At 68.7% G+C, this 55,406-nt stretch carries 60 protein-coding genes (1 of these 60 running past the window's edge); 36 read left to right on the top strand and 24 right to left on the bottom strand.

Annotated elements, in window-relative coordinates:
• Window positions 1-35: the 5' end (the start) of an ABC transporter ATP-binding protein gene (locus tag Mth01_RS22250; protein ID WP_204017857.1), read on the bottom strand. The gene continues 1,054 nt to the left of window position 1, outside the view; 35 of the gene's 1,089 nt are visible here — the first part of the coding sequence; the start codon lies at window positions 33-35; the stop codon falls past the left edge of the window.
• 380 nt (window positions 36-415) lie between these two features.
• Between Mth01_RS22250 and Mth01_RS22245 the strand changes: the two genes are divergently transcribed.
• Window positions 416-1,951, top strand: coding sequence for an RNA polymerase sigma factor (locus tag Mth01_RS22245; RefSeq protein WP_204017856.1), 1,536 nt, complete (start codon window positions 416-418; stop codon window positions 1,949-1,951).
• A gap of 16 nt (window positions 1,952-1,967) precedes the next feature.
• Here Mth01_RS22245 and Mth01_RS22240 read toward each other — a convergent pair whose 3' ends face one another.
• Window positions 1,968-2,144: a hypothetical protein gene (locus tag Mth01_RS22240; protein ID WP_204017855.1), complete on the bottom strand. Its 177-nt coding sequence runs from the start codon at window positions 2,142-2,144 to the stop codon at window positions 1,968-1,970.
• Between the two features lie 191 nt (window positions 2,145-2,335).
• Between Mth01_RS22240 and Mth01_RS22235 the strand changes: the two genes are divergently transcribed.
• Window positions 2,336-2,986, top strand: coding sequence for a TetR family transcriptional regulator (locus tag Mth01_RS22235; protein ID WP_204017854.1), 651 nt, complete (start codon window positions 2,336-2,338; stop codon window positions 2,984-2,986).
• 121 nt (window positions 2,987-3,107) lie between these two features.
• On the opposite strand, the gene Mth01_RS22230 is transcribed toward Mth01_RS22235, so the two are convergent.
• The 4 genes from Mth01_RS22230 to Mth01_RS22215 all read right to left on the bottom strand — a co-directional run bounded on the left by Mth01_RS22230 (window position 3,108) and on the right by Mth01_RS22215 (window position 6,539).
• Window positions 3,108-4,553: an ATP-binding protein gene (locus Mth01_RS22230; RefSeq protein WP_239089903.1), complete on the bottom strand. Its 1,446-nt coding sequence runs from the start codon at window positions 4,551-4,553 to the stop codon at window positions 3,108-3,110.
• Between the two features lie 64 nt (window positions 4,554-4,617).
• The gene (locus tag Mth01_RS22225; RefSeq protein WP_204017853.1) at window positions 4,618-5,703 is read right to left on the bottom strand and encodes an alcohol dehydrogenase catalytic domain-containing protein; all 1,086 of its coding nucleotides are present in this window, start codon (window positions 5,701-5,703) and stop codon (window positions 4,618-4,620) included.
• Between the two features lie 113 nt (window positions 5,704-5,816).
• A complete protein-coding gene (locus Mth01_RS22220) occupies window positions 5,817-6,011 on the bottom strand; it encodes a ferredoxin (RefSeq protein ID WP_204017852.1) in 195 nt (64 codons plus the stop codon).
• 36 nt (window positions 6,012-6,047) lie between these two features.
• On the bottom strand, window positions 6,048-6,539 hold the full coding sequence (locus Mth01_RS22215; RefSeq protein WP_204017851.1) for a pyridoxamine 5'-phosphate oxidase family protein: 492 nt from the start codon (window positions 6,537-6,539) through the stop codon (window positions 6,048-6,050).
• A gap of 82 nt (window positions 6,540-6,621) precedes the next feature.
• On the opposite strand from Mth01_RS22215, the gene Mth01_RS22210 reads away from it, so the two are divergent.
• Entirely contained in the window at window positions 6,622-7,257 is a 636-nt protein-coding gene (locus Mth01_RS22210) for a class I SAM-dependent methyltransferase (protein ID WP_204017850.1), read from the top strand.
• Between the two features lie 8 nt (window positions 7,258-7,265).
• On the opposite strand, the gene Mth01_RS22205 is transcribed toward Mth01_RS22210, so the two are convergent.
• The 3 genes from Mth01_RS22205 to Mth01_RS22195 are packed head-to-tail and all read right to left on the bottom strand — an operon-like array spanning window position 7,266 to window position 10,383.
• Window positions 7,266-8,339 (bottom strand): prenyltransferase, encoded by a 1,074-nt coding sequence (locus Mth01_RS22205; RefSeq protein WP_204017849.1) that lies wholly within the window; start codon window positions 8,337-8,339, stop codon window positions 7,266-7,268.
• On the bottom strand, window positions 8,336-9,049 hold the full coding sequence (locus Mth01_RS22200; protein WP_204017848.1) for a class I SAM-dependent methyltransferase: 714 nt from the start codon (window positions 9,047-9,049) through the stop codon (window positions 8,336-8,338). Before Mth01_RS22200 ends, Mth01_RS22205 begins: the two co-directional genes overlap by 4 nt.
• Before the next feature lie 53 nt (window positions 9,050-9,102).
• Window positions 9,103-10,383, bottom strand: coding sequence for a glycosyltransferase family 4 protein (locus Mth01_RS22195; RefSeq protein ID WP_204017847.1), 1,281 nt, complete (start codon window positions 10,381-10,383; stop codon window positions 9,103-9,105).
• Window positions 10,384-10,640: 257 nt separating this feature from the next.
• On the opposite strand from Mth01_RS22195, the gene Mth01_RS22190 reads away from it, so the two are divergent.
• Window positions 10,641-11,666 carry a GDP-mannose 4,6-dehydratase gene (locus Mth01_RS22190; RefSeq protein ID WP_204017846.1) on the top strand — a complete coding sequence of 342 codons (1,026 nt, stop codon included), beginning with the start codon at window positions 10,641-10,643 and terminating at the stop codon, window positions 11,664-11,666.
• A 64-nt stretch (window positions 11,667-11,730) separates the two neighbouring features.
• Here the strand turns inward: Mth01_RS22190 and Mth01_RS22185 are convergent, their stop codons facing one another.
• A complete protein-coding gene (locus Mth01_RS22185) occupies window positions 11,731-12,942 on the bottom strand; it encodes a cytochrome P450 (RefSeq protein WP_204017845.1) in 1,212 nt (403 codons plus the stop codon).
• 298 nt (window positions 12,943-13,240) lie between these two features.
• On the opposite strand from Mth01_RS22185, the gene Mth01_RS22180 reads away from it, so the two are divergent.
• Window positions 13,241-13,981 (top strand): HAD family hydrolase, encoded by a 741-nt coding sequence (locus Mth01_RS22180; protein WP_204017844.1) that lies wholly within the window; start codon window positions 13,241-13,243, stop codon window positions 13,979-13,981.
• Window positions 13,982-14,011: 30 nt separating this feature from the next.
• Window positions 14,012-16,372 (top strand): glycoside hydrolase family 65 protein, encoded by a 2,361-nt coding sequence (locus Mth01_RS22175; RefSeq protein ID WP_239089902.1) that lies wholly within the window; start codon window positions 14,012-14,014, stop codon window positions 16,370-16,372.
• A gap of 53 nt (window positions 16,373-16,425) precedes the next feature.
• Here the strand turns inward: Mth01_RS22175 and Mth01_RS22170 are convergent, their stop codons facing one another.
• Genes Mth01_RS22170 through Mth01_RS22160 form a run of 3 tightly spaced genes read right to left on the bottom strand, consistent with a single transcriptional unit; the run spans window position 16,426 to window position 19,442 of the window.
• Window positions 16,426-17,499 (bottom strand): MBL fold metallo-hydrolase, encoded by a 1,074-nt coding sequence (locus Mth01_RS22170; protein WP_204017843.1) that lies wholly within the window; start codon window positions 17,497-17,499, stop codon window positions 16,426-16,428.
• 27 nt (window positions 17,500-17,526) lie between these two features.
• Window positions 17,527-18,831 (bottom strand): MFS transporter, encoded by a 1,305-nt coding sequence (locus Mth01_RS22165; RefSeq protein WP_204017842.1) that lies wholly within the window; start codon window positions 18,829-18,831, stop codon window positions 17,527-17,529.
• Complete coding sequence (locus Mth01_RS22160; protein WP_239089901.1) at window positions 18,831-19,442, bottom strand: winged helix-turn-helix domain-containing protein; 612 nt, start codon at window positions 19,440-19,442, stop codon at window positions 18,831-18,833. Before Mth01_RS22160 ends, Mth01_RS22165 begins: the two co-directional genes overlap by 1 nt.
• A gap of 95 nt (window positions 19,443-19,537) precedes the next feature.
• Here Mth01_RS22160 and Mth01_RS22155 point away from each other — a divergent pair, with 95 nt between their 5' ends.
• From Mth01_RS22155 to Mth01_RS22100, 12 genes are all read left to right on the top strand, one after another.
• Window positions 19,538-19,843 (top strand): cellulose-binding domain-containing protein, encoded by a 306-nt coding sequence (locus Mth01_RS22155; RefSeq protein WP_239089900.1) that lies wholly within the window; start codon window positions 19,538-19,540, stop codon window positions 19,841-19,843.
• A 344-nt stretch (window positions 19,844-20,187) separates the two neighbouring features.
• A complete protein-coding gene (locus tag Mth01_RS22150; RefSeq protein WP_239089899.1) occupies window positions 20,188-21,420 on the top strand; it encodes a helix-turn-helix domain-containing protein in 1,233 nt (410 codons plus the stop codon).
• A 62-nt stretch (window positions 21,421-21,482) separates the two neighbouring features.
• Window positions 21,483-21,722: a hypothetical protein gene (locus Mth01_RS22145; protein ID WP_239089898.1), complete on the top strand. Its 240-nt coding sequence runs from the start codon at window positions 21,483-21,485 to the stop codon at window positions 21,720-21,722.
• A gap of 187 nt (window positions 21,723-21,909) precedes the next feature.
• The gene (locus Mth01_RS22140; protein ID WP_204017839.1) at window positions 21,910-22,704 is read left to right on the top strand and encodes a DNA glycosylase family protein; all 795 of its coding nucleotides are present in this window, start codon (window positions 21,910-21,912) and stop codon (window positions 22,702-22,704) included.
• Window positions 22,661-24,118 (top strand): B12-binding domain-containing radical SAM protein, encoded by a 1,458-nt coding sequence (locus tag Mth01_RS22135; RefSeq protein WP_204017838.1) that lies wholly within the window; start codon window positions 22,661-22,663, stop codon window positions 24,116-24,118. Before Mth01_RS22140 ends, Mth01_RS22135 begins: the two co-directional genes overlap by 44 nt.
• Window positions 24,118-24,732, top strand: a complete 615-nt coding sequence (tmk, locus tag Mth01_RS22130) for a dTMP kinase (protein WP_204017837.1) — start codon at window positions 24,118-24,120, stop codon at window positions 24,730-24,732. Before Mth01_RS22135 ends, tmk (Mth01_RS22130) begins: the two co-directional genes overlap by 1 nt.
• A 13-nt stretch (window positions 24,733-24,745) precedes the next feature.
• Entirely contained in the window at window positions 24,746-25,204 is a 459-nt protein-coding gene (locus tag Mth01_RS22125; protein ID WP_204017836.1) for an NUDIX hydrolase, read from the top strand.
• Window positions 25,205-25,279: 75 nt separating this feature from the next.
• The gene (locus tag Mth01_RS22120; RefSeq protein ID WP_204017835.1) at window positions 25,280-25,921 is read left to right on the top strand and encodes a B3/B4 domain-containing protein; all 642 of its coding nucleotides are present in this window, start codon (window positions 25,280-25,282) and stop codon (window positions 25,919-25,921) included.
• 208 nt (window positions 25,922-26,129) lie between these two features.
• Entirely contained in the window at window positions 26,130-29,861 is a 3,732-nt protein-coding gene (locus Mth01_RS22115; RefSeq protein ID WP_204017834.1) for a multifunctional oxoglutarate decarboxylase/oxoglutarate dehydrogenase thiamine pyrophosphate-binding subunit/dihydrolipoyllysine-residue succinyltransferase subunit, read from the top strand.
• Window positions 29,862-30,004: 143 nt separating this feature from the next.
• Window positions 30,005-30,178 carry a DUF6104 family protein gene (locus Mth01_RS22110; RefSeq protein WP_204017833.1) on the top strand — a complete coding sequence of 58 codons (174 nt, stop codon included), beginning with the start codon at window positions 30,005-30,007 and terminating at the stop codon, window positions 30,176-30,178.
• A gap of 109 nt (window positions 30,179-30,287) precedes the next feature.
• Window positions 30,288-31,109 carry a DUF4097 family beta strand repeat-containing protein gene (locus Mth01_RS22105; protein ID WP_204017832.1) on the top strand — a complete coding sequence of 274 codons (822 nt, stop codon included), beginning with the start codon at window positions 30,288-30,290 and terminating at the stop codon, window positions 31,107-31,109.
• The gene (locus Mth01_RS22100; RefSeq protein WP_204017831.1) at window positions 31,106-31,876 is read left to right on the top strand and encodes a PadR family transcriptional regulator; all 771 of its coding nucleotides are present in this window, start codon (window positions 31,106-31,108) and stop codon (window positions 31,874-31,876) included. The genes Mth01_RS22105 and Mth01_RS22100 overlap by 4 nt, the downstream gene beginning before the upstream one ends.
• A 49-nt stretch (window positions 31,877-31,925) precedes the next feature.
• Here Mth01_RS22100 and Mth01_RS22095 read toward each other — a convergent pair whose 3' ends face one another.
• Window positions 31,926-32,888, bottom strand: a complete 963-nt coding sequence (locus Mth01_RS22095) for a zinc-binding dehydrogenase (protein ID WP_204017830.1) — start codon at window positions 32,886-32,888, stop codon at window positions 31,926-31,928.
• A 133-nt stretch (window positions 32,889-33,021) separates the two neighbouring features.
• Window positions 33,022-33,561, bottom strand: coding sequence for an SSI family serine proteinase inhibitor (locus tag Mth01_RS22090; RefSeq protein ID WP_204017829.1), 540 nt, complete (start codon window positions 33,559-33,561; stop codon window positions 33,022-33,024).
• Window positions 33,562-33,770: 209 nt separating this feature from the next.
• Between Mth01_RS22090 and Mth01_RS22085 the strand changes: the two genes are divergently transcribed.
• On the top strand, window positions 33,771-34,904 hold the full coding sequence (locus tag Mth01_RS22085; protein ID WP_204017828.1) for a trypsin-like serine peptidase: 1,134 nt from the start codon (window positions 33,771-33,773) through the stop codon (window positions 34,902-34,904).
• A 109-nt stretch (window positions 34,905-35,013) separates the two neighbouring features.
• Entirely contained in the window at window positions 35,014-36,195 is a 1,182-nt protein-coding gene (locus Mth01_RS22080; RefSeq protein ID WP_407695968.1) for a trypsin-like serine peptidase, read from the top strand.
• Window positions 36,196-36,203: 8 nt separating this feature from the next.
• Here the strand turns inward: Mth01_RS22080 and Mth01_RS22075 are convergent, their stop codons facing one another.
• Entirely contained in the window at window positions 36,204-37,481 is a 1,278-nt protein-coding gene (locus tag Mth01_RS22075) for a hypothetical protein (RefSeq protein ID WP_204017826.1), read from the bottom strand.
• Between the two features lie 166 nt (window positions 37,482-37,647).
• On the bottom strand, window positions 37,648-38,832 hold the full coding sequence (locus Mth01_RS22070) for an NAD(P)-dependent malic enzyme (protein WP_239089897.1): 1,185 nt from the start codon (window positions 38,830-38,832) through the stop codon (window positions 37,648-37,650).
• A gap of 243 nt (window positions 38,833-39,075) precedes the next feature.
• Here Mth01_RS22070 and Mth01_RS22065 point away from each other — a divergent pair, with 243 nt between their 5' ends.
• Window positions 39,076-39,603, top strand: coding sequence for a CGNR zinc finger domain-containing protein (locus Mth01_RS22065; RefSeq protein ID WP_204017824.1), 528 nt, complete (start codon window positions 39,076-39,078; stop codon window positions 39,601-39,603).
• Here Mth01_RS22065 and Mth01_RS22060 read toward each other — a convergent pair.
• Complete coding sequence (locus Mth01_RS22060; protein WP_239089896.1) at window positions 39,600-39,938, bottom strand: S24 family peptidase; 339 nt, start codon at window positions 39,936-39,938, stop codon at window positions 39,600-39,602. The genes Mth01_RS22065 and Mth01_RS22060 overlap by 4 nt on opposite strands.
• A 63-nt stretch (window positions 39,939-40,001) precedes the next feature.
• Here Mth01_RS22060 and sodN point away from each other — a divergent pair, with 63 nt between their 5' ends.
• From sodN to Mth01_RS22045, 3 genes are all read left to right on the top strand, one after another.
• Window positions 40,002-40,403, top strand: a complete 402-nt coding sequence (gene sodN, locus Mth01_RS22055) for a superoxide dismutase, Ni (protein ID WP_204017823.1) — start codon at window positions 40,002-40,004, stop codon at window positions 40,401-40,403.
• Window positions 40,404-40,717: 314 nt separating this feature from the next.
• Complete coding sequence (locus Mth01_RS22050; RefSeq protein ID WP_204017822.1) at window positions 40,718-41,143, top strand: ATP-binding protein; 426 nt, start codon at window positions 40,718-40,720, stop codon at window positions 41,141-41,143.
• 17 nt (window positions 41,144-41,160) lie between these two features.
• Complete coding sequence (locus Mth01_RS22045) at window positions 41,161-41,940, top strand: RNA polymerase sigma factor SigF (RefSeq protein WP_204017821.1); 780 nt, start codon at window positions 41,161-41,163, stop codon at window positions 41,938-41,940.
• Between the two features lie 2 nt (window positions 41,941-41,942).
• On the opposite strand, the gene Mth01_RS22040 is transcribed toward Mth01_RS22045, so the two are convergent.
• On the bottom strand, window positions 41,943-42,350 hold the full coding sequence (locus Mth01_RS22040) for a hypothetical protein (RefSeq protein WP_239089895.1): 408 nt from the start codon (window positions 42,348-42,350) through the stop codon (window positions 41,943-41,945).
• Between the two features lie 131 nt (window positions 42,351-42,481).
• On the opposite strand from Mth01_RS22040, the gene Mth01_RS22035 reads away from it, so the two are divergent.
• Entirely contained in the window at window positions 42,482-43,474 is a 993-nt protein-coding gene (locus Mth01_RS22035) for a diacylglycerol/lipid kinase family protein (RefSeq protein WP_204017820.1), read from the top strand.
• A 283-nt stretch (window positions 43,475-43,757) separates the two neighbouring features.
• Window positions 43,758-44,012: a WhiB family transcriptional regulator gene (locus Mth01_RS22030; protein ID WP_204017819.1), complete on the top strand. Its 255-nt coding sequence runs from the start codon at window positions 43,758-43,760 to the stop codon at window positions 44,010-44,012.
• A gap of 233 nt (window positions 44,013-44,245) precedes the next feature.
• Here the strand turns inward: Mth01_RS22030 and Mth01_RS22025 are convergent, their stop codons facing one another.
• Window positions 44,246-45,718: a sensor histidine kinase gene (locus Mth01_RS22025; protein ID WP_204017818.1), complete on the bottom strand. Its 1,473-nt coding sequence runs from the start codon at window positions 45,716-45,718 to the stop codon at window positions 44,246-44,248.
• A 68-nt stretch (window positions 45,719-45,786) separates the two neighbouring features.
• On the opposite strand from Mth01_RS22025, the gene Mth01_RS22020 reads away from it, so the two are divergent.
• The 5 genes from Mth01_RS22020 to Mth01_RS29880 all read left to right on the top strand — a co-directional run bounded on the left by Mth01_RS22020 (window position 45,787) and on the right by Mth01_RS29880 (window position 49,580).
• Window positions 45,787-46,986, top strand: coding sequence for an 8-amino-7-oxononanoate synthase (locus tag Mth01_RS22020; RefSeq protein WP_239089894.1), 1,200 nt, complete (start codon window positions 45,787-45,789; stop codon window positions 46,984-46,986).
• Window positions 46,983-47,726 (top strand): GntR family transcriptional regulator, encoded by a 744-nt coding sequence (locus Mth01_RS22015; protein ID WP_204017816.1) that lies wholly within the window; start codon window positions 46,983-46,985, stop codon window positions 47,724-47,726. Before Mth01_RS22020 ends, Mth01_RS22015 begins: the two co-directional genes overlap by 4 nt.
• 128 nt (window positions 47,727-47,854) lie before the next feature.
• Window positions 47,855-48,577, top strand: coding sequence for a dethiobiotin synthase (bioD, locus tag Mth01_RS22010; RefSeq protein ID WP_204017815.1), 723 nt, complete (start codon window positions 47,855-47,857; stop codon window positions 48,575-48,577).
• A gap of 44 nt (window positions 48,578-48,621) precedes the next feature.
• Window positions 48,622-49,353, top strand: coding sequence for a biotin synthase BioB (locus tag Mth01_RS22005; protein WP_239089893.1), 732 nt, complete (start codon window positions 48,622-48,624; stop codon window positions 49,351-49,353).
• Window positions 49,260-49,580, top strand: coding sequence for a biotin synthase BioB (locus Mth01_RS29880; protein ID WP_308440830.1), 321 nt, complete (start codon window positions 49,260-49,262; stop codon window positions 49,578-49,580). The genes Mth01_RS22005 and Mth01_RS29880 overlap by 94 nt, the downstream gene beginning before the upstream one ends.
• Window positions 49,581-49,698: 118 nt before the next feature.
• Here the strand turns inward: Mth01_RS29880 and Mth01_RS22000 are convergent, their stop codons facing one another.
• On the bottom strand, window positions 49,699-49,902 hold the full coding sequence (locus Mth01_RS22000) for a DUF397 domain-containing protein (protein WP_204017814.1): 204 nt from the start codon (window positions 49,900-49,902) through the stop codon (window positions 49,699-49,701).
• On the bottom strand, window positions 49,893-50,720 hold the full coding sequence (locus Mth01_RS21995) for a helix-turn-helix domain-containing protein (RefSeq protein WP_204017813.1): 828 nt from the start codon (window positions 50,718-50,720) through the stop codon (window positions 49,893-49,895). The genes Mth01_RS22000 and Mth01_RS21995 overlap by 10 nt, the downstream gene beginning before the upstream one ends.
• 256 nt (window positions 50,721-50,976) lie before the next feature.
• Between Mth01_RS21995 and Mth01_RS21990 the strand changes: the two genes are divergently transcribed.
• From Mth01_RS21990 to Mth01_RS21970, 5 genes are all read left to right on the top strand, one after another.
• A complete protein-coding gene (locus Mth01_RS21990) occupies window positions 50,977-51,372 on the top strand; it encodes an ATP-binding protein (protein WP_204017812.1) in 396 nt (131 codons plus the stop codon).
• Between the two features lie 23 nt (window positions 51,373-51,395).
• Complete coding sequence (locus tag Mth01_RS21985) at window positions 51,396-51,704, top strand: hypothetical protein (RefSeq protein ID WP_204017811.1); 309 nt, start codon at window positions 51,396-51,398, stop codon at window positions 51,702-51,704.
• A 165-nt stretch (window positions 51,705-51,869) separates the two neighbouring features.
• A complete protein-coding gene (locus tag Mth01_RS21980) occupies window positions 51,870-52,970 on the top strand; it encodes a radical SAM protein (RefSeq protein WP_308440828.1) in 1,101 nt (366 codons plus the stop codon).
• An 8-nt stretch (window positions 52,971-52,978) separates the two neighbouring features.
• Window positions 52,979-53,572, top strand: coding sequence for a dTMP kinase (gene tmk / locus Mth01_RS21975; protein WP_204017809.1), 594 nt, complete (start codon window positions 52,979-52,981; stop codon window positions 53,570-53,572).
• Window positions 53,573-53,584: 12 nt separating this feature from the next.
• Window positions 53,585-54,388 (top strand): endonuclease/exonuclease/phosphatase family protein, encoded by an 804-nt coding sequence (locus Mth01_RS21970; RefSeq protein WP_204017808.1) that lies wholly within the window; start codon window positions 53,585-53,587, stop codon window positions 54,386-54,388.
• Here the strand turns inward: Mth01_RS21970 and cyaB are convergent.
• Complete coding sequence (gene cyaB, locus Mth01_RS21965; RefSeq protein ID WP_204017807.1) at window positions 54,385-54,939, bottom strand: class IV adenylate cyclase; 555 nt, start codon at window positions 54,937-54,939, stop codon at window positions 54,385-54,387. The genes Mth01_RS21970 and cyaB overlap by 4 nt on opposite strands.
• A 119-nt stretch (window positions 54,940-55,058) precedes the next feature.
• On the bottom strand, window positions 55,059-55,406 hold a 348-nt coding region (locus Mth01_RS21960; RefSeq protein WP_204017806.1), incomplete at its 5' end, for a chitosanase.

Genomic DNA, 55,406 nt, shown 5'->3' with positions numbered 1-55,406 from the left:
TGATAACGCTTGGTGACACCGTCGAATATGATCAAGGATTTCGTCCCGTCGTTCTGATCCCGCCGGCGCCGCCGGGTCGTGGTCACCCTCGCGCCGCCGGCCCGCCGGGCCCGCCGCCCCGACTCCTGCCTCTTCAGCCCCGCATCGTCCCTGCTCCCTGCCCCTGACCTCGTGCCGATGCCCGTTGTCTTGATGACCCTTTTGTTGTTGACTCCTGACCGTCAGCCTACGGCCGTAAGGTAGACATGTCCGAGCAGCCATTGAATTCGAACACACGAATGATACGCGGAGATCTTGACCGAATGCCCCCCAATATGCCGACCAATAGGGCATCTGAGGTGCGCCGACCCGTGATGTCTTGGCATGATTGGCCTCGGGCTTCCTGTCTGCCCTCCGAACCACCCAGGAGGCGGTCGTGACTACACCGCTCATCGGTCAGCCGCTCACCGGGAAGCACTCCCGGAGCGATCTGGTCGCCGAGTTCTACGAGCGTCACGCCGCCGGGCTGTTCGCGTACTGTCACGACCAACTCGGTGAGACCACGTCGGCCGGCGACGCCGTCGTGGCGGTGTTCGCCGCGCTGCCGTTCGGGGAACCGCCGCGCGCCGTCCTCTACGCGCTGGCCCGCCGGGAGATCTACCGCCGGGACGTCAGCTACGCCATGCCCGCCGTCGACTCGGCCGTCGATCCCGCCACCGCGCTCATCGAGCGGGTGTTCCGCGACATCCGCCCGCACCAGCGTGAGGTGCTGCTGCTGTCCGCCGTGTGCGGGCTGACGAAGCCCGAACTGTCTCTGGTGCTGGACGTCGCCGCGGACACGGCCGAGGATCTCACGGCCGGAGCGAGGCATCGCTTCGCCCAGACTCTGGCGACCGCGGTGTCGGCCGTCAGGTCGGCGCCGTACCTCGCCCCGGATGTGGCCGAGATCTACGACGCGATCGGCGTCGCCCCGATCGAAGACGTGCTGGCCCGGCTGCCCTGGCGCCGGCCCTCCGCCGACGTACGCGGCCGGGTGCTGTCATCGCTGCCTCACCAGGACCCCGGTGCGGCCGATGCCGCTCCCCCGCTGCCGATCAAGCGGCTCTGGCCGACCGCTCCGTCCTGGCCGCTGCCGCTGAGCGCGCCCGACCAGGTCAGCAACACCTGCGTGGTCCCGGCCGACGCGGTCCCGACCGACGCGGTCCCGACCGGCTCGGCTCAGACCGGCTCGGCTCAGACCGAGGCGCTCGGTTCGGCCAGGCCGAGACGGAGGGCCAAGCATGAGGCCACCACCGAGCCCATGCCCAGGCTGCGCGGCTCGCTGCTGGCCGCGCTCGGCGAGAGCCGTACGCGCAGACGACGCGGCACGGTGGGGAACACGACAGGGAACACGACGGCGTCCCACGCGACGGGAACGACGCCGGGCACAGCGACGGACACGGCGCCGGGCACAGCGCACGTCACGCCCACCCGGTCCGGCCCTCCCGCAACCCCATCCCCCACAGCCCAATCCCCCGTGTCCGGGTTTCCCGTGACGGCGGCATCGGGTCCCGCCACCGAGCCGTTCGACGCGTTCCGGCCCCTTGAGTCGGAGAACGCCCCGAGGGAGAACAGCCCGGACAGGCAGGAGACGCGGCGTGGTCACGGGACCACCGCCAAGGTCGACCCTCCGCCGCCCGTCTTCGCCGCACCCGGCTCGACGACGTCCGGCTCGACGACGTCCGGCTCGACGACGTCCGGCTCGACGACGTCCGGCTCCGCACCGGCCGCCGGTGAGGGCCCGACCACCAAGGAGACCGAGAGCAAGACCGCCGGGGAAAGCAGAGCGCCCAAGGCGGCGCGGGCGCGGAGCAAGCGCGTCAGGAACCGCGACCGCCACTACGACTGGGCGTGGGAGCTGGTCGGCTTCCTGATCTGCCTGGCCATCGCCTTGATCGTGTTTTTCGCGCTGCCCAACATGGTCACGCATTGATCGTCGGCTGAAGTGCTCACCTGGGCGGTTCGGGAGCCAGGCCCGCCCTCGCCATCGCCTTCCAGATCACCTGGTCGTACGGCCGGCCGCTCTTCTCGTGTGCCTCGATCCCGGTCGGCGTGACCTCTCGACTCAGCAGTCCCGACGTCAGCGTGCGCAGTTCCATCCGGTCCGCGTCCAGAGCGAAGTCCACCGGGTCGCCCAGAAGGTCTCGTCCCGCGCCCCTGAACGGAAAGCTAGAACAGCTTCTAATACCCGTCCAGAGGCCGGATTTCCGAGGCGGTCACAGCTGGGCGAATAGCCAGAAAACGTATGGAGGAATGCGAGGTTTTGTGACTGAATGGTAACCCTTCCAGGATGGTGGGAATCAGATAACGTGTTCTCATGCGTACCTCGCGAGCGGCCACCGACGACCCGGCGCCACCCCCGAAGGGGGCCACCGGTGTCCGCGCCCGCAGCCAGCACCAGCGGCGTCGGCGCATCGTCCAGGCAGCGGCCGCACTCGCCTCACGAGGCGGCGTCGAAGCCATGCAGATGCGTACGGTCGCCGAACGCGCCGGAGTCGCCCTCGGCACGCTCTACCGCTATTTCCCCTCGAAAATGGACCTGGTCGTAGCGGTGGTGAGCGAGGAGATCGACCTGCTGGAGACGAGCATCGAGCGACGTCCCCCCGCGTCCGGCACCCCGGCGGGCCGGGCCGTGGACGTCCTGATGCGCGCCACCCGGGGCCTCATGCGGGAGCCGGAGCTCGCCGACGCCCTCATCCGCTCGCTGATCATGGCCGAGGTCGAGACGCCGTTCGGAGAGCGGCTCGCGCGGCTGCTGCTGCGGGTCGCCGCGGGCAGGACCGGTACGGACGGGGTCATCGCCGAGGCCCCCTCCGGGGATGTCACCAGGGAGCGGCTCGCGCTCGCCGAGTCGCTGGCCGCCATCTGGGTGCACGAGCTACTGGAGATGCTGCGCGGCAAGCGCACCTATGACGACATCCAGACACGCATCGAGCTCGCCGCCCAACGCCTCGTAGCCGACTTCTGACCAAACCCCCGATGCCGCGACACCCCGAGACTGCAAGATAAACAAATGCGGTAAGCGCAGCTCATCGTAGGTGTGTGCGAGCAAGTGCGAGATCGCGGGGAGGGTGTGCGGGGAGGTGGAGTCAGCGCCAGGCGTCGATGACGTCTTCTGCTCCCCACAGGAGATCGACACGTTGGGTGTCGGGGTGGACTCCGGACAGCGATACCACGGCCAGACCGCTCACCCCGGTTTCGAATCCGGGGACCAGCGCGGCATCGCGGCGGAGCTTGGCGAGGTCATGCCCGTCGAACGGAGTGCCGAGCCACTTGATCGATCCCGCGAACGCGATCTGGCGGGCCACGGGGGACCGATCGGCGCCGACGAGGTCGACTTCGGGGGCGAACTGGCGGTTCCACCAGCCGCCTATGGCCTCCGCCTCGGGCCATGGCAGCTCCCCCACCGCGGCCGCGACTCCCAGGGCCTCGCGTACGATCGGCTCCACCGCCCGGCCGCGCAGACTGGTCCATCGCCGCTCCACCAGCCGGAAGGCCATGTCGGGCCGGCCGCGCCGTACGTGCTCGGCCGCTGAGCGCAGAACGCCCAGATACATCCGTAGGTTGTGATCCGAGATCCGGTACAGCGCCGGTTTGCCCGACTGGATTGACAAGGGCTCATCGATGGCCAGAACGTGCTTCTCCTCCACCAATCTACGCAGAAGCGGAGAGAGCGAGCCCGACTTCAGTGGGCCCTCACGTCCGCCTGCCGCCGCCGCGATGGCGGCCTGCGTCCGGTCGCCGCTACCGACCGCCTCCAGCACCCGGCGGGCCTGGTCAGGCGTGGGGAACTCGGCGAGCAGCACCGACTCGGGCACACCGAACAGGGGAGAGGCCGGGTCCGCGCATTCCGCCCGGATGAAATCGAGCGCAGGCGTGCCCGACGGCCAGGCGCGAAGGATTCCCGGCAGGCCGCCACTGATGAGATAGGCGTCCACCGCGTCCGCTCCCGTCAGGCCGATGGCCTCGGCGGTCTCGGCCGGGTTGAGCGGCCCGAGGGCCATGGTGTCGGCACGCCCGTAGAACGGACGGTCGTAGGCGGTCAGGCGCCCCATCATGTGCAGGTCACTGCCGAGCAGGAGCAGCAGGATCGGCCGGGCCGACAGCAGCCTGTCCCAAGCCGTCTGCAGCGCTCCGTCGAACAGGTCGTCCTGCTCGGCGAGCCAGGGCATCTCGTCGATGACGACGATCGCGGCACCTGGGGGAAGTGCCGCGAGCAGGACCCGGAACGCCTCGGGCCAGCTTCCGCTGGTCAACTGGACGACATGCTCCGGTGTCGGCGGCAGTGATGAGTCCGCGAGCTCCGCACAGAACTCCGCCACCGACTCCACCGGAGACATGCCCTTGGTAGCGGTGAAGTACAGGTACGGCACGCCGGCCTGGTCGCAGAACTCCTGCACGAGCCGAGACTTGCCCACCTGGCGACGGCCCCTGATGGCCAGGGCGGCTCCGCTGCCTGTGACACGCACCTGGTCGAGGCGCTTGCGGAGCACGGCGAGCTCGGTTCGGCGTCCGATGAACGTCGATCGCACCATCAGGCCCCCTATGTAGATGCCATCTAGCTAGATGCTATCTACATAGGGGGTGCAGCGATGTGTGTCAGTCGAAGACGACGATCTGGCGGAGCACTTCGCCGCTCTTGAGCGCGGCGACGGCGTCGTTCAGGTCGGCCAGCTTGATCCTGGAGCTGATCATGCTGTCCAGGTCGAGCCTGCCCGCCTTGTAAAGGGCGGCGAAGCGCGGGAAGTCCCGGCGCACATCCGCGTCGCCGTACATCGAGCTGAGCAGGTTCTTGCCCTCGAACAGCAGGCTGAAGGCCGTCAGCGGGACCTGGTCGTCCATGGCTCCCGCCCCGACGACGATCACGTCGCCGCCGCGCCGGGTCGCCTGCCACGCCGTCATGATGGCGGCGGACCTGCCGACCACCTCGAAGCCGTAGTCGAAGCCCTGGCCGCCGGTCAGCGTGCCGATCGCGTCCATGAGCCCGTCGGGCGTGCACGCGTGGGTCGCGCCCACCTTCTTGGCGAGCTCGTGCTTGGACTCCAGCGGGTCGATCGCGAGGATCGTGGTCGCGCCGGACAGCCGGGCGCCCTGGATCACCGACAATCCGACGCCGCCGCAGCCTACGACGGCGACGGTCGACCCCGGCCGCACCTTCGCCGTGTTGAGCACGGCCCCGACGCCGGTGGTGATGCCGCAGCCGATCAGCGCGGCGGCCTCGAAGGGCACCGCGGGGTCGACCTTGACGGCGCCCTGCCAGGGGACCACGATCTCCTCGGCCCAGGTGCCGCAACCGGACATGCCGAACGCCGGATTGTCTCCGTCGTAACGGAACCTGGCCTCGGCGAAGCTCTTCATGATGTACGTCATGCAGAGGTTCGGCTGACCGACGATGCAGTTCGGGCAGTCGCCGCAGGCGGGCGTCCAGTTGATGATGACGTGGTCGCCAGGTTGTACGGAGGTCACCTGGTCGCCCACTTCGACGACCTCTCCCGCGCCCTCGTGACCCGGGATCACCGGCAGCGGCATGGGCAGCACGCCCGACAGCACCGACAGGTCGGAATGGCAGACCCCGGTCGCCCTGATACGTACGCGGACGTCGGCCGGTCCCACCGGCGTCAGCGTGAAATCGTCACGGATGTCGAGCTTCTCGTCGCCGACCGCATGTAAGAGCGCGCCGCGCATGGGGACCTCCTGGTTGTCCGGTCTGTAGGGGAATGGTCCTCGTCAGTCGTCCATGAGGGTCAGTCAGTCTGTTGGGCCGGTCAGTCTGTGGGGCCGGTCAGTCTGTGGGGCGGTCAGTCGTCCACGATGGTGATGGCGGCCTTGGGGCAGGACCGCGCCGCGTGCCGTACACGGTCGTGCAACTCGGCCGGCGGCTCGGGCGTCAGCACGTTGAGCATGTCCTGGTCGTCGACTTCGAAGACCTCCGGGGCGAGGCCCATGCAGACGGCGTTCGCCTCGCACACGTCGTAGTCGACCTTGATCCTCATGGCGCGTCCTCCTGTCGTGCGGCTGTCATGACGATCTCATTCTTCGGATCGCCGCTGCCTCACGCTATCGCCGCCGAGCTTGCGGTGATCCCAGGACACGACGCGGAACGGCTCGACCACGAAGGCGACCCGCTTGCGTCCGGTGTGCTCGACGTATTCGCGGATCTCCGCCACCTCGTCGGCTGTCATGCCGGTCATCCGCCGGGTCACCGCCATCCCGACGTCGAGGACGCCCGACGGGTCGTCGATGCGCCGCGCCCTGCCGTACAGGAGCACGCCGCGCAGTTCGGCGTAGTCGTCGCCGGTCTCGATGAGGCAGCTCACCCGGGGATCGCGCTCGATGTTGCGGGTCTTCTGGGACTTGCCGTACGTCCAGAACGCGATCGCGCCGTCGATGAGCCCGTAGAACATGGTGACCAGGTGTGGCATGCCGTCCGGATTGATCGTGGCGAGCTGGAGCTTGCGGCCACCATGGAGGAACTCGGCGATCTCGTTCTCGGTCATGGCTATCCGGTCACGCTGTTTCACGATGCAAAGTAGAACATGTTGCATAAAAACCGGCAAGGGGCGTGGCAGAATCTTGTTCGGGAACCGTACAGGGGGAGAGCGCATGACCGTGACGATGCCCGCCGAGCTTCGCCGCCTGGCCGAGGAGGCCAGGGGGTTCATGCCGCCGGAGGAGGGGCTGGCCCTGTTCGAGATCGCCGCCGCGTACGGCTCCCGCGGCCCGATCTGCGAGATCGGCACATATTGCGGCAAGTCCGCCATCTACCTCGGCGCGGGGGCCCGGATGGCCGGGTCTGTCGTGTTCACCGTGGACCACCACCGCGGCTCGGAGGAGATCCAGCCGGGATGGCCCCATCACGATCCGGAGCTGGTCGACCCGAGGTCGGGCCGGATGGACTCGCTGCCGTTCTTCCGCGACACGATCGCCGCCGCGGGGCTCGAGGACGAGGTGATCGCCGTCGTCGGCGCGTCGGCGACCGTCGCGCGGTTCTGGCACACGCCGCTGGGCGCGCTGTTCATCGACGGCGGCCACTCGGAGGAACCGGTGACGCAGGACTACGAGGGCTGGGCCCCGCATGTGGCGGTGGGGGGCGCGCTGGTGTTCCACGACATCTATCCCGATCCGGCCGACGGCGGGCAGGCGCCCTACCGGGTCTACCTGCGCGCCCTCGCCTCGGGGTCGTTCACCGAGGTCCGCGCCGTCGGCTCCCTCCGCGTCCTGGAGCGCACCTCGGCGTGATCTCGCGCTCAGGCGCGGGCGCGCTCGCAGCCGCAGTCGTCGGTGACCCGGACCAGGTGGTCCCCGGCATCGCGGAACACACCCGAGCCGGGCGTGGCCCCGGAGAGGGCGTCGGCCGCGAGGATCACCGCCGCCGCCGTGTAACCCGAGCGCTCGTGCGGGAAGTGCCTCTCGTTCACGAACTGCCAGCCGGTCCAGTAGGACCCGTCCTCGTGCCGCAGGTGCTGCATGTCGGCGAACACGCCGAGCGCCCGCTCGCGCAGCCCCGCCGCGTCGAGGGCCAGCACCAGTTCGCACGACTCGGCCCCGGTCACCCACGGCTGATCGCTGACGCACCGCGCGCCGAGGCCGGGCACGACGAAGGTGTCCCACTCCCGGTCGATCCGCCGCGCCGCCTCCGGCCCCCGTACGGCACCGCCGAGCACGGGGTAATACCAGTCCATCGAGAAGCGGCTCTTGTCGGCGAACGCCTCCGGGTGGGCGGCGATCACGTGTCCGAGAGCGTCGGCGGCCAACTCCCAGTCGGGCTGGGGGTCGCCCAGCCGCTCGGCGAGCAGCACGCCGCAGCGCAGCCCCTGATAGATCGACGAGCATCCGGTGAGCAGCGCGTACGCCGCCGGGATCTCGTCGGCGTCACGCTGCCACAGGATCTCGCCCCGGCTCGTCTGCAGCCCGATCACGAAGTCGAGGGCTCTGACGACCGCCGGCCACATCGCGCGGGCGAAGACTTCGTCGCCGGTCACCAGCAGGTCGTGCCAGACGCCGACCGCGAGGTACGCCGCGTGGTTCGACTCCCCGGCGGCCTCGGCGGGCTCACCGCCGACCATCTTCACGGGCCAGGAGCCGTCCGGCCGCTGGTGCCGTACCAGCCATGCGTAGCCGCGGCGCGCCTCGTCGCGCAGGCCGGCGACCGTGAGCGCCATCAGGCACTCGACGTGGTTCCACGCGTCGACGTGCCCGTCCGGCCATGGCACGCCGCCGTCGGGCTCCTGGATCGCCGCGATGCTCCGGGCCGTCTGGAGCACCTGGTCGGGGGTGATGATCCCGGAAACCTCGGGAAGCGCGACGGGGGTCTCCCTCATGCGGGCTTCCGGACGTAGACGACGACGCTCTTGCCGATCAGCGCGTTGAGCACGGACTCGGCGAGCCGGGTGGCAAGAGGACGCTTCATGATGTCCCAGACCAGCAGCTCGTGGTACGCCTTCGCCAGGGGGTGCTCGTCGTTGTTGACGCCGACCGCGCACTTGATCCACCAGTACGGCGCATGCAGCCCGTGGGCGTAGTGGTGGGCGCCCACCTCGAGCCCACACGACTTCAGCTTCGCCTGGAGCTCCGCCAAGGTATAAATCCGGATATGACCGCCGGGGGCGGTGTGATACTCCTCCGAGAGGGCCCAGCAGATGCGCTCCGGCAGGAAGCTGGGGACCGTGACGGCGGCCCGGCCACCCGGCTTGAGCACCCGGACGATCTCCCGCATCGCGGACATGTCATCGGGAATGTGCTCCAGCACCTCCGCCGCGATCACCCGGTCGAACGAGGCGTCCGGGAACGGCATGTCGAGTGCGTCGCCGACGACGGCCTCGCCGGACGCGCCGTCCGGGACCTGGCCCTCCTTGTCCATCGCGGCGAACATGGCGGCCACGCCCTCGAGCTCGGCGGCGTCCATGTCGAAGGCGACGACGTCGGCGCCCCGGCGCAGCACCTCGAAGGCGTGCCGGCCCCCTCCGGCGCCCAGATCGAGAACGCGGTTCCCCGGCCCGACGGGCAGCCGGTTGAAGTCGACGGTCAGCACTCGCCCCACCTTTCGTGATAACGGGAGGGTTCGGGTCGGATCGATCGGATCGGTCAGCGGGACGTACGGCCCGCGCGGGCCCTGTGGGTGGCCCCGTGGGTGGCTCGGTGGGCCGCGATGGCCTCGCCGTACGCCTCGACGGTGCGCCGCGCGACGACCGGCCACGCGTACCGCTCCATCACGCGGTCGTAGCCCCTGCGGCCGATCGCCGCCCGCTCCTCGGGGGAGTCGAGCAGCCGCCGCAGCACCGCGGCGAGCTCCTCGGCGTCGCCCGGCGTCACCTGGACGGCCGCGTCGCCGACGACTTCAGGCAGGGCGCCCGTACGGCTGGCCACCAGCGGAGTGCCGCACGCCATGTGCTCGACGGCCGGCAGCGAGAAGCCCTCGTACAGCGAGGGGACGACGGACACCTCCGAGGTGGCGATCAGCTCGGCCAGCTCCTCGTCGGAGATGCCGTGGACGAACCGCACCCGGTCGTGCAGCGACAGCTCGGCGACCAGCTTCTCGGTCGGCCCCCCGGGCGTCGGCCTGCTGACCACGGTCAGGTCGACGTCCCGTTCCGTCGCGAGCTTGGCGACCGCCCGCAGCAGCGTCGCGACCCCCTTCATCGGAGAGTCGGCGCTGGCCACGGCCACGATCGAGCCCGGACGCCTGGGCAGCCGCGGGCGGGGATGGAAGAACCGGGTGTCGACGCCGAGCGGGATCAGCCGCATGTTGGACTGTGGGACCCCGAAGTCGCGGTGGATGTCGGCGAGGGACGACTCGCTCACGGTGAGGATCGGGCTGAGCCGGGGCGCGACGAAGCTCTGCATGCGGACGAAGCCGTACCAGCGGCGCATCGACAGCTTCTTCCACCCCTTGGCGGCCTTCAGCTCGATCCGCCGGTCGACGCTGATCGGGTGGTGGATGGTGCCGACCACCGGAAGATGCCGCTGGATGCCGAGCACGCCGTAGCCCAGCGTCTGGTTGTCCTGGACCACGTCGAAGTCGCCGGCGCGTTTCTTGAGCTCGCGGTGGACGCGAAGGCTGAACGTCAGCGGCTCGGGGAAGCCGGCCGTGCACATGGTGGCGAACTCGAGCACGTCGACCCAGTCGCGATACTCGCGGAGCTTCGGAACGCGGAACGGGTCCTCGTCCCGGTAGAGGTCCAGGCTGGGGACCTTGTTGAGGATGACGCCCTCGTCGAGCTCCGGGTACGGCTGGCCGGAGAAGACCTCGACATGGTGCCCGAGCGCGACGAGTTCGCGGCTGATGTGGCGTAGGTACACCCCCTGGCCGCCACAGGTGGGTTTGCTGCGGTAGGACAGCAGCGCGACTCGCAGCCTCTCCGCCAAGCGGCACCCCTTTCCAGCCGTGCCCCCGGCAGGGGCTGGCAGTGAACCCTACCATTTGACCTTAGTGTGGGAAGGGCCGGTGAAATGGCTCCCTATTTTACCGAGAGACCGCCGGACCTGCGGGGTTAGCCTACCCGAACGTCATTCGGTGCAACACGTTCTAGCATCGAATGACCGACGGGTGGAGCCTCGAGCCGGGCATGGCGGTACATTCGCGTCATCACAGACCAGAGTTGGGCTCAGGCGAGGAGGAACCGTTGACCAGGCGTGCGCTGCTCACCGGCATCACCGGTCAGGACGGCTCCTATCTCGCAGAGCATCTGCTGAGTGAGGGCTACGAGGTGTGGGGCCTCGTGCGCGGCCAGGCCAACCCGAGGGTACCGCGCGTGCGCAGGCTGCTCCAGGACGTACGGCTCGTCCGCGGCGACCTGCTCGACCAGGGCTCGCTGATCTCCGCCGTGGAGAAGGTGCAGCCCGACGAGGTCTACAACCTGGGTGCCATCTCGTTCGTGCCCATGTCGTGGGAGCAGGCCGAGCTCACCGCCGAGGTGACCGGGATGGGCGTGCTGCGCATGCTGGAGGCGATCCGCGTCTGCTCGGGGATCACCGGCTCGCGCGGGTCGGCCGACGGGCAGATCCGGTTCTACCAGGCGTCGTCCTCCGAGATGTTCGGCCAGGTCAGGGAGACACCGCAGACCGAGCGCACGCCGTTCCACCCCCGCTCCCCGTACGGCGTGGCGAAGACGTACGGACACTTCCTCACGCAGAACTACCGCGAGTCGTACGGCATGTTCGCCGTGTCGGGGATCCTGTTCAACCACGAGTCCCCCCGGCGGGGGGCGGAGTTCGTCACCCGTAAGGTCTCGCTGGGCGCCGCCCGGATCAAGCTGGGCATGGCGACGGAACTCCGCCTGGGCAACCTGGAGGCACGCCGGGACTGGGGGTACGCCGGCGACTTCGTACGCGCGATGCACATGATGATGACGGCCGAAACGGCGGAGGACTATGTGATCGGCACCGGCCGTACGCATTCGGTCCGCGAACTGGTGGAGGCCGCCTTCGGCGCCGTCGGGCTCGACTGGGAGCGTTACGTCGTCCACGACCGGTCGCTGCACCGGCCGGCCGAGGTGGACCTGCTGTGCGCCGACCCGAAGAAGGCCAGGACACAGCTCGGCTGGGAGCCGACCGTGTCCTTCGAGGAGCTCGTCGCCATGATGGTCGAGGCCGACCTCCGCCTGCTGTCAGACGGCGGAGACCCCGACCAGTGCTCCCCCTGGCCCTGACACCCGCCCCCTTCCCCCCACCCCCTCACACACCCCGCACCCACGGGCACAAGGGGGGAGGAGATCACGGGCGGAGGGAGACGGGGAGGGTTTTGATGCCGTTGATGAAGTTGGATCTGAGGCGGGTGGCCGCGCCGGTCTGGCGGATGTCGGGGAAGCGCTCGGCCAGCACCTCGAAGAGGACCTTGAGCTCGAGCTTGGCCAGGTGGTTGCCGAGGCAGAAGTGCGCCCCGCCGCCGCCGAAGCCGATGTGCGGGTTGGGGTCGCGGGCGATGTCGAAGACGTCGGGCAGGTCGAACACGTCCTCGTCCCGGTTGGCCGAGCCGTAGAACACCACCACCTTGTCCCCTTCGGAGATCTTCTGACCCCGGATCTCCGTGTCGGCCGTCGCCGTACGCCGGAACAGGTTCACCGGGGAGACCCAGCGGACGATCTCGTCGGCGGTCCGCGCGGCCAGCGACGGGTCGGCGACCAGCCGGGCCCACTGCGCGGGGTGTTCGAACATGGCCAGCATGCCGCCGGACGCCGCGTTCCTGGTGGTCTCGTTGCCGGCGACGATGAGCAGCAGCACGAACAGGTCGAACTCGTCCTGGCCCAGCACCTCGCCGCTGTCGTCCGGACGCAGGAGCTTGGTGACGATGTCGTCCCTCGGGCCGGCCTCCTTACGGGCCGCGGCCAGGGCGTCGGCGTACGCGTAGACCTCCATCGCGGCCGCCTGGCCCTCCTCCGGGCTTGCGGCGTAGTCGGGGTCCTCGCTGCCGATCAGCCGGTTCGACCACTCGAAGATCTTGTCCCGGTCCTCCACCGGGGCGCCGAGCAGCTCACAGATCACGTACAGCGGGAGCGGCGCGGCGACGTCCCTGACGAAGTCCACCTCGGGCAGCTGTTCCGCCTCGTCGATGAGTTGCCGGCAGATGTCCCTGATGTGCTCCTCCAGCCGGCCGATCACCCGCGGGGTGAAGCCGCGGTTGACGAGGGAGCGCCGCCGGGTGTGCTCGGGAGGGTCCTGGTTGAGCAGCATCAGCCGCTGCAGCTCGACCTGCTCGTCCGGCAACTCGTTGAACAGCGCCAGCCTCCGATAGGAGGAGAACAGGTCCGAGCGGCGGGACACGTGGACGACGTCCTCGTGCTTGGTGACCGCCCAGAACCCGGGCCAGCCACGCTCGGCGTCACCCTCGTGCCAGAAGACCGGCGCGTTCGCCCGCAGCCGGCGGAACTGGTCGTGCGGGGCGCCGCGCCGCGCGTAGAAGTCCTGGTCGACGAGATTCACTTCCATTGGCTCCACCCGGTTCGCCCGTCCTGTTGAAACGTGTTCTATTACGGTCCCAAGAGATCGTCAAGGGCGGCCGGAGGGACACGCCGATGTCCACGAGGTAAGAGGCGTCGGTGCGCCGCCCGATGGCGGCGCACCGACCACGTCGATCACGTCCTCACAGGCGCGCCCTCGGCGAACTTCGCTGTTATCAGCAGAAGGTCGCGCTTGAGGTCATCCGTACCGATAGGACCGGGGGCCGGAGGGTACGGATGACCAGGAAGAGGACCGGGGACGGGACATCGACCGATCGGGGAAGGCGATGCTGGGGTTGCCCGACGGAATCCGGGGCTGCCTGTTCGACATGGACGGCGTGCTGACGCGCACCGCAAAGATCCACGCAGCGGCGTGGAAGGCGGCGTTCGACGACTTCCTGCGTGGGCACGCGGCACGGACCGGTGTGCCCTTCGTGCCGTTCGACGAGGTGACCGACTACGAGCACTACGTCGACGGCAAGAAGCGGCTCGACGGGACGCGGACATTCCTGGAGGCGCGGGACATCGACCTGCCGGAGGGGGCGCCGGGCGACCCGCCCGGCACGCTCACCCTGCAGGGCCTGAGCAACCGCAAGAACGATCTCGTCCAGGACTTGCTGGACGAGCGCGGCGTGGAGGTCTTCGAAGGCTCGTCCCGCTATGTTCACGCCGTCCGGGACGCCGGCCTGCATCGGGCCGTCGTGTCGTCGAGCGCCAACACCGAACGGGTGCTCGCCGCCGCCGGACTCGCCGGCCTGTTCGAGGTGCGGATCGACGGCGTCGTCGCTGAGGAGCGCGGCCTGGCAGGCAAGCCCGCCCCCGACATGTACCTCGCGGGCGCCGAGGCGCTCAGGTTGAAGCCGAGCGAGGCGGCCGTGTTCGAGGACGCGCTGGCCGGGGTGGCGGCCGGCCGCGCCGGAGACTTCGCCTTCGTCGTCGGCGTCGACCGTCTCGGGCAGGCGGACGCGCTGCGCGAGCACGGCGCCGACATAGTGATCACAGACCTCGCCCAGCTCCTCCACCCCTGACGGACGGCCTCTGACGAGCAGGGAGGCACAGTGATCAAGCATCCGGCCTTCATCGTCGAACCGTGGTCGGTGCGGGAGTGCCGACTGCACATGGACGTGCTGGCGCAGACCGAGTCGGTGTTCGCGCTGTCCAACGGGCATGTCGGCCTGCGCGGCAACCTCGACGAAGGCGAGCCGCACGGGCTTCCCGGCACCTACCTCAACTCCGTCTACGAACTGCGGCCGCTGTCGCACGCCGAGACCGCGTACGGCTACCCGGAGTCCGGGCAGACCGTGGTCAACGTGACCAACGGCAAGCTGATCCGGCTGCTGGTCGACGACGAGCCCTTCGACGTGCGGTACGGCACGCTGCACGAACATGAGCGGATCCTCGACCTGCGAGCGGGCACCCTCACCCGCAAGGTCCACTGGACCTCGCCCACAAAGGGGGAGATCCGTCTCACCTCGACCCGGCTGGTGTCGTTCACCCACCGCGCGGTGGCCGCCATCCGCTACGAGGTCGAGCCGGTCGACCACCCGGTGAAGGTGGTGGTGCAGTCGGAGCTGGTGGCCAACGAGACCCTGCCCGAGTCGGGCTCCGACCCGCGTGCCGCGGCCGCGCTGGAGGATCCCCTGGTGCTGGAGGAGAACCTGCCGGCGTTGGACGGGGTGGCGGTCATGGTCCACATCACCCGAGCCAGCCGGCTGCGCGTCGCGGCCGGGATGTGGCACGACGTCGACGGCCCCGAGAACACCCAGGTCGACGCCGGTGGCCGCGAGCACGTCAGCAGGGTGACGATCGCGACCTCCCTGGAGCCGGGGCAGCGGCTACGGCTGACCAAGCTCTTCGCGTACGGATGGTCGGCGCAGCGATCCCGGCCCGCCATGCACGACCAGGTCGTGGCCGCGCTGGCCGCCGCCCGGCTGGCCGGATGGGACGGCCTGTGCGCCGAGCAGCGGAGGTTCCTCGACGATTTCTGGGAGGGGGCCGACGTGGAGGTCGAGGGCGACACGGAGGTGCAGCAGGCCGTCCGCTTCGGGCTGTTCCACCTGCTGCAGGCCGGCTGCAGGGCGGAGCAGCGGCCCATCCCCGGCAAGGGGTTGACCGGTTCGGGCTACGACGGGCACGTCTTCTGGGACACCGAGGCCTTCGTGCTGCCCGTGCTCACCTACACCCATCCCCAGCCCGCCGCCGACGTGCTGACCTGGCGGAAGTCGATCCTGCCGCTCGCGGAGAGGCGCGCCGCACAGTTCGGGCTGGAGGGCGCGGCCTTCCCCTGGCGCACGATCAACGGTGAGGCGTGCTCCGCGTACTGGCCGGCCGGAGCCGCGGCGTTCCACATCAACGCCGACATCGCGGACGCGGTCACCCGCTACGTCGACGCGACCGGCGACGTGGCGTTCGAGCGTGACATCGGCCTGCCTCTTCTCGTCGCGACCGCCCGGCTGTGGCGCTCCCTCGGCCACCACGACGTCGACGGGCGGTTCCACATCGACGGGGTCACCGGCCCGGACGAGTACAGCGCGATCGCGGACGACAACGTCTACACGAACCTGATGGCGCAGCGTAACCTGCGCTCCGCCGCCGAAGTGATCATCCGTCATCCCGACCGTGCCGAGCAGTTGGGGGTGACGCTGGAGGATGCCGCGATCTGGCGGAACATCGCCACGGCGATCTTCATCCCCTATGACGAGCACCTCGGGGTGCATTCGCAGAGCGAGGGGTTCACCCGGCACGCGGTCTGGGACTTCGCCGCCACCAAGCCGGACCAGTACCCGTTGCTGCTGCACTTCCCCTACTTCGACCTCTACCGCAAGCAGGTGGTCAAGCAGGCCGACCTCGTGCTCGCCATGCACACGTGCGGCGACGCGTTCACCTCCGAGCAGAAGGCACGCAACTTCGCCTACTACGAAGCGCTGACCGTCCGGGACTCGTCATTGTCGGCGTGCACCCAGGCGGTGCTCGCCGCCGAGGTCGGGCAACTGGAGCTCGCGCACGACTACCTCGGCGAAGCGGCGCTGGTCGACCTTCGGGACCTGCAGCACAACACCCGCGACGGCGTCCACATGGCCTCCCTCGCCGGCTCCTGGATCGCGCTGGTCGACGGGTTCGGCGGGATGCGCGCCGGCGGCGGGCGGATCCAGTTCGCCCCGCGACTGCCCTCGGGCATCACCCGGCTGAGCTTCCGCCTGCGCTACCGGGGGCGCCTCCTGCAGGTCGACATCGCCCAGAGAACGACGACCTATCATCTCCTGGAAGGCCCCCCGCTGCCGCTGGCCCACCATGGTGAGGAGTTCACGCTCGACGAGCATCCGGCCACCCGGCAGAACCCGGCGCCGCCGACCCCCGGGCCGCGGATCCGCCAGCCGCCGGGCCGCGAGCCCACCCCCCGCCGCCCAGAGATCGGCTGACCTCTCTGGGGAAACGGTCAGGTCAACGACCGTCTCTGCGAGCATTCGCAAGATCACGGGGAAGGGGAGGACCACAGGTCGGGGTGGCCGGGCTCGCCAGGCACGTGGGTCAGCAGCCCGCGAGCCTTCAGCCACAGGAGGTGTGCGAGCGTCTCGTTGTTCGCGGTCCGCCGCATGAACAGCGGGATCGTCTCCCAAGGCCTCGACCAGGTCAGTCGGGTGGCGATGTCCCAGCAGGTCAGACCGGGCGACTCCGCCACGGCACGCTCGATCTCGGCCAGCCGCTCCTCATGGTGGGCGATCACGTAGTCGACCCGCGCGCCCAACTCCAGGAAGCGGAACTCATGCGCGGGCAGCACCTCGTCCACGTCGAGCTTGCCGACCTCGCGCAGGGAGTCGAGGTAGTCCGCGAGCGGGTTCGGCCCCGACTGGGGATGCGCGGCGACATGGGGCGTGATCCTCGCGAGCACGTGGTCGCCGGAGAACAGCAGCTTCCGCTCCGGCTCCACGAAGCACAGGTGACCCGGCGTGTGCCCGGGGGTCCACAGTGCCCGCAGGTCCCAGCCGGGCAGGTCGAGCCGTTCGCCGTCCTCGATGAGCCGGTCGGGCGTGGCCATCGTCACGAAATCGCGGATCGCCTTCGACGCCCCGGCCAGTTCCTGCGCGGTGAAGTCGGGCACCCCGCACATGACGAGTTGCCGGCGCTGCAGGTCGATCAGGGGGGCCATCGCGTCTTCGTCGTAGCGGTCGTGCAGGAGACGGGCGTCGGCCTCGTGAAGGCCGATCCACGCGCCCGATGCCTCCCGGATGCGTCCGGCGAGGCCGTAGTGGTCGGGATGCATGTGCGTGACCAGCACAGCCTTGACGTCGCCGATCTCATATCCGGCGGTCTGGAGTCCGGCATCGAGCGCGGCGTAGGCCTCGTCGGTGTTCCATCCGGCATCGATGATCACCACGCCGGCCGGGATCTCGAAGGCGTACACCAGGACATAGCGCAACGGATTGATCGGGATCGGCACGGGGAGCGACCACAGGCCGGGCCGTACTCGCTCGACCTGCGGCATCGCTCCGTCGAGCCAGGCGGCGCGCTGTTCCTCGTTCGCCGCCGTCACACCGTTCTTGACCATCGACTCCCACCCCTCTCGCAGCCCCGATCACGCTTGATTGTGCCCGCCAACCGAATTTCGTTCTACAAGGGGGTCCCCGGATGCCGGACGCGGGGCGGGCAGCCGGACATAGAGGAGGGTCGAGCCGAGCATGATCGCAGCGGCGGCCGCCCAGGCCACGCCCGTTCCGGCGGCGTTGGCCAGCGGCGCCAGGGCTACAGATGAGATCATCCCGCCGAACCTCAGCTGGAGCGAGTCCACCGACATCACGGTCGCCCGCCGATCGGAGGCGACCCGCTGGTGGATCAGCTCGCCGCGCAGCAGTTCTACGACCGAGAGCCCGGCGAAGAGCACGATGTACGCGACACCGGCCGTGACGATCCCCGCCCAGCCGGCGAGGCCGGTCGAGGCGGCCAGCGCGGTCACCGCACCCGCCGTGACGACCGTCCCCGCGACCGCGGCCCGCACCGAACCCCCGGCGACGCGGGCGACCGCCGGGGCGGCGAGGCTCCCGACCGCGTTGGCCGCGAAGCCCAGGGCGGTGACCACCGCGTAGGCCGTGCTCGCCGTGTCGGCCCGGCCCGTGAGCGCGGCCAGGCGGCCGGGGGTCAGCAGCTCGATGCCGTTGAGCAGCAGGCCGGTGGCGACGGACACCAGCAGGAGCCGCCCGAGCCCGCTACCGGTCAGCCCCAGCCGGATCCCGGCCGCGATCGTCGCCGGCACGTCGCGGAGCACCGCCGTCAACCTCGCGGCGCCCGCACGCGCGGCCTCCCCGCGGGGCTCCGGCATCGCCCACAGCACGGTCGCCAGGAGGACCGCGGCGGCGCCCGCGGCCGCCCAGACCGGCGCGGCGAGGGCCCCACCGTGGACGACGAGCGGGAGGAGTCCACCGGTCAACGCGCCGACGGTGAGCGCGATCGCCCCGGCCGTGGCGCCGGCCGCCAAACCTGGTTTGAGATCGGCCTGCGGACCCTCGGCCGCATGCAGCGCGTCGACGTACCACGCCTGGGCCGGCCCGCTGGACAGCGCCTGCGCGATGCCTTTCAGCACCGAGGCGGTGAGGAACGGCCAGACCGAGTCGGCCAACGCCATGGTGATCAGCCCGGCCACGCTCACGACGGCGGAGGCGGCCAGCACCACGCGCCGTCCGACGACGTCGGCCAGGCCGCCGGTGGGCAGCTCCAGGACGACGACGATGGCCGAGTAGGCCGCGAAGACGAGACCGATCTGGGCGATGTCCAGCCCACGGACGGACATGAGCAGCACCATCGGCGCCATGGTCAGCCCCGGGGGCAGCCACGTCAGGAACTCGATCAGCGCGTATCGTCTCCGGGCCGCCGCCGGTGTCATCATTAGCCGGCCCCCGCGTCAGATGGCCGGTCGGCAGGCTCGGGTACGCCCTCGGGCAGGTGGGGATAGGCGGCGAAGGAGAACGAGACAGTGCGGGCGTCGGGATCATCCCGGCCCTGGTCGGCCGCCTCACGCAGCAGCGCCGAGACCCGCTCGTACAGCGATGTCAGGGCCGCCGGTGACAGCCGTACCAGCAGGTCGGACATCCCGGCCGCCTCGATCCACTCCTCGCTCCAGGACTCCCGTTGCCGCTCGAACGCCTCCACCCTCGTGATGAACACGTCCAGCTGGCGTCGCCGCAGGAAGGCCGCCGCATCCCGGCCCTCGGCGGTCGCCGACATCTCGGCGTCGCTCCACGAGGTGAGCATGTGGACCGCCCGCCATCGCCGTTCTCGCCGGTCCCGCTGCTCGGGGTCCTGCTCGACGAACCCGTAGCGGGCGAGCTGCCGCAGGTGGTAGCTCGTCGAACCCGAACTCTCCCCCAAGCGTGCGCCCAACTCGGTCGCGGTCGCCGGTCCGTACGTCCGCAGCGCCCCCAGCAGCCGCACCCGCAGCGGGTGGGCGACCGCCTTCAGCGTGCGGGGATCCCGCACCTGGAAGACCTCCCGATCCACGCCATCACCCCCGGCGCACAAGCTAACATCGCAAAGAATCCTTTGCAAAGAATCCTTTGCGAAAATGTACGCCGCCGGCCGCCCCGACGTGCGAGGTGACCTACACCGTGCACGGCTCCTGGCCGCAGGGCTTCACCACCCAGGTGACGCTCAAGAACACCGGCAGGAAGGCGATCGACGGCTGGTCGCTGAAGTGGTCGTTCCTCGGCGGGCAGAAGGTCGTCCACGACTGGAACGCCTCGCTCACCCAGCAGGGTGCGACCGTCACCGCCGCGAACGCCCACCACAACAAGAAGATCAAGCCGGGACACTCGGTGACGTTCGGCTTCAACGGCGTCTCGGCGCCCGGGGCCAACCCCACGCCCGACCTGTTCCTCCTGAACGGCGCCGCCTGCGCCTGACGGCGGGGACACCCGACTCGATAAGACCCCGGCCGCCACCTCATGAGAGGTGGCGGCCGGTTCCATTCCTACTGCTCAGGTTCATTCCAGCCGTCGCGGCTCGCTTCCACGTCCACGACCTCGGTCAAGCCGGGCACAGTTCCGATGACGCCGTCGAAGCGGCTCGGCCGGTCGCCTTCCTCTGCCATGGCGGCAGGCTTTCACAGATCGCTGCCGACTGTGGCGTCGATGGTCTTCCACAGATGGTTGAGGTGTACGGGCGGCCCGGGCTGAGCGAAGCCTCGCCTGCGATAGGCCCTGCGGCATACGCTTAACTTGCCGAGATCGTCAGGAGGGGCAGGGCCTTGAACGACGCTGCGAATGATTTCACCGGACCGACGCTCACCCTCGGACAGCGCCTCCGCTACCTGCGCGAACGCCGCGGTATGACCCGCGAAGTCCTCGCCGGCCTGGTCGGGAAATCGGCGTCCTGGCTCAAGCAGGTCGAGACCGGCCGCCTGCAGCAGAGGCCGCGACTGCCGATCCTGCTGCAGCTCGCCGAGGCGCTCCGGGTTCGCGATCTGTCAGAGCTGACCGGCGACCAGTCCATGCCAGTGCGGATGTTCAACGGTCCCGGCCATCCCGCCCTGGACGCTGTACGGCACGCCATCAACGCCGCACCGCTGCAGCCCACCGGGGTCGTGCAACCGCTCAGCACGCTCCGTGCGCGGCTGGACACCGCATGGCGGGCTCGACACGCCTCCCCCGATCACCGGACCACGCTCGGCCGGATCCTGCCCGACCTGATCCGCGACGCCCAACTCGCTGCGGCCATGTACGCCGGGCAGGATCGTCGCCGCGCCCAGGCATTGCTCGCTGAGACCTATGGCCTCGCTCAGATGTTCCTCGCCTACCAGCCAGCCCAAGATCTGCTGTGGCGGGTGGCCGACCGCGCGCTGCTCGCCGCTCAGGAGTCCGAAGACCCGCTTGCCCTGTCATGCGCCGTGTGGTTCCTCGGGCAGGCCCACCGCGACGCCGGGGACCTCGACGCCGCTTGGGATATCAACGAGCAGGGCCTGGCCGCGATCGAGCCGCATATGGACTCCGCGGGCGTGGAACTGCGGGCGATGTGGGGAGCGCTGAGCTTCGAGCTGGCCTTCACCGCCGCTCGCCTCGGCGAGGCCGGCGAGGCTTGGCGGCACTGGGAAGAGGCCGGGCGAGTGGCCGACCGGCTGCCGGACGACTACTACCAGCCGTGGACAAGCTTCTCCCAGGTCGTCATGGGCGCGCATGCGGTCACGGTCGCGGTCGAGCTGCATCAGGGCGGCGAATCGGCGCGGCAGGCCGAGCGGGCGCTCTCCGCGCCGATCCCGTCGCGACCCCGTAGGGGACGCCATCTGATCGAGGTAGCCCGGGCGCACCACCTGCAACGCGACCACGCCGCGGTGCTCGGCACGCTGCAACTCGCCCAGCAGACCGCCCCGGAGACGATCCGCTACAACGGCTACGCCCGAAGGATGGCACTGGAGCTGGCGGAACTGCCCGGCATGCGGCGGCAGGCGCACGAACTCGCGGACAAAATCGGGCTGATGGCCTGACCGAAACCAGGGGGCAGAAACTGTGTCCCTGTGAGCACGGAGCGTCATCTACGGTCCTTGCCATGACATCGGAACACGACCTGGAGGAGCGGGCGGCCGACCCGATGGCGGCCCTGGCTGAGCGGTTCCCCGAATGGACGATATGGCGCAGCTCTGCCAGACGGCTGTGGGCGACCAGAGCACGGCCGTTCCCCCCGGCCGCCGAGCGCGCAGGGGCGTATCGCACTGTCGACGCCGACGACCTGGGCGAGCTGGGCCAGGTCATCGCCGAACAGGAATACAAGGCCGAGGGCCTGCGGTGACCCCAGAGAACCCAGTGTGGGCGTCCGAGGGCCGTACCAGGGGCAAGAACGTAAGGAGCCGCGCAAGGTGAACTCTCGACCGTCACATCTCCCTATCCCGAACTCATCAGCCCTACTACCGTGTCGCGGGCGTGGCCCACCCACGAATCGGCCATCGCAGGAACGACGGCGAACCCTGGAGACCACGATGTACATGCTTGACCATCCCGGCTGGGACACTGCGGACGGAACGCTCAACCGGGCGATGCGAACCCAGGCCGGGACTTGGCTGATCATCGCTGAGGGCGAGTCACAGTTGATCAGCGGTTCAGGAGACGCCCCGCCCGTGGACACCTACGAGCCGGTCACCCTCGACCTGACCGCGCTCCCCCCGGGGCTCGCCCATGCACTCCGAACCCTCGGCCCGGTACGGCGGTGGCGAAACACGGACCTGTGGGACGCTCTGGCCACCGCGATCATCCGGCAGGTCATCCGCGCCGGGCAGGCCAGGAAGATGCATCAGATGTTCCGGGCCGCAGCCGGTTACAAGGTCGCCGCGACCGCGCTGATGCCGACCCCGGAGCGGGTGCTCGCCATGTCCGCCGAGGAGTTCGCCGACCTGGGGATGGCGTTCAAGCGCCGGCCGTTGCAGGCGGCGGCCGACGCCTACCTCGACCACCACGCCGAATGGACGCAGTTGCCCGCCGACGTTCTGGTCAAGGCCCTGCAGGCTGTCCCCCGCATCGGCCCGTGGACCGCAGGCGCCGCCGTCGCCGACCACACCGGGGACTTCTCGCTCTACCCGTACGCCGACCTGGCCGTGCGCACATGGGCCGCAGCCGCAGACCCCGCTGGCGCCTGGCCTGCCGACGAACCCGGCTTCGCCGCCACCTGGCGGCGACTGGCCGGTCCGCACCTGTCCACCCTGACCGTGCTCACCCTTGCGTGGGGAGACGACCATGCCCGAAAACCCCCCGTTGATTCAGGGGCCCAACCCCGCTGACCCCCTCGACCTGCTGCTCGTCAACGCCCCGCTCCGCGACTATGCCGTCCGACCACGGGTCAACGACTACACGCTGCCCGTCCTCGGGATGGCCTACATCGCCACCTACGCCACCACCCGCGGCTACAACGTCGCCGTGCTCGACGCCGAAGCCGCCGGCCTGCCCGTCGCCGACACCATCGCCCTGATCGACCGAGTGGCACCCCGCTGGGTGGGATTCAACCTGCTCGCACCCACCTACGAGATCAGCGCCATGATCGCCGCAGCCGTCGACCCGAGCATCCACATCATGGCCGGTGGCCACCACGCCAAGGCGATGCCGACCCGGATTCTCACCGACCCCCGCATGACCCGGTGCGACGCCTTGATCCTTGGCGAAGCCGAAACCCGCGTTGTCGGGCTTCTCGCCGACCACCGCAACCGTGCCGACCTTCCAGGGGTCATGTGGCTCGACCCCGTCCTCGGCACACCGGTGACCGGGGGACGCCCCGGGACAGGCCACTATCTGGCCCCGGACATCAACACGTTGCCGTTCGTCGACCGCACGTACCTCGCCCAGGACCCGTACCGGGCGGGTGACGGCCGGATCGAGGCGAACATGGTGGGCGCCCGCGGCTGCCCGTACGACTGTTCGTTCTGCGGCGCAGCCGTCTCGGCGAACCCCGACGTGACGATCCGGGTGCGCGACCCGCTCAACATCCTGTTGGAGATGCACCGGCTACGCGATCAGGGCGAGGTGACCGCGTTCCGGTTCGTCGACGATCTGTTCCTCGGCGCCCGCCGAGTGATCGACCAGATGATGGCCGCGTTCGCCAGTGAACACGTCGGCGACTGGGCGGTCTGGGATGCGACCGGCCGCATCAACGTCCTTCACCGTACACCGGACGCCACGCTGGATCTGCTCGCGGCGTGCGGCCTACGGGAGGTCGCACTCGGCATCGAAAGCGGATCCGAGCGCATGCTCACCTACATCGACAAGCGGATCACCTGCGACATGGTGACCAGCGTCGTCGAGCGGCTCACCCGCAGGGGAATCAAGGTGAAGGGCTACTTCATCCTCGGATTCCCCACGGAGACCCGGACCGAAATGGCCGCGACGGTCGAGCTGATCCACCGCCTGTGGGACCTTACCGATAACCGTATTGGAACGTTCCGGGCATCCGTCTTCCAGTTCCGTCCCTACCCGGGCACCCCCGAATGGGACCGGCTCATAGTCACCGGCCGCTACACCCCCGAGCAGCTCCTGAACTACACACCCGTCGACCTCGGCACCGACGACGAAGCACTCCACGGGCGAGACGAGTTCAACTTCTCCTCCGGCCTCCAGTTCGGCGAGGCAACCGAGGAGGAGATCCACACCCACCTCGTCGAGCTCGCCCGCGAGCAACACGCCCGAACCCAGGGGAGCAGCTGATGCCCGGCCTGTTCGTGACCCTCGACGGGCCAGGCGGCGCCGGGAAATCCACCCTCGCCCGGCTCCTAGCCGACCACCTCGCCGATACTGGGTATCCCGTAACGGCAACCCGCGAGCCCTCCGATGGACCCCTGGGACAGGTCGCCCGCCACCAGACCGCCGCCTACGCCGGGCCGGCGCTGGCCTGCCTGGTCGCCGCCGACCGCTACCACCACCTGGCCGGGGAGATCCAGCCCGCACTGCAGGCCGACCGGCTCGTTCTCTGCGACCGATACGTGCCGTCCTCCTATGTCCTGCAGACCCGTGACGGCGTGCCCCTGGAGTACGTCCGTCGCCTCAACGCGCTCGCGCTGCGGCCGGACCTGGCCGTGCTCGTGACCGCCGACTCAGGCATCCTCGAAGAGAGGTTGGCCCTGCGAGGCGCGCACTCCCGGTTCGAGCACGCCGGGTCCAGCCACGTGGAGGCCCGGCTCTACGACGAGTTGGCCGACGTGCTCACCGAGGACGGGTTCCCGCCATACCGACTGGACACCGGGGACGTTCCCCCGCAAGGCGCCGTCCAGGCCGTATCCGAACGCATCAATGAGCTATGGTCGCGTCGGCAACGGGAGTAGCTGGAGGTGTGGCATGTCGCAGAGGTACCAGGTCACCGTCGATGTCCACGTGCTTCTGGAGCGAGCCGGCCATATCCTGCTGTGCCTACGTCAAGGGACCGGGTACGCCGACGGCCTGTACTGCCTGCCATCAGGGCACCTGGAAGAAGGCGAGACCGTCGTGCAGTGCGCGATCCGCGAAGCCCGGGAGGAGGTGGGCGTCATCATCGACCCGGCCGACCTGCGGCCTGCCACCGTCGTCCACCACCTGTCCCCCGAAGGCCGGCCACGGATCGGCGTGTTCTTCGCAGCCTTCCGATGGAACGGCGAGCCGTACAACGCCGAGCCAAGCAAGTGCGGCGGCCTGACCTGGAGCCCGATCGACACGCTACCGGACAACACCGTGCCCTACACCGCCGCCGGGGTCGAGCTGTACCGATCGGACACGGGCATCGGAGTACACGGCTGGCCCGAGCTGGCCGCCGCGAGATAGATCATCAGGCCTGAACGGGCTGGTCGCCAGGAGGGACAAATCCGCTTCGACCTGCAGAAGCCATAGGGTTGGGGTGTGATCAACGAGATTTGGGTGGACGAGGCGGTCAGGGCGCTGCGTCCGGACTTCGCCGTGCTGGTCGTCTGCGCGTACGGGCTGCGCAACGGACCGAGCGACGACAGGTCGCGCGGGTGGCTGGCCGCCGCCGCGGCTGATGCCGTACCCCTCGACCACGAGAAGATCGAGGCGTGGCGGGCCGCGTACCGCGCGTTCGGCGCCAAGCCGCAGCGCACCCGGCCGTCGGTCGACGCCCTGATCCGGCGAATGCCGCTGCCCGAGATCAACCTCGTGGTCGACGCGTACAACGCCGTGTCCGTACGGCACGGCCTGCCGATCGGCGGTGAGGACCTGCGCCGTTATCAGGGAACGGCGCGCCTGGTCCGGGCGGCCGGGGACGAACCGTCCGACGAGGTGCTGGGCGACCCGCATATCGGCGAGGTCGTGTGGCGCGACGACGCGGGCGTGACCTGCCGCCGGTGGAACTGGCGGCAGTGCGTGCGGACAAGGATCACCGAGGAGTCGGTGGACGCCCTGTTCCTGCTCGAACGGCTGGAGCCGCTGTCGCTCGAGGAACTGGCCGCGTCCGGTGACGAACTCGCCGCACTGCTCGCCGAGATCAGCCCGCAGGTGCGGATCGAGTCTCGAATGGTCGCTTGATTTCGGCCATCCGATACACGCATGGCCCAGCGGAAAGTACTATCTCATCGTCCAATCGGGCCATGAGAGCGTGACCTGTTCGATCGGTCCTGGAAGGATGGGCCGGAGCCTGGAACAAGCTACGCGTCCCTGACCGTTTTAAGGCGAGTAGCCTGGGACAGGTTCACCAAACATCAACGCCGATCTGCGGAAGAGGGCGATTTCCGCCGTGTCGTCTGAGTCGTCGCGGACAGACCCGCTGGCAAGCTTCGGACAGAACGAATGGCTTGTCGACGAGCTTTACCAGAAGTACCTCGAGGACCCCGAGTCTGTGGACAAGGCCTGGTGGCACTTCTTCGCTGATTACAGCGGGACCGGCAAGACCGCTTCCCCTGAGGCCGCCGCTCCCACGGGCGTGCCGGGCGAGGCGCCGAACGGCGCGAAGGCCACGGCCGCCGGACCGGCCGCACAGGTCACGCGAACACCGGCCGCACAGGCTGTGCCGGCCGCGCGGCCCGCCCCGGCGGAGCCCGCTGCTCCGGCCGCCAGGCCCACCCCGGCGGCGGCAGCGAAGGCGAAGCCGGCCCCGGTCCCCGCCGGCGCGGCGGAGGAGCGGCTGCGCGGCGCCGCGGCCCGTACGGCGCTCAACATGGAGGCGTCGCTGGCGGTGCCGACGGCGACCAGCGTGCGCGCGGTGCCGGCGAAGCTGCTCATCGACAACCGCATCGTCATCAACAACCACCTGCAGCGCGGGCGTGGGGGCAAGATCTCCTTCACCCACCTGATCGGCTACGCCATCGTCAAGGCGCTCGCGTCGATGCCGGAGATGAACCACTCCTTCACGGAGGTCGACGGCAAGCCGGTCCTGGTCAAGCCCGAGCACGTGGGCCTGGGCCTGGCGATCGACGTGCGGAAGGAGGACGGCAGCCGCCAGCTCCTCGTCCCGTCGATCAAGGAGGCGGAGACCCTCGACTTCCGCCAGTTCTGGGTGGCGTACGAGGACATCGTGCGCAAGGCCCGCGGCGGCAAGCTCGGCGTGGAGGACTTCCAGGGCACCACGATTTCGCTGACCAACCCGGGCACGATCGGCACGGTCCACTCGGTGCCGCGTCTGATGCCGGGCCAGGGCACGATCATCGGTGTCGGCGCGATGGAGTACCCGGCGGAGTACCAGGGCGCGTCGGCCGACACGCTCTCGCGCCTCGCGATCAGCAAGGTGATGACGCTCACCTCCACGTACGACCACCGGATCATCCAGGGCGCCCAGTCGGGCGACTTCCTGCGCCGGATCCACCAGCTGCTGCTCGGCGCCGACGGCTTCTACGACGAGATCTTCAAGTCGCTGCGCATTCCGTACGAGCCGATCCGCTGGGAACCGGACATCTCGGCCACCCACGACGACGACGTGACCAAGTCGGCCCGCGTGCTGGAGCTGATCCACGCCTACCGGGTACGCGGCCACCTGATGGCCGACACCGACCCGCTGGAGTACAAGCAGCGCAAGCACCCGGACCTGGACATCAAGTCCCACGGCCTGACGCTGTGGGACCTGGAGCGCGAGTTCGCCACGGGCGGTTTCGGCGGCCGTCCCCTGATGAAGCTGCGCGACATCCTCGGTGTGCTGCGCGACTCCTACTGCCGCACGGTCGGCATCGAGTACATGCACATCCAGGAGCCGGAGGAGCGGGCCTGGATCCAGGCGCGGGTGGAGAAGGCGCACGCCAAGTCCGACCGCGAGGAGCAGCTCAACATCCTGCGCCGGCTCAACACGGCCGAGGCGTTCGAGACCTTCCTGCAGACCAAGTACGTCGGGCAGAAGCGGTTCTCGCTGGAGGGCGGCGAGTCGCTCATACCGCTGCTCGACTCGGTGATCAGCGCGGCGGCGGACGACGAGCTCGACGAGGTCGTCATCGGCATGGCCCACCGCGGCCGGCTGAACGTCCTGGCCAACATCGTCGGCAAGTCCTACGCGCAGGTGTTCGGGGAGTTCGAGGGCAACCTCGACCCGCGCAGCGCGCACGGCTCCGGCGACGTGAAGTACCACCTGGGTGCGAGCGGCGACTTCGTCGGCGCGAACGGCACCAAGATCAAGGCATCGGTCGTGGCGAACCCCTCCCACCTGGAGGCCGTCGACCCCGTCCTCGAGGGTGTCGTCCGAGCCAAGCAGGACCTGCTGGAGCGGGGCGAGGAAGGCTTCACCGTCCTGCCCGTGCTCGTCCACGGCGACGCGGCGTTCGCCGGTCAGGGCGTGGTGGCCGAGACCCTGCACCTGTCGCAGCTGCGCGGCTACCGCACCGGCGGCACCGTCCACATCGTGGTGAACAACCAGGTCGGCTTCACGACCAGCCCGGCGAGCTCCCGCTCCTCCGTCTACGCGACGGACGTGGCCCGGATGATCCAGGCGCCGATCTTCCACGTGAACGGCGACGACCCCGAGGCGGTCGTCCGCGTAGGCAGGCTCGCCTTCGAGTACCGCCAGGCGTTCCGCAAGGACGTCGTGATCGACATGATCTGTTACCGGCGGCGCGGCCACAACGAGGCCGACAACCCGAGCTTCACCCAGCCGCTGATGTACGACCTGATCGACGCCAAGCGGTCCACCAGGAAGCTCTACACCGAAGCTCTGATCGGCCGAGGCGACATCACGGTCGAGGAGGCCGAGCAGGCGCTCCGCGACTACCAGGAACAGCTCGAACGGGCCTTCACCGAGACCCGCGAGGCCTCGAAGAAGCCGCTCGAGCCCGGCTCGGTCGTGGTGCCGGAGCCGGACGAGCTGATCCCGTGGTCGCACGAGGACACCAAGACCGCGATCTCGGAGGAGACGGTCAAGCGGGTCATCGAGACCCAGCTCAACCTGCCCGAGGGCTTCACCGTCCACCCGCGTCTGGCCCCGGTGCTGCAGCGCCGCGGCGCCATGATCTCCGATGACGCCATCGACTGGGCGACCGGCGAGCTCCTGGCCTTCGGCTCGCTGCTCATCGACGGGCACCCGGTGCGCCTGGTCGGCCAGGACTCCCGGCGCGGCACGTTCGGCCAGCGGCACGCCGTGCTCGTCGACCGGGTGACCGGCGAGGAGCACACGCCGCTCAAGTCCTTCAACCACGACACCACGAAGTTCTACGTGTACGACTCGCTGCTCAGCGAGTTCGCCGCCATGGGCTTCGAGTACGGCTACAGCGTGGTCAGGCCGGACGCGCTGGTCGCGTGGGAGGCCCAGTTCGGCGACTTCGCCAACGGCGCCCAGTCGATCATCGATGAGTTCATCTCGTCCGGTGAGCAGAAGTGGGGCCAGCGCTCCTCGGTCGTGCTGCTGCTGCCGCACGGCTACGAAGGCCAGGGGCCGGACCACTCCTCGGCGCGCATCGAGCGTTTCCTGCAGCTGTGCGCCCTGGACAACATGACGGTGGCCCAGCCGACCACGCCGGCGAACTACTTCCACCTGCTTCGCTGGCAGGTGCGGTCCAACCGGCACCGGCCGCTGGTCGTGTTCACGCCCAAGTCGCTGCTGCGCCACAAGGCGGCCGCCTCCGCGACCGAGGACTTCACCTCGGGCTCGTTCCAACCGGTCATCGGCGACTCGACCGTGGACCCGGCGGCCGTGACCCGGGTCGTCGTCTGCTCGGGCAGGATCTACTACGACCTGCTCGCGCAGCGGGAGAAGACGGGCAGGAACGATGTGGCCCTGGTCCGCCTGGAGCGCATCTACCCGTTCCCGGAGAACCCGCTGAGCGCCGAGATCGACCGCTACGGAGCGGGCGTCGACCTGATCTGGGCCCAGGACGAGCCCGTCAACATGGGTCCCTGGCCGTACCTGAGCCTGAAGATGATGGAGAAGCCGGAACTGCTGGGCGGCCGCAGGCTGCGCCGGGTGTCGCGTACGCCGAACTCGTCGCCGGCGACCGGCTCGCACTCCAAGCACGACGCGGAGCTGGCCGCCATGCTGAAGGAGATCTTCGGCTAGCCGCCTGTGCGCCCCCCGGTGCGTGGCCCGGCGAGCCGTACGAGAAAGATGGAAGTCCCCCACGGTCACGATCGCGGGGGACTTCCCCATGGACAGGAACATTTCGAGCAGGCGCGGTTTCCGCTGACTGGAGAAAAGAGGACATGTACTTCACCGACAGGGGCATCGAGGAGCTCACCGACCGGCGCGGCGAGGAGGAGGTCAGCATGGTCTGGCTGGCCGAGCGGCTGCGGGAGTTCGTCGACCTCAACCCGGAGTTCGAGACCCCCGTGGATCGGCTGGCCACCTGGCTGGCCCGTCTCGACGAAGACGAGTAGCACCCCCTCCGACTCGCCCTTCCTCAAACGCGATACATCTTGACTTTGGGGAGACGCGATATATCGTGTCTTGTGAGAGTGCTGTTCCTCGCATGGGAAGGGTCGAGCAATGCCTCAATGGACTGTCCAGGAGCCCGGACAACTGACCTTCGACACGGTCACCAGTCTGAGTGTGCGGATCGTGGCCGGTCGTCTGGCCGTACTGGCCAGCGACGGGCCGCCCACACTGGAGGTGACCGATATCCAGAAATCACCGCTGATAGTGACCCAGGACGATGACGGCCGGCTCACCGTGGCGTACCGGGATCTGACCTGGGACGGCATCCTCGACTGGCTGAAACCGGGGTCGCAGTCCACGACCCTCACGCTGACGGTGCCGAAAGACTGCCCGGTGCAGGTGGGGGTGATCTCCGCCTCGGCCGTGGTGGCGGGCTTCGAAAGCCGCGCGAACGTCAAGAGCGCCTCCGGTGAGATCGTGCTCGACGGGGTGAGCGGCGAGGTCCACGCCGAGACGGTCTCCGGAGCGGTGGAGAGCCGGGGTCTGGCGGGCGACATGGATTTCACCAGCGTGTCGGGAGAGCTCACCATCGCCGGCGGGGCACCGCGCAGGCTCAACGCCAAGACCGTCTCCGGCCGGATCACGGCGGATCTGCGGCTGACACCGACCGGCAATGTCACGCTGAACAGCGTCAGCGGTGCCATTGTCGTACGGCTGCCGCAGTCGGTCGACGCCGATGTCACCCTGCGTTCCGCCTCGGGCCGGCTGAAGTCGGCCTTCCCCGGGCTCGACGGTGGTCACCCGGGATCGAAGTCGCTCGCCGGGCGGCTCGGCGGCGGCATGGCGTACGTCTCGGCGAGCACGGTGTCCGGCGCCGTCACGCTGCTGAGCAAGGAGACCGCGGAAGCGGACGCGGAAGAGGAGATGGCATGAGCCCGGTGTTCGGGCACGGACGGCTCCGGCTGTACCTGCTGAAGCTACTGGAGGAGAGTCCGCGGCACGGCTACGAGGTGATCCGGCTGCTGCGGGACCGATTTCTCGGCGTGTACTCCCCCTCCCCCGGCACCATCTATCCCCGGCTGGCGAGGCTGGAGGAGGAGGGTCTGGTCACCCACGAGGTCGTGGACGGCAAGAAGGTCTTCACGATCACCGACAAGGGGCGGGCCGAGTTGCTCAACCGGATGGACGAGTTGGCCGAGTTGGAGCGGGAGATCACCGCCTCGGTGCAGGACATCGCGCGGGAGGTCAAGGAGGACGTACGGCAGACCGTGCGTTCGCTGCGGGAAGAGCTGACCCAGATGGCCCGCGACATCGGCAGGAACGCCGAACACGACGCCGACCGGAGCGGGCGTGACGCCTGGCGGGCCAACCGGGAGGAGTGGAAGCGCCAGAACGAGCAGGCGAAGGAGGAACTGCGGCGGCAGAAGGAGGAGTGGCGCCGTCACAAGAACCACCTGCGCGAGGAGGCCGAGCGCTGGCAGCGCGAGTGGCGCCGCATCTGGGAAGAGAGCCGGTCGTGGATCGGCAGGCCGGGCACCCCCGGCCCCGACGCCGAGCTCGGACGCCTGCTGGCCGAGTTCGTCGGCGAGGTACGGCGAGTCGCCGACGACGGGCAACTGACCGAGTCGGCCCTGGCGGAGTGCCGGGCCGCGCTCGACGAGGCCACCCGGCGCATCCGCGACACTCTGGGACCCAGCTGATCCAGTGGAAAGCCCATAATCACAAGATCACGGGATGGGGAGACGACGATTAGACGGTGAACACGATCTTGCCGAACAGGGCGCCGCGGTGCATCGCGGCGAAGCCGTCCTCCGCATGGGTGAGCGGCAGCACCCGATCGATCAGTGGGCGCACCCCGGTCTGCTCGAGGAAGACCGCCAGCCTGGCGAGCTGATCCCGGGTGCCCATTGTGGACCCGACCACGGACTTCTGCAGGAAGAACACCTGCGCGAGCTGCGTCGGGGCGACCATCCCGCTGGTCGCGCCGCTGACGACGATCCGGCCGCCGGCGCGCAGCGAGGCCAGCGAGTGCTGCCAGGTGGCCTCGCCGACCGTCTCCATCACGGCGTCGACCCGCTCCGGCAGCCGCGCCCCGGACTCGAAGACGCGGTCGGCGCCGAGTTCGAGGGCACGGGCCCGCTTCTCCTCAGACCGGCTGGTCGCCCACATGCGGTAGCCGGCGGCGCGGCCGAGTATGATCAAGGCGGTGGCCACGCCGCCACCCGCGCCCTGGATGAGCACGGTCGACCCCGGCTCCAGCCCGGCCTTGTCGAACAGCATCCGGAAGGCGGTCAGCCAGGCGGTGGGCAGGCAGGCGGCCTCCTCGAAGGAGATCGCCTCAGGCTTCGGCACCAGGTTGCGCTTCGGGACGGCGACCTTCTCGGCGAACGTGCCGTCGTACACCTCGGAGAGCAGGGAGCGCTTGGGGTCGAGTGTCTCGTCTCCGTTCACGGGCGTGCCGATCACCGAGTGGACGATGACGTCGTTGCCGTTCTCGTCCACGCCGGCGGCGTCACAACCGAGGACGATGGGCAGCCGGTCCTGGCTGATCCCGACGCCCTTCAGGGTCCAGAGATCGTGGTGGTTCAGCGCGGCGGCCCGTACGGTGACCGTCGTCCAACCGTCTGGGGCCGTCGGCTCGGGGTGCTCACCGAGGGTCAGCCCCTTCAGCGGGTTGTCGGGATCGATCTGCGTGGCGGTAACGGCGAACATAGCCGCACCCTACTCGGCACCCCCTCAGTCGATCTTTGAGCCCTGCCGTGCCGAGCAGAACGAGGGGGCTCGATGGACGAAACCATCGTGCCCCCTCGCGATCGGTTTTACGCCCCTCATACGGGCAGTGGGGTCAAATGGCGAAGACGCCCCCCTCGACAGACCGCATCTCGCACTTGTTCCCGTACGTGCGGCGGTACCAGAAGTACTTCCCGTCCCAGATCCCATTGGCGGTGACCGTGACCGGGCTGTACACCATGGGGCAGTTCGTCCCCTTAACCGGCCGGAGGCTGGCAGGGTCACCCTTGACCTTGGCCAGGGCCGCACACGCGTCCTTCGCGCCCGGGTGGGAACCACCCACCGGCCGACAGTTCAGGAAGGCGTACTGGTCGGGGAGGTCGGACTCGGATACGCCTCCCGAGGTGGCCGTCACGAGCATCATCCGGACGTCGCCGAGGTTCTGCCCGCCCTTGGCGCCCGGCCGGCCGATCAGGGTCATCGGCCCGGGAGCTGAGACGGTGCGGGACTCGGAAACGCCGACGGGCGTCCGTGCGATGGATGGCATGGGTGCGGATGCGGGTGCGGGTGCGGGCGGCCCCTCGTCCGCCTGCGCGGGTGTGACGATGCCGGCGGCGAAGGCCGTACCGGCCAGTAGAGCAAGGAGTGGCTTCATTGGATCCCCCCGTTTCGGCTGATGGTCAGCCTTCCGGGACGGGCGGGCACGATCAAGCGCCCACCCCGGACCATGGCCAAATCTGACGTACCACTGATCCCTTTGGTTCCACCGATTTCATAACGAGGCGGCCACAAAGCTGTGCCGCAACCGTATGGATCTGGAAAAATCACCCCTTAGTATCCATAACACCACACTGGAAGGTCACAGTGGCCAGGCATCTCACACTCGCCATCGGTGGCGCCTTCGCCGCCGCGGGTGTGATCGCCGTGCTCGCGAGTCAGGCGGAGCCCGTCCCCGCGGCCGCACCACCCCTTCAGGTGAGCGCCGCCGCCCTCCAGAACACCGCCTTCGTCCAGAACGGGGTCAGCTCATATCCCCTGGCACCGGCGAAAGCCGACATGGAACGGGTCGCGGCGTACTGGAGCCCAGAACGGCTCAAGCAGGCGAGCAGCTACGAACCGAGCACCAAGCCGTCCGCACCGGCGGCCACACGCAAGGCGACGACCTCCGCCGCCGAGCTGAGCCGAACGCATGCGCAGAGGACGGTCACGCCCCTGCCGGAAAACCGTCTGGCCGCCACCGCCCCGCCCATGGTCGGCAAGGTGTTCTTCAAGGTCGGGGCCAAGGAGTACTGGTGCTCGGCTTCCGTGGTGCACTCGAAGTACCGCAACCTGGTGGCGACCGCCGGTCACTGCGCGTACGCCCTGGCACAGGACAGGCCGGTCGAGAACTGGATCTTCATCCCGTCCTATCAGGACGGCAGGGCCGACGCCGGGATCTTCGTGGGTCACACGCTCTACATGCACGAGGACTTCGCGGGCAAGGGCGACTTCGATCGTGACTACGCCTTCGTCACCGTCCATCGCGGCTTCACCTGGCAGCCCTACACCGAGGCGGGCAAGGTGAAGTACCGGCCGGTGGACACGGGCCGGGTCGAGGACAAGGTGGGCGCGTTCCGCTTCTCCACCGGCAAGTCGGCCGGGCAACGGCTGACAGTGTTCGGTTATCCCGCCGGCGCTCAGCCCGACGGCACCCGGCCGTTCACGGGACAGGTCGTCAGGAGGTGTGCCGGCACCACCGAGAAGAAGCTCGTAAGCGCGCCGACCTGGCAACTCGATCATGGGGTACGGCTGCCCGGCTGCGGCTTCACCTCCGGGGCGAGCGGCGGCCCCTGGGTGATCGGTTACAACAGCGTCAAGCGGACCGGCCATCTCGTCGGCGTCACCAGCCTGACCTGGAACCTGACCGGCGGCGGCCGACTCGACGCCATCTCCGCGCCCTATTTCAGCACGCTCACCCAGCGCGTGTACGCGCAGGCGACCCGCGAGTTCACCGGCTGACTTCGTTTCCGATGCGCGGTCTGCCCGCTGTATGTTTTCCTCTGCGTCCACATATTTACGAATGCGGTGCCGAAAGCGCGCCGCAGCGCGAGGAGTTCCAGTGAAGGGCATGCCCCTCCCCTCATGGGGTGTGGTGGCGGCGGTGTTGATACTCGCCGCGGGCGTGCCGATCCCCGTTCGAGCCCAGGCTGTCCCTCTCCAGACCCCCACGCCGGTCATCAGGGCGGAGGGCTACGACATCGCCCTGAGCCACGCCCTCGCCACTTCGTCGCAGGCCGCCCCGGTCGCCGCGTTCTGGTTGAAGCACGGTGGCCGCGCCCTCCTGTCCGCGACGCCGTACGCCCCAGAAACCGGGATCACCGCGAGGCGTGCCCTGCTCGACGGCCCCGGCCCTGATGTGAAGCCGGGCCTGGTGGCGGCCGCTGCGGCCGGGAAGGCGAAGGACGCCGCCGCCGCCGCGCGCACCGAGCCGAAGAGCGACCGATCGCGCGCCACCGAAGCCGGGAGCGGTACGCGGAGCGGCACTTCCAAGAACATCAACCTGCCCAGGACCATCGGCAAGGCGTTCTTCATTGGAGCGGACGGCCGGCCACACTGGTGCTCGGCCACGTCCGTCCGCTCCGATCACGGCGATCTGGTCGCGACGGCGGGGCACTGCGTCTACGACATCCGGCCCGGCTCGGCCACCACGCTGCGCAACTGGGTGTTCATCCCGGGATATCACCGCGGCAGGGCGCCGTGGGGCATCTACATCGGCCGGCAGGCCTTCACCCACCGCGACTTCGCCACCTACGGGGACGCGGACCGCGACTACGCGTTCGTCAGCGTGACCGACGGGCTCGCGCCGCGCCGCGCCGACGCCGGAGAGCGGTCGGAGCCCTGGCCCGGGAACGGGTTGGGCTTCACGGACACCGGGCGCCTCGGTGATCGGGTCGGTGGGCAGGGTCTCGCCTACAACCTCCGGATCGGCAGGCCTCTCCTCATCATCGGTCACGCCAGGCGAAGCGACTCCCTCGTCTCCTCGTACGGCAGGCCGTTCGCGGCGGCGGATCCCGCCATCAAGGCGGCGGGCCTGATCGGCGTGCGGCCGACCCGTACGGACGCCGTCGGCTCCCCCTGGCTCGCCGCCTACCGGAGCCCTCGCGGCCTCGGCTATCTCAACGGCCTCACCATCGGCTTCTCCGGAACCGGCCGTACGGCGACGGCCGTGTCCCCATATTTCGACGGGGAGCTTTACACGGTCTACGACTCCGCCCGCAGATTCCGGGCAGAATCAGGTAACAGGACGTAGCCCCTGAATCACGCCGCGCCGACCGGCGAGCAGTTCTCCGCGGGTCGGCCGCAGCGTTCGAGCAGCGCCGACACTCGCGGCTGCGCCGCGTACGGCTTGAGCCTGCCGCGCAGGTCCGCGACGTACGACCGGGTCCTGACCGACTGAATGCCCTCGGCCAGGTCCAGGGCGGAGGTGGCGGCGTCGCACGCCTCCTCCAACTCGCCCTGCTGGATGAGGGCCGAGGCCAGCAGGGAGAAGTTGAACATCTTGCCGCGCACGTACCGCCCGTCCATCACCAGCGACCGCCTGGCATGCCGTACGGCTCTGGCCCCGTCACCCAGATCGCGCAGGCAGTGGGCGGACTTGGCCGCGAGGTACGCCTCATCGAAGTAGCCGATCCACTTCGGCTCGTCCCGGGGCGAGCGCCGGTCGAAGGCGGTCTCGGCCGCGTGCAGGGACGCGGCGCACGCCGTGCCGTCGCCGAGCCGGGCGAACGCGTGCGCCTCCAGCACCCGGGCCTCCGACAGCAGGGAGAACACCCCGGAGCGTTCGGCCGCCACCACCGCCGCCCCGGCCAGCTCGAGACCGTGGCGTGGCTGCCCTATGTAGATCGCCTGGTGGCTCATCCCGGCGAGGATCTCGCCGGCGAGGCCGTGATCACCCGCGCTACGGGCCAGCCCGAGCGCCTGGATCAGGTAGCGCTGGGCGAGGCCGTGCTGCTCCAGGTCGTAGGCCATCCATCCGGCGAGCCGGGTCAGCTCGGCCGCCGCCGTCGCCAGCGCACGCCCGGTCGCCTCGCCGTACGACCCGTCACGCAGCAGCGGGGTCACCGCCGTGTGCAGATATCGCACGACCGGCCCGCGAATGCTGCCGCCGCCGAACCGGTTGTCCAACTCGCCGAACGAACGTGTGACCTCCCGGATCGAGGCGACGTCGGAGACCCCGACGCGCCGCGGACCGTCGGCGGAGAGCCGGTCGGGGGCGGGATTCCTCAGCCAGCCTCCGACCCCCACGGATCCCGCTCCCAGCACGAAGGTGGAGTCGATGAGGAACCTGCGCCGCTCGACGTCGGCCTGCCACAGTGCTGTCACGCTCGCCACGCCCTTCTCCCATGAGTGGGGGAACTCCTGCCCGAGGCCGAGAGGCACTGCTCCGCACGGCGTGCCGGAATCCTCTGCGGGCTCCCGCCACCGCACGGGCCTGAGCGAGAAGATCCCGGCCAGCAGGCCGGGCATCCGGCCGGTACGGGACGGCGCGGCATCGGCGAGATGCCGTTGGAACGGCGAGTCGGGGGCGCGTCGCATGACTCTCCTCACCAGGACAGACATAGCCGATAGGTAACGGAGAGCTTTCTTTATAGCACGGACCGTGAACCCCTAAAGGGATTCCCAAATCTTCGCGGCCGTGAAAACGCGCGGGGCCGGTGAGCGGAAGTGCGCCCACCGGCCCCGGTTACCCGGATCGCAACGATTACTTGCGTGCGACGCCGTCCTCGCGGGCCTGCCGTGCCACGGCGGCGGTCACCGCGGGGGCGACCCTCGCGTCGAACGGTGAGGGGATCACGTACGCCTCCGAGAGATCGTCGCCGACCACCTCGGCCAAGGCGGTGGCCGCGGCCAGCTTCATGTTCTCGGTGATCGCCGTGGCCCGGACGTCGAGCGCCCCGCGGAAGATCCCGGGGAAGGCCAGCACGTTGTTGATCTGGTTCGGATGGTCGGAGCGCCCGGTGGCCACCACCCGGGCGTACCTGGCCGCCACGTCCGGCTCCACCTCGGGCGTCGGGTTGGACAACGCGAACACGATCGAGTCCGGTGCCATGGAGGCGATGGCCTCCTCCGACACCGTCGACCCGGACAGACCGATGAACACGTCCGCACCGGCGAGCGCCTGCTCGGTCGATCCGGTGAGGCCGAGCTTGTTGCTGTCGCGGGCCAGCGCCGCCTTGACCGGGTTCAGTCCCTCACGCCCGGCATAGATGATGCCCTTGGAGTCGGAGACCGCGATGTCGCCGATGCCCGCCCCGATCAGGATGCGGGAGACGGCCACGCCGGAGGCGCCGGCGCCGGCCACGACCGCGCGAAGCTCCCCGAGCGAGCGCCCGGTCAGGCGCGCGGCGTTCTGCAGCGCGGCGAGGACCACGATGGCCGTGCCGTGCTGATCGTCGTGGAAGACGGGAATGTCGAGCAGCTCGCGCAGCCGGTTCTCGATCTCGAAGCAGCGCGGTGCACTGATGTCCTCGAGGTTGATGCCCCCGAACGAGGGCGCGAGCCGGACCACGGTCTCGACGATCGCCTCGGTGTCGGTGCAATCGAGACAGATCGGCACGGAGTCGACGTTGCCGAACTCCTTGAAGAGCAGCGCCTTGCCCTCCATGACGGGCATGGCGGCGGCCGGGCCGATATCGCCGAGGCCGAGAACGGCGGTGCCGTCGGACACCACGGCGACCACGTTCGACACCCAGGTGTAGTCGTTGACCAGATCAGGCGCGTCGGAGATCGCGGTGCACACACGGGCGACCCCCGGCGTGTAGGCGAGCGACAGATCGTCCGCGTCCCGGACCGGAATGGTGGAACGGACCTCCAGCTTGCCACCGCGGTGCAGGGCGAAGGCGGGGTCCAGATCGAGAGAGTCGAGAGAAACAGGTGTAACGGTCACAGCGACCCCAGTGTCATAAGGACGATTTCCTTCGGTAGACGCCGCATGTAACGAAGAGCCCAGGCTTCGGTAGCCGCCCGAGGCCGTCGTCGTGGACGGGCGTCTCATGAGGGGGTACGGGGGTCACCCGTTCCCTGATTGTGCCACATGCCGGCTCACTCGTCTGGAGGCAGGTGTTCCCCTGGGACGCGCCGCGTGTAATACTCGGCTTACAATTGATCTCTTACGCACTTAGGCGTCCCAGTGGACTTGACGTCATATGCCGAGCTGGCCGTCCTGCTGGTCAACAGGGGCGACGAGCTCAGAGGTCTCACCGAGTTGCGCGAACTGCTCGATGAGACGGGCCGCAGGGAGTCGGCCGCCCGGGTCACCCGGCGGGATCTCGACGCACTGCGGGAGCTACGCGAGGAACTCGCCGGGGTCTTCCAGGCCGCGGCCGAGGGTGACGAGGACGACGTCGTCGAGCGGCTCAACGGTCTCTTGGTCCGACATCCCGTGCATCCTCAGATTTCTGGCCACGACGGCCAGCGCTGGCACATGCACCTGACCGAGGGCGGGCGGGTGGCCGATGCGCTGGCGGTGGGATCCGTCATGGGCCTGGCGAGCGTGGTCACCGGCCTCGGCGTCGACCGCCTCGGCATCTGCCAGGCCTCCCCCTGTCGCAACGCCTACCTCGACACCTCGTCGAACCGGTCCCGCCGATACTGCTCGGAGCGCTGCGCCAGCCGCGCCAACGTGGCCGCCTACCGCGCCCGTAAACGCGGCGGCTAGAACTGCGGGCTCGGCGGGAAACGCCGGGTCGGCCGGGGCCAGTAGCGCAGGACGACTCTGCCCAGGACGTCGGATTCCGGAACGGCGCCGAAGTCCCAGCTGTCCCGGCGGCCGGGCGCGGACTGGTTGTCGCTCTCCAGCCACCACCCTTCCCCGGTGAGTTGGAACGCCCGTTTCACGATCAGCCCGTGCGGCCGTCTGGCGACCACCAGGTCGCCGGGCCTGATCGGCGCGCCGGGCCGGACGAGAAGCAGGTCTCCGGGCCGCAGGACGGGCAGCATCGAGTCCCCGGCGACACGCACCGCGGTCAGCATCATCCCCCTCAGCGCAAGCATTTCCGGACGAGTAAGGTCGGTCTTGGACAGTGCTGTCACCAGCATGCCTAAGGAAGGATTGCGATGCTCGCACGACTGCTGCGACCCAAGCGCGAAGTATCCGCCCACTGCGACCTGCCGTGCGGGGTCTACGACCCGGCGCAGGCCCGCATCGAGGCCGAGTCGGTTAAGGCGATCATGAAGAAGTACGCCGAGAACGACGACCCGGTCTTCCGCACGCGCGCCCTCATCATCAAGGAACAGCGGGCCGAGCTGGTCAAGCACCACCTGTGGGTGCTGTGGACCGACTACTTCAAGCCCCCGCACCTGGAGCAGTACCCTCAGCTCCACCAGCTCTTCTGGGACGCTACCAAGCTCGCCGGCGCGGCCGGGGCCAAGGGCGCCGTGGACGCCGCCCAGGCGGACGAGCTGCTCGCCAAGATCGACGAGATCGGCAAGATCTTCTGGGAGACCAAGGCCGCCTGAGGCTATGCGTTCTTCCGGCCCCGCACGATCTTCCGGTTCCACAGTCACCGGATCGGGCGGGGCCCGCTCATTTTCGCGGCGGCCAATCGGAAAGGTGATCTAGCAGGGAATTTACCGGCGCTTACTGCCAAGGATCACCATAATCAGGGCCGGGGAGCGGAGCAGCAGGAGGCGAGTGGCGGTAGGTTGCAGTCAGGGCACTGAGCCGTTTGCGATGGGGCCGACTGCGAAGCGCCGACTGCGAAAGAGCCGCCCGCTGAGAGCCGACCGCGAAGGTCGGTCTCCGGGACGGCGGCGAAGGGGCGAGGAGGAACGTGACCGAGGAAACCGAGACGCCTGCGGTGGATCTGACCGGGATTCGCGACGCCGTCACCGTCCGGCTGCCCGCAGTGAGCGCCTATCTCTCCGTGCTGCGTACGGCTACGGCCGGGCTCGCGGCACGGCTCGACTTCACCCTCGACCAGATCGAGGATCTTCGCATCGCCGTCGACGAGGCATGCGCCATGCTTCTCCGGCACGCCGTGCCCGGCACCGACCTTCTGGCGGAGTTCGAGCTCACCGGTCAGGAGATGACGGTCCGGGTCGAGGTGAACACGGTGGGGGTCAGCTCCCCCAACCGGGAGGACTTCGCCTGGATGGTCCTCACGGCCCTCGCCGACGACGTGGACGCCCTGTCAGACCACGCCGACCACATGGCGATCGTCCTGCGCAAGCGCCGAGGCACAGCGAGGCCGGCGTGATGGAAAGGACGAGTGCCATGGCCTCCGGCGACTCGGCCGTGCCCGACCGCGTCCGCGCGCGCACGCTCTTCGCGGAGCTCTCGGAGCTGCCCGCGGACGACCCGAGGCGCCAGCGCATCCGCGACGAGCTCGTCGAGCTCCATCTGCCGCTGGTCGAATACCTCGCGCGGCGCTTCCGCAACCGCGGCGAGTGGCTCGACGACCTCACGCAGGTCGCCACGATCGGGCTGATCAAGTCGATCGACCGGTTCGATCTGGCCAGGGGCGTGGAGTTCTCCACGTACGCGACCCCGACCATCGTCGGGGAGATCAAGCGGCATTTCCGCGACAAGGGCTGGGCGGTGCGCGTACCACGCCGCCTGCAGGAGCTCAAGCTCTCGCTGACCAAGGCGATAAGCGAGCTGTCGCAGCGGGAGAGCCGGGCGCCCACGGTGGCCGAGCTCGCCGCGCACCTGCAGATGAGCGAGGAGGAGGTGCTGGAGGGTCTGGAGTCGGCGAACGCCTACTCGACGGTCTCCCTTGACGCCCCCGACTCCGGGGACGACGACGCGCCGGCCGTGTCCGACTCGCTGGGCATCGTGGACGAGTCGCTGGAGGGCGTCGAGTACCGCGAGTCGCTCAAGCCGCTGCTGGAACGGCTCCCGCCGCGCGAGAAACGGATCCTGCTGCTGCGCTTCTTCGGAAACATGACCCAGTCGCAGATCGCCAATGAGCTGGGGATCTCGCAGATGCACGTGTCCCGGCTGCTGGCCCGGACCCTCGCCCAGCTCCGCGAGGGCCTCACCGCTGAGGACTGAGCTCAGGTGCCGGGGCGGCCGTCCTCGCCCATCAGTGCTCGCGTCGACGTCGGCGCGAGCACTGCGACCAGAGCGACGGCCGCCGCCGCCACGAGCGGGACGCCGTAGCCGTACTGTCCCGACTGGATCAGCGTGACGGCCACCGGCAGCGCGAAGATCTGTGTCACGACGGCCGGCCCCCTGCTCCAGCGCAGCACCCGCCACAGACCGTAGGCGACCCAGAGCAGCCCGGCGCCGGCGAGCAGGCCGAAACCGGCGACCGCGAGGCTGGTGATCGTGTCGGTGGGCTTGCCGATCAGCGTCTCGACGGCGACGTACCCGCCGAGGGTCAGCACGAGCAGGCCCTGGGCGGCCAGGACAGCGGCGGCCACGGTCACCGTGACGGGGCGGTCGGCGGAACGGCTGATCACACCGCCCAACCCTACCCGTAAGTACCCGCGCCCCGGCACCGATGCGTGCGGCGGCGGCGCCTGGTCCGCCACGCTCATTCGTCCGTGGTGTCGCAGGCGTCCGCGGTAAAGCGTTCGTTAACCTTCAGGACATGCGGACACTCCTCCTCGTCAATCCAAAGGCGACAACGACGCACGAACGCACCCGCGACGTGCTGATCCGGGCGCTTGGCGCGGCCGTGGATCTGTCCGTTGAGGAGACCGCGTACCGGGGCCATGCCATGGAGCTCGCCGGGACGGCGCATGCCCGGGGATTCGAGGCGGTGGCCGTCCTGGGGGGCGACGGCACGATGAACGAGACGGTCAACGGGCTGCTCGGCGCGCAACCCGACCGGCGCGCGAGCGAGCGGCCGACCCTGATGATCATCCCGGGGGGCAGCGCCAACGTGTTCGCCCGGGCGCTGGGCCTGCCGAACAACCCGGTCGAGGCCACCGGTGCCGTGCTGGAGGCGCTGCGCGACGGCCGGCGCCGGACGATCGGGCTGGGCCAGGCCATCTGGCATGACGAGGTTTCGGGCCCCGATCCCGGGGCAGATGGGGGCCCAGGCCATCGTCGGTCTCGATATTTCACATTTTGCGCGGGGCTTGGGTACGACGCCGAGGTCGTCAGGGCCGTGGAGGGGCTGCGGAGCACGGGCCAGCGCGCCCTGCCCGCCCTCTACGTGAATACAGCGGTGCGCCACTTCTTCGTGACGGACCGCCGACGTCCCGCCCTCCGGTTGCGGCGTCCGAACCGGCCGGACGAGGAGGAGATCTTCCTCGCCATCGTGTCGAACACCACACCCTGGACCTACGCGGGACCACGTCCGATCAACCCCACGCCGCTGGCCACGTTCGAGACGGGTCTCGATCTGCTGGGACTCCGGAAGCTCAACCTGCCGACCATGGCGGCGCTCGTCCGCCAAATCGTCGGGGAACGGCATGCATTACCGGCGGGTAAACACCTCGTCCAGTTTCACGACGAGGCCGAGTTCACCTTGTTGGCCGCGCGGCCGGTGGCCTTCCAACTGGACGGGGACTACCTGGGAGAACACGAATGGGTGATCTTCCGTTCTATCCCGGATGCATTACAAGTTCTGGTCTAAACCGTGACGGATTGTCACAATGTGACGCATCCGACAGCTATGACGGGCAAAACCTTGCCCCGAACCTCTTGTGTGGTGTTGGTGCGACTGAAAAGCTGAACTACGACGTCGGAACGTAGGACCTTTGCGGAGACCACCGCCTCCGCATTGGTCACCGGCGATCACGCGGACATGCCCGGCCCGAACCCTGGATCGGGCAAATGTTCGCAATAGATAGTGAAATACTTCACAAAGTTGACCAGCGGAGGTCGGCAAGGCCCCGCTTGACGAAGGAGTGGAACGCATGGACTGGCGCCACCGAGCTGCCTGCCGTGACGTGGACCCCGAGCTGTTCTTCCCCATCGGGAACACCGGTCCGGCGCTCATGCAGATCGAAGAGGCCAAGCAGGTATGCCGTAGCTGCCCGGTCATCGACTCGTGCCTGAAGTGGGCTCTGGAATCCGGTCAGGACGCCGGGGTCTGGGGCGGACTCAGCGAGGACGAGCGTCGCGCGCTCAAGCGCCGTGCGGCTCGCGCGCGCGCCCGCGCGGGCGTCTGACTCCGCTGAATGGCGACGGCCTCAGCGCGACTCACGGCCTCACGGACCCCTCGGGCCCGAGTATTCACTCCGGGCCCGAACAGGTCACCACGTGAGAATGCGATTTTTCCGGGCGCTTACTGACTGAAACGGCCCCGGAATTCGGAGAGAGCCCGGCGTTTTCCGAAAGCCGGTTCCAGAAAAGCCGCCTCCAGAAGAGCGTTACAGAAGAGCGGCCGGCCCGGACGACGCGGTCATCCTGGCGGCATGGGAATGCTGAGGCTGACCTCCGTACCCCCGTCCGCCCTCCGGCCGATGCCCAGGCGGCCCGACAGCTCGGCCTCGACCAGCGTGCGGACGATCTGCAGTCCCAGGCTCCCCGTGGTCTCCAGGTCGAAGTCCGGCGGCAGACCCTGCCCGTCGTCGGCCACCACGACCTCCAGTTGGTCCGCCTCGCGCGTCACGATCACCGCCACGTTCCCCGAATTGCCCGAACTGTGCGAGAAGCCATGCTCCACGGCGTTCTGCAGCAGTTCGGTGAGGACCATGGCGATCGGCGTCGCCACAGCGGCCGGCAGCACACCGAACCCGCCGACGCGCCTGGGCATGACGTGGGCCAGCGAAACCTCTGCCGTCATGGCGATCACCCGATCGGCGATGTCGTCGAACTCGACCATCTCCTCGGGCATCTGCGCCAGGATCTCGTGCACTATCGCGATGGAGCCGACGCGCCGGACGGCCTCGTTCAGCGCCTCCCGCCCCTCGGGGTTGCTCAACCTGCGCGCCTGAAGCCGGAGCAGGGCCGCGACGGTCTGCAGGTTGTTCTTGACCCGGTGATGAATCTCACGGATGGTCGCATCCTTGGTCAACAGTTCGCGCTCGCGGCGGCGCAGTTCGGTCACGTCGCGGATGAGCGCCAGCGCCCCGATCCTGCCGCCCCCGACGATTAACGGGATGGCCCTGAGGTGCACCACGGTCCCGCCGTTCTCCACCTCGATCTCACGGGGCGCCCGGCCGCTCGCGACCAGCATCAGATCCTCGTTGATCGGCTCGTCGGAAAAGCACAGCGCGGCCGTGGTCCTGCCGAGGTCGGCGCCCACCAGGTCGGCGTGCAGGCCGAGACGGCGGTAGGCCGACAGCGCGTTCGGGGAGGCGTAGGTCACCCTGCCCCCCTTGTCCAACCGGAGCAGGCCGTCACCGACCCGCGGAGACCTGACGAGGATCGGCTGCTCGCCGGCGAACGGGAACCTGCCCTCGGCCACCATCTGCGCCAGATCTGACGCGCTCTGCAGGTAGGTCAACTCCAGGCGGGACGGCGTACGCGCCGACGACAGGTTGGTGGAGCGTTGGATGACCCCGATGAGGGGGCCGTCGCCGCCTCGCCGTACCGGGATCGTCTCCTCCCGGACCGGCACACCGCTGGACCAGTCGGGATCGCCCTCGCGGCAGATGCGCTGTTCGTCCCACGCGATGTCGATCAGCGGCCGCTCCCCCTTCGCCACGACGACGTCGACGACGTCGTCGTGGTAGACGGTCGGGCCGGTGGTGGGCCGCATCTGGGCCACCGCCACCCAGCCCGTTCCGGTCCGGTGGGGGACCCACAGGATGAGGTCCGCGAAGGACAGGTCGGCCAGGAGTTGCCAGTCCGACACCAGGGAATGGATCCAGTCGACATCCGCGGAGTCGAGCGCGGTATGCCGGGACACCAGGTCGCTGAGAGTTGGCACCCTCGCATGATGCGTCGGGATCCGGCCCGGAGGCGAATCGGCGGCCACCACCTGGCAAGATGCACTCCATGAAACGGCCACTCGACAGACTCCTCGCGGCCACCGCCCAGCGGGAGGCGGCCGGGCTGCGGCGCGTCCTGCGCCCCCGCACGCCCGACCATGACGGCCTGCTCGATCTGGCCTCCAACGACTATCTCGGGCTGTCGCGGGACGAGCGGCTCATTGAGGCCGCCGTCCGCGCCACCCGGGAGTGGGGCACCGGCTCCACCGGTTCCCGCCTGGTGACCGGGACGACGCGGCTGCACGCCGAGCTGGAGGAGCGCCTGGCCGCGTTCACCGGCGCGGCCCGGGCCCTGGTCTTCTCCTCCGGCTACCTCGCCAACCTGGCCGCCGTCGGCCTGGCCTCGGCCCTGGGCGAAGGCGGGGGCGGGGGCGGCAGCCTGATCGTCTCCGACTCCGGCAACCACGCCTCGATCGTCGACGCCTGCCGGCTGTCACGCGCCCGGGTGGCCGTCACCCCGCACGGGGACGCCGAGGCGGTCGAGAAGGTCCTGGCCGACCGCCATGAGGAGCACGCCCTCGTCGTCACCGACGCCGTGTTCTCCGTCGACGGCGATCTCGCGCCGCTACGCGAACTGCACGCGGCAGCCGTACGGCACGGCGCGCTGCTCGTGGTCGACGAGGCCCACGCGCTCGGCGTGGTGGGCGAGCGCGGGCGCGGCGCCATTCACCAGGCGGGACTGGCCGACAGTCCCGACATAGTGAGAACTGTCACGCTGTCGAAGTCGCTGGGATCGCAGGGCGGCGCCGTGCTCGGCGCACCCGAGGTGATCGACACGCTGATCGACACGGGCCGCTCGTTCATCTTCGACACCGGACTCGCCCCCGCCGGTGTGGGGGCGGCGCTGGCCGCGCTCGGCATCCTCGACGGCGTCCCTGAAGACTCCGCCGACGACCTGTCCGGACGCGCGAGGGCCAACGCGCGTGCCCTGGCCGCGATGGTCCGCGAGCTGGGCCTGTCCCCGGGCCTGGAGCCGAACCCGGCTGCGGCCGTGGTGCCGGTCGTGCTAGGCCCGCCACAGCAGGCGGTGACCGCCGCCGCCGTGTGCGCCGAACACGGCGTGCGCGTCGGATGCTTCCGGCCGCCATCGGTTCCCCAGGGACGGTCATGTTTGAGGTTGACCGCGAGGGCCGATCTGGGGTCGGATGATCTCGCGGTGGTCAGGGGTGCGCTCACCGCTGTGGCCGATTTGAAGGTGGATACGTGACGGAGCGCAGCGAGGAATCTCCCCGGGTTCCGAAGTACTACGACGTCAAGCGGAGCCTGCTGGAGCTCACGAAGACCCTGCCTCCCGGCAGCGCGCTCCCCCCGGAGCGGGCGCTCGCGGTGAGCTTCGAGACCTCGCGGACCACGGTCCGCCAGGCGCTCTCGGAGCTCGTGGTGGAGGGCAGGCTGCTGCGGATCCAGGGCAAGGGCACGTTCGTCGCCCAGCCCAAGGTGGCCCAGGTGCTGCAGCTCACCTCGTACACGGGTGACCTGCGCATGGTCGGCCTGGAACCCGACACCAAGATCCTGGACATCAGCTACATCACCGCGGACGAGACGCTCGGCCAGCGGCTGGCGATCAACCCGGGCGGGCGCGTCCTGCGCATACACCGCCTCCGGCTGGCCAACGGCGAGCCGATGTCGATCGACACCACCCACCTGTCCGCCCGGCGCTTCCCCCGCCTGCGGCGGGAGCTGGAGGCCCATCCGTCGCTCTACGAGACGCTGCACAACGCCTACAACGTGCAGTTGACCGACGCGGAGGAGGTCATCGAGACCGTCCTCGCCACGCCGTACGACGCGCAGGTCCTCGGGGTCGACGTCGGGCTGCCGATGCTGCTGCTGACCCGGCACGCGTTCGACGCCGAGGGCAACCCGGTGGAGTACGCCCAGTCGCTCTACCGCGGAGACCGCTACAAGTTCGTCACCCGCCTGCGGCGACCCTCAGGCGGAGCCGCCTGACGACCCCCGTCACACTGAGTCGTACGGCTGTCGCCGGGGCGGCGCCGACCGCCGCCCCGGCGACACGGCCGCGTCCGGCGCTCATGCCCTGCGCCGCCGGGCCGCCGCCACGCCGTACGCTGCGGTGAATGAGCATTATCGTTGTCACAGGCACGGACACCGGTGTCGGGAAGACCGTGGTCACGGCGGCGCTGGCCGCGATGGCCCTTGGACGCGGCGTGACGGTCTCCGTGGTCAAACCGGCGCAGACCGGGGTGGCGGCCGACGAGCCGGGAGACCTGGACGAGGTGATCCGGCTGTCGGGGGCGAGAACGACGTTCGAACCGGCCAGATATCCCGACCCGCTGTCGCCCGCCGCCGCCGCCCGCGTGTCGGGCCTGCCGCCGGTCTCACTCGCCTCGGTGGCCACACTCGTCCGGGAGCAGGCCGAGTCGCACCGGCTGGTCATCGTGGAGGGGGCGGGCGGCCTCCTCGTCCGTTTCGACGAGGAGGGGAGCACGATCGCCGGCCTGGCGCATGAGCTGGGGGCGCCGGTACTGGTGGTGACCCGGGCCGGGCTCGGCACGCTCAACCACACCGCGCTGACGCTGGAGGCGATGGCCGGCCGAGGCCTCGAACTGGCCGGCGTGGTGATCGGCTCGTGGCCGGCCGAGCCGGGACTGGCTGAGCGGTGCAACGTCGCCGACCTGGAGATGCTCGCGGCCCGGCCGCTCGCCGGGGTGCTGCCCGAGGGTGCGGGCGCCCTCGACCAGGCCGAGTTCCGGCGCGCGGCACGGGCGGGGCTCGCCCCGACACTGGGCGGAGTGTTCGACGCCGCCACCTTCCGCACCACCCTCAAGCTTTCCGCATGACCCCACGAGCCCGCTTGAGCCCCAGCGACCACGAAATGGGCGCAGTGAACGACGACATTCTGGAGATCGCCCGCGTCCAGGTGCTGGAGGAGGGCAGGGGCCTCGACGCCGCCCAGGCCCTGGCCTGCCTGACCCTGCCCGACGACCGGCTGCCCGATCTGCTCGCCCTGGCCCACGAGGTCCTGATGAAGTGGTGCGGCCCGGAGGTCGAGGTCGAGGGCATCGTCTCACTCAAGACCGGCGGCTGCCCGGAGGACTGCCACTTCTACTCACAGTCCGGCCAGTTCACCTCCCCGGTGCGCGCCGCGTGGCTGGACATCCCTTCCCTGGTCCAGGCCGCGGTGGAGACCGCTCAGACGGGGGCGACGGAGTTCTGCATCGTCGCGGCCGTACGGGGACCCGACCGGCGGCTCATGGACCAGGTTCGCGAGGGCGTCAAGGCGATCCGCGAAGCCGTCGACATCAACATCGCCTGCTCGCTCGGCATACTCACCCAGGCCCAGGTGGACGAACTGGCCGAGATGGGCGTGCACCGCTACAACCACAACCTGGAGACCGCGCGGTCGCATTTTGCGAAGGTCGTGACCACCCACACCTGGGAGGAGCGCTGTGCTGCGGCGGCATCATCGGCATGGGCGAGACGCTGGAGTAGCGGGCCGAGTTCGCCGCGCAACTCGGCGAGCTGGCCTCCGACGAGGTCCCGCTCAACTTCCTCAACCCCCGGCCGGGCACGCCGTTCGCCGACCAGCCACTGCTGGAGGGGACCGAGGCGTTGAAGACGATCGCGACGTTCCGGCTCGCGCTGCCGCGCACCATCCTGCGGTACGCCGGTGGCCGCGAGCTGACGCTGGGCGACCTCGGCATGCGTGACGGCATGCTCGGCGGCATCAACGCCATCATCGTCGGCAACTACCTGACCACGCTGGGCCGTACCCCCGAGGAGGACCTCAGCCTCCTGGTCGACCTCAAGATGCCCATCAAGGCCCTCTCGGACACCCTCTGAGCCGAGGAGCAGCCCCCACAGACAAGCTAGCCCGACTACCCAAAAGCGCCCGGATCATCACGGTGATCCGGGCGTTTCAGGTAGCGATGGACAGCAGCGGCGCCGCCGACCGTGGTGATCAGGTCAGATCGAACTGCCCGTCCTTGATCTCCCCAATGAAGGCGCGCCACTCTCCAGGGGCGAAGAGCAGCTTGGGACCATCAGGGTTCTTGCTGTCACGTACGGCGATCACACCCGGAAGGTTGGAGGCAACCTCCACGCACTGCCCGCCGTTTCCTGAGGATCGCGTCGACTTGCGCCATACGGCGGCGCTCAGGTCCATTCGTGCTTCACTTCCTCGATCATTCTGAGCGATACATGCTCAGGATAGGCCCATAGCCGTATCGCTTCATAGCGCTTTCGTATGGAGGTCACGATCTCATGGTCTGTCGTGACCTGGCCTTCTGCCGGAGAGTCCACATGCACGGTATCGGGTTCCCCGTTCGGAAGTTCGGCGATCATGAATGCGCCCGCCAACCCGGGTAGGCACTCCGGATCGACGACCTGGATGGAGACGGCAGGACGCGATCCCACCTCGAGGAGGAAATCAAGTTGCTCCCTCATCGCCTCCGGCCCACCCACTCGTCGCCGCAGCACTCCCGCGTCCATCAGGACCAAGAGCATAGGGGGACTATCACTGTCAAGGATCTGCCGACGCTGCATGCGAGCCTGAACCCGCGCATCCACCTCCTCGGGAGTAATCCAAGGCTCTCGGCTGAAGATGTGTTGGGCATATGACTCGGTTTGCAACAGTCCTGGGATCAGAAGGGGATCCCAGGACCGGAGAACCAGGGCGGCTGGCTCGATCTCGTCAACCCAGCCCATGAACCAGCCAGGCCCGCCCGAGCGAGAGACAATACGCCGATATAGCCCTGCAAAGTACCCCCTATCGGTCATCCCAAATATCTGATCCAGCTTCTCGGCGTCAGACCTTGACGGGGTTCGCTTGGCAAGCTCCAAGCGGCTTACCTGGGTCTGAGTGCAGCCGAGACGAGATGCCACGGCGGCCTGAGATAACTGCGCGACTTCGCGTAGCCGGCGCAGCTCGGCCCCGAAGCGAACACGGGGAGAACCTGAGTCGGGAAGTGAGTCCTCGTTCATTTTTCCTCGGGGGAGTTGGAAGCTCTCCAATTCAATCTAACCATCAATCCGAGACAAGTCCAGGTTAGACCGAAAACCGTCATCATTTGGACTACTGTGGCGTGCCAATTCGTCTTCGCGGTCTCGGTACTTTCCGGCACCCTGGCCGTACAACCATCCGCAGCCGCCAATTGAAAGCGCATGAATCGGATTCACCTAGACCACAACGAAGCGAGTCTGGATGATCAGGACAGAAGTCGGTCGGACGCCATCTGACGTGATCCTGCTGGGGCATGTCGACCTGCCTGGCGAGGAATCGTCGGTTCCGCAGGCGCGGCTCTACGTCCGGAAGCTTCTGGAAGCGGCGGACCACACGCGGGTGGACGACGCGCTGTTGCTGGTCAGCGAGTTGGTGACGAACTCGGTTCGCCACTCGGACTCGGGGTCGCGCCCCGATGGGCGGATCACCGTGGTCATCTCCCACCGCCCCGGAGCGCTCCAAGTCAAGGTGATCGACCAGGGCTCGAAGAAGCAAGCACCGCGGATGCTGCGTGCCGCTGAGGACAGCGACCGGGGCCGTGGCCTGTGGCTGGTCGGCCAGATCGCCTCTGCCTGGGGAGTGTACGAGGACGATGCCGGACGAGCGGTCTGGTTCGAACTGGCTTCGGCATGAACACGAACGAAAGGAGATGCGAAATGGACGACTTCACCATCATTTGGGAGAAGCCGGAGTGGCCACTCGGACTGAGGTACGGCTATGTGGGCGAGGTTCGGGCGTTCGGTCTCCAGATCTATGACTCCGGCAAGCGCATGCTGCTGAGCTACCTGCCCAACGCCGACGGCAACGTGACCAGGGAGTTCTTCACCGGCGCGACGGCCGACGCGCAGGTCGCACGACGCGCCAGGGAACTGGTCGAGGACTTCGTCAAGGCCATGGGAGTGAAGTTCACCCGACACATCCCGAGATCCGTCAACACAGATGAGCGCGCAAGACGACAGAGGTAATAAGCAAACTGCACCTCCAACAGAAGGCAAGCGTTTACGTAACTTCAGCCGCTCCGGCAGCTGTGGATCAATGGATTATTGACAGCCACGTCTGTGGATATCCCCCATCAGCCGGCCAGAACCCCATCCCGGAACTGATCGGCAACCCCCGAAGAGAGGCAGACTGTGAAGCGGTCACTCATCATCGACAGCCATGCAAGCTCCTGCTACTTCAGGACCTCGGTGACCGGAAACGAGCGCAAAGCGCTGATCCAGATCACCGAACGCTGCAACCTCCACTGCGCCCACTGCTTCGTCTCCTCCGGCGACTGGGGCGAGCACATGCGCCTGGAGGACCTCACGCAGAAGGTGTTCCCGCGACTGCAGCGCGCCCGCGTACGACGCCTGACCCTTACCGGCGGCGAGCCGTTCGTCCACCCTGACATCCTCGAGATTTGCCGCGTCCTCGCAGAGATGGGACTGCCGGTCGGGATCTGCACCAACGCCACGCAGACCAGTGACGAGCAGATCTCCTACCTCGCCCGTCTCGGCAACGTGCACATCAACGTGAGCTTCGACGGGTTCCGCCCCGAAAGCCACGGGAAATTCCGGGGCAGCGTCGCCTCCTTCCACACCACGTTGGCCACGACCCGCGCGTTCGCCCAGGCGGGGATCCTCCAGGGGTTGCTGTCCACCCCCAACGCGCTCACCGGCGTCGAGGAGTTCGCTGCACTGTGCGAATTCGCAGTCGAGGTCGATGCCGAATACGTCCTGATGAACCCGCTCTCATCCTTCGGCCGTGGCGTGAAAAGCCGCGGTCGACTCGCCGCCGACGCCACCAAGATGCGCGCCATCTACGAGGTGACCGAACAGTTCCGTCACCGCGGAATCGATCTCGTGCACATCCGCTTCCCTAACGACACCAAACCGTTGGCGGGCTGCGACGCCGGGAAACTCATCTATGTCTTCGCGGACGGGCTCACCGCCGTCTGCCCCTACCTCGTGTTCGCCGCCCGTACCCCACAGTCTCAGTATCCTGACAGCGACTTCCTGGTCGGAAACATCCTTGACGGGGAGATCGCCGAAACCCTTGACGGCTACGACTTGGGTGCCAAGCTCAGCATGGGAGGGAACCCAACATGCAGCGGCTGCTCGATGAACGGCACCTGCGGCAAGGGCTGCCCCGCTGCGCTGATCTCGAACGGCCAGCGGATCGGGGAAGTCGACACGGAGCAGTGCCCTCGCATTGAAAAGCCACTGCTGCAGATCTCCCCCCGGCCGTCATGAGCGGCGGCTTGTTCCTCGTCATGGAAGGCCCGAACGGTGTCGGCAAGACCACCACCGCCACGCGCCTCGCCGAACGGCTGCGCGAGCGCGGCCGGTCCGTCCACGTGACCAGTGAGCCGTCGAATACCCCGCTGGGGCGCCTGATCCGCGCCAGCGAATCCACGCTGTCAGGCCGAGCATTGGCCCTCGCGGTGGCCGCGGACCGCTACAAGCACATCACCGACGAGATCCAGCCGGCACTGGATGCCGGGCAGGTAGTGATCAGTGACCGGTATGTGCAGTCCTCGCTGGTACTGCAACGCCTCGATGGCCTGTCTCTCCAGGAGATCTGGCAATACAACGCGCAGGTGTCACCGCCGTCTCTATCTTTCTACTTGCACCACACTCACGAGGTTCTACAGCGGCGGCTCAACCATCGCCCGAGGCTGTCGCGTCTCGAACACGACGGCTCACCCCAGCAGGAGCTGGCCCTCTACGAGGATGCGTTCCACTTCCTGAGAGAACGCGGCTGGCACCAGGCCCGGATCGACTGCCAGGATCTCGACCCAAACGATGTGGTGACGACGCTCCTGCACCATCTGGAGCACATCGAGAGGGCATGAGGTGACAAGGCTGTGGTCCAAGCGCTGACGGTCAACATCGGGGCCGCTTCACGCGAGCGTGCTGAGCTGCTGCTGCGATGGCTCGCCAGGCGACCGGAAGATGTGTTCCTGCTCACCGAAACAAGCGCCGGGACCGGTACGTCCTACCTGCTAGATCAGTTCCGGAATGTCGGCTACGCCGTGGTCAAGACACCTGATATCGACGGAGAGCGAGGGACTGCGCTGGTCAGCCGAATACCTTTGGCTCACACTCAGCCCGACCCCTTCGATGAGGTGAGTATCCCCGGTCGGGTCGCGTTCGCGGCGCTAGACACGAGTCCACGGATGTGGATCCTCGCTGTCTACGTACCTAGCCGAGACCGCAGCGCAGACAAGATCACTCGCAAGGAAACCTTCATCGGCTCCCTCCTCAAAGCGTTGGAGGAACTACCCGCCGAGCAGCACGACCACCTGGTGATCGGCGGGGATTACAATGTGATCTCCGCCGATCACCAGCCACTCCACTCGGGATTCCTCCCGTTCGAGTTCGGCTTGCTGGAAACTCTCAAGGCCCGGGGTTTCCTCGATGCCTACCGTCGCTGCTCGCCGGGCATTCAGGCCTACAGCTGGATCGGCAGGACCGGCGATGGCTACTGCTATGACTACTTCCATGTGGGCCCAGCCTTGGCCGACCGCATCTGCGATTGCGCCTATCTTCAGGAGACGCGCGAGACCCGCCTGACCGATCACGCGGCAGTCCGGCTGGGACTGCAGGCGGAGGCGGCGAAGCTGCCCTGCGACGCCCCATCCGGGCCGGATGCCCTCGCATTGTTTTAGGCAGGGGCGAGGGCTGCACGCACGAGGGAGTCGTAGGTGTCGGTCGTACGCTCCAGTTCGACGCCGAGTGATCGCGCGACGGCGTCGAGCTCCTGCTGCACGGCTGCGCCGGACTCCCCGCCGTGCACTGTCCGCTCGATCTCGACGAACACCCCGGCGTGCTCCACCTCATCGATACAGATCGACATGTCGCCCAGCACCCCGGTCCTCCGGGTCTTCACGATCCGGACCGTCGGGTAGAAGCCCATCGCTACGACGGCCTGATGCATCTGCTCCCGGTCGGCGACCTCGGTCTCGTGCTCCAGGCAGGCCATCTCGTTGTCGAGCGGCTTCTTCACCGTGAACAGATGCCGCCCCTGCTGGGTACGCAGACGTGCGAACGCCACCCCGATCTTGCTATTTCCATAGCTCCAGCCATCTTCGGCGTACGCTTGGTCGTCCTGCCGTATCGTGGCCGACAGGGACACCCCGCGCTGGACCAGCGCGTCCTCCAGCGCCGCCAGGTCGGCCACGCGGTACTTAACCTCAACCTCTTGCGTCCCCTGAGCCACGACAGCCTCCCTGGCATTCGCTGAAGCGGTCGGGAGCCTATCGAGTCCTTCGGCTCGCTGTCGGCCGAAGCGGCAAAGACGGTCGGCTCTCGCCGCAGGCAGGGCCGTACCCGAAGGTGTCAGTCGATCCGGTACGGGTCACCGTAGACCTTCCATCGCAGCGGCGGGTCCAGGTCGAGGTTGCCGTTCCTGAGGAAGACCCGCTGGGCGGTGTCCACCCGGCTGGTGTCCTCGTGCGCCGCCTCGGCCCGCATGGCCTTCTTCCGCGCGTCGAGGAAGGCGTTCAGATAGGCGGTCTCGTCGCCGCCCCGGGCGGGAGGCTCGGCCTTCTTCAGCGCGTTCTTCCGGATGGCGCCGAAGCTCTCGGGGTCGTCGCCGTCGCCGTGCATGATGATCGCGTCGAAGTAGATGAACTGGCCGAGCGCCCGTAGGCCGTCCTTCTTGGCCCGCGCGACCACCGGATTGAA

The sequence above is a fragment of the Sphaerimonospora thailandensis genome (assembly GCF_016863115.1).
In the GTDB taxonomy this organism is placed as follows: Bacteria; Actinomycetota; Actinomycetes; order Streptosporangiales; family Streptosporangiaceae; genus Sphaerimonospora; species Sphaerimonospora cavernae.
The sequence above is the reverse complement of the archived record's forward strand: the minus strand, read 5'-3'. Positions and strand labels throughout refer to the sequence as shown.

What these genes read in the sequence shown, in the direction of transcription:
- Mth01_RS22235 (WP_204017854.1), top strand. Translation starts at nt 2,336, where the DNA reads ATGCGTACCTCGCGAGCGGCCACCGACGACCCGGCGCCACCCCCGAAG.
- Mth01_RS22230 (WP_239089903.1), bottom strand. Translation starts at nt 4,553, where the DNA reads ATGGTGCGATCGACGTTCATCGGACGCCGAACCGAGCTCGCCGTGCTC.
- Mth01_RS22225 (WP_204017853.1), bottom strand. Translation starts at nt 5,703, where the DNA reads ATGCGCGGCGCGCTCTTACATGCGGTCGGCGACGAGAAGCTCGACATC.
- Mth01_RS22220 (WP_204017852.1), bottom strand. Translation starts at nt 6,011, where the DNA reads ATGAGGATCAAGGTCGACTACGACGTGTGCGAGGCGAACGCCGTCTGC.
- Mth01_RS22210 (WP_204017850.1), top strand. Translation starts at nt 6,622, where the DNA reads ATGACCGTGACGATGCCCGCCGAGCTTCGCCGCCTGGCCGAGGAGGCC.
- Mth01_RS22205 (WP_204017849.1), bottom strand. Translation starts at nt 8,339, where the DNA reads ATGAGGGAGACCCCCGTCGCGCTTCCCGAGGTTTCCGGGATCATCACC.
- Mth01_RS22185 (WP_204017845.1), bottom strand. Translation starts at nt 12,942, where the DNA reads ATGGAAGTGAATCTCGTCGACCAGGACTTCTACGCGCGGCGCGGCGCC.
- Mth01_RS22180 (WP_204017844.1), top strand. Translation starts at nt 13,241, where the DNA reads ATGCTGGGGTTGCCCGACGGAATCCGGGGCTGCCTGTTCGACATGGAC.
- Mth01_RS22170 (WP_204017843.1), bottom strand. Translation starts at nt 17,499, where the DNA reads ATGGTCAAGAACGGTGTGACGGCGGCGAACGAGGAACAGCGCGCCGCC.
- Mth01_RS22165 (WP_204017842.1), bottom strand. Translation starts at nt 18,831, where the DNA reads ATGATGACACCGGCGGCGGCCCGGAGACGATACGCGCTGATCGAGTTC.
- Mth01_RS22145 (WP_239089898.1), top strand. Translation starts at nt 21,483, where the DNA reads ATGACATCGGAACACGACCTGGAGGAGCGGGCGGCCGACCCGATGGCG.
- Mth01_RS22140 (WP_204017839.1), top strand. Translation starts at nt 21,910, where the DNA reads ATGTACATGCTTGACCATCCCGGCTGGGACACTGCGGACGGAACGCTC.
- Mth01_RS22135 (WP_204017838.1), top strand. Translation starts at nt 22,661, where the DNA reads ATGCCCGAAAACCCCCCGTTGATTCAGGGGCCCAACCCCGCTGACCCC.
- tmk (WP_204017837.1), top strand. Translation starts at nt 24,118, where the DNA reads ATGCCCGGCCTGTTCGTGACCCTCGACGGGCCAGGCGGCGCCGGGAAA.
- Mth01_RS22125 (WP_204017836.1), top strand. Translation starts at nt 24,746, where the DNA reads ATGTCGCAGAGGTACCAGGTCACCGTCGATGTCCACGTGCTTCTGGAG.
- Mth01_RS22110 (WP_204017833.1), top strand. Translation starts at nt 30,005, where the DNA reads ATGTACTTCACCGACAGGGGCATCGAGGAGCTCACCGACCGGCGCGGC.
- Mth01_RS22105 (WP_204017832.1), top strand. Translation starts at nt 30,288, where the DNA reads ATGCCTCAATGGACTGTCCAGGAGCCCGGACAACTGACCTTCGACACG.
- Mth01_RS22100 (WP_204017831.1), top strand. Translation starts at nt 31,106, where the DNA reads ATGAGCCCGGTGTTCGGGCACGGACGGCTCCGGCTGTACCTGCTGAAG.
- Mth01_RS22095 (WP_204017830.1), bottom strand. Translation starts at nt 32,888, where the DNA reads ATGTTCGCCGTTACCGCCACGCAGATCGATCCCGACAACCCGCTGAAG.
- Mth01_RS22090 (WP_204017829.1), bottom strand. Translation starts at nt 33,561, where the DNA reads ATGAAGCCACTCCTTGCTCTACTGGCCGGTACGGCCTTCGCCGCCGGC.
- Mth01_RS22080 (WP_407695968.1), top strand. Translation starts at nt 35,014, where the DNA reads ATGCCCCTCCCCTCATGGGGTGTGGTGGCGGCGGTGTTGATACTCGCC.
- Mth01_RS22075 (WP_204017826.1), bottom strand. Translation starts at nt 37,481, where the DNA reads ATGCGACGCGCCCCCGACTCGCCGTTCCAACGGCATCTCGCCGATGCC.
- Mth01_RS22060 (WP_239089896.1), bottom strand. Translation starts at nt 39,938, where the DNA reads ATGCTTGCGCTGAGGGGGATGATGCTGACCGCGGTGCGTGTCGCCGGG.
- sodN (WP_204017823.1), top strand. Translation starts at nt 40,002, where the DNA reads ATGCTCGCACGACTGCTGCGACCCAAGCGCGAAGTATCCGCCCACTGC.
- Mth01_RS22045 (WP_204017821.1), top strand. Translation starts at nt 41,161, where the DNA reads ATGGCCTCCGGCGACTCGGCCGTGCCCGACCGCGTCCGCGCGCGCACG.
- Mth01_RS22035 (WP_204017820.1), top strand. Translation starts at nt 42,482, where the DNA reads ATGCGGACACTCCTCCTCGTCAATCCAAAGGCGACAACGACGCACGAA.
- Mth01_RS22030 (WP_204017819.1), top strand. Translation starts at nt 43,758, where the DNA reads ATGGACTGGCGCCACCGAGCTGCCTGCCGTGACGTGGACCCCGAGCTG.
- Mth01_RS22020 (WP_239089894.1), top strand. Translation starts at nt 45,787, where the DNA reads ATGAAACGGCCACTCGACAGACTCCTCGCGGCCACCGCCCAGCGGGAG.
- bioD (WP_204017815.1), top strand. Translation starts at nt 47,855, where the DNA reads ATGAGCATTATCGTTGTCACAGGCACGGACACCGGTGTCGGGAAGACC.
- Mth01_RS22000 (WP_204017814.1), bottom strand. Translation starts at nt 49,902, where the DNA reads ATGGACCTGAGCGCCGCCGTATGGCGCAAGTCGACGCGATCCTCAGGA.
- Mth01_RS21995 (WP_204017813.1), bottom strand. Translation starts at nt 50,720, where the DNA reads ATGAACGAGGACTCACTTCCCGACTCAGGTTCTCCCCGTGTTCGCTTC.
- Mth01_RS21985 (WP_204017811.1), top strand. Translation starts at nt 51,396, where the DNA reads ATGGACGACTTCACCATCATTTGGGAGAAGCCGGAGTGGCCACTCGGA.